54 protein-coding genes and 4 pseudogenes (2 of these 58 running past the window's edge) are annotated in these 55,947 nt (G+C 60.9%); 21 read left to right on the plus strand and 37 right to left on the minus strand.

The genetic code is table 11. From position 1 onward, the window contains the following. From AB0O97_RS06380 to AB0O97_RS06435, 12 genes are all read right to left on the minus strand, one after another. Nucleotides 1-1,518, minus strand: partial view of a TraM recognition domain-containing protein gene (locus AB0O97_RS06380; protein ID WP_363881108.1) — the 5' portion only. The gene continues 303 nt to the left of window position 1, outside the view; only the first 1,518 of its 1,821 coding nucleotides appear in the window; its start codon is at nucleotides 1,516-1,518; its stop codon lies beyond the left edge, outside the window. Then, complete coding sequence (locus tag AB0O97_RS06385; RefSeq protein ID WP_363881111.1) at nucleotides 1,518-2,978, minus strand: ATP-binding protein; 1,461 nt, start codon at nucleotides 2,976-2,978, stop codon at nucleotides 1,518-1,520. Before AB0O97_RS06385 ends, AB0O97_RS06380 begins: the two co-directional genes overlap by 1 nt. Further along, nucleotides 2,975-4,441, minus strand: a complete 1,467-nt coding sequence (locus tag AB0O97_RS06390; RefSeq protein ID WP_363881114.1) for an SCO6880 family protein — start codon at nucleotides 4,439-4,441, stop codon at nucleotides 2,975-2,977. The genes AB0O97_RS06385 and AB0O97_RS06390 overlap by 4 nt, the downstream gene beginning before the upstream one ends. Next, nucleotides 4,434-5,966: a type IV secretion system protein gene (locus AB0O97_RS06395; RefSeq protein WP_363881117.1), complete on the minus strand. Its 1,533-nt coding sequence runs from the start codon at nucleotides 5,964-5,966 to the stop codon at nucleotides 4,434-4,436. Before AB0O97_RS06395 ends, AB0O97_RS06390 begins: the two co-directional genes overlap by 8 nt. Nucleotides 5,967-5,975: 9 nt before the next feature. Continuing rightward, on the minus strand, nucleotides 5,976-6,266 hold the full coding sequence (locus AB0O97_RS06400) for a hypothetical protein (RefSeq protein ID WP_104111952.1): 291 nt from the start codon (nucleotides 6,264-6,266) through the stop codon (nucleotides 5,976-5,978). Between the two features lie 1,260 nt (nucleotides 6,267-7,526). After that, complete coding sequence (locus AB0O97_RS06405) at nucleotides 7,527-8,276, minus strand: SDR family NAD(P)-dependent oxidoreductase (protein ID WP_363881119.1); 750 nt, start codon at nucleotides 8,274-8,276, stop codon at nucleotides 7,527-7,529. Further along, nucleotides 8,273-9,682: an FAD-binding oxidoreductase gene (locus AB0O97_RS06410; RefSeq protein ID WP_363881121.1), complete on the minus strand. Its 1,410-nt coding sequence runs from the start codon at nucleotides 9,680-9,682 to the stop codon at nucleotides 8,273-8,275. The genes AB0O97_RS06405 and AB0O97_RS06410 overlap by 4 nt, the downstream gene beginning before the upstream one ends. A gap of 44 nt (nucleotides 9,683-9,726) precedes the next feature. Next, entirely contained in the window at nucleotides 9,727-10,722 is a 996-nt protein-coding gene (locus tag AB0O97_RS06415; RefSeq protein WP_363881123.1) for a decaprenyl-phosphate phosphoribosyltransferase, read from the minus strand. Nucleotides 10,723-10,743: 21 nt separating this feature from the next. Then, nucleotides 10,744-11,910 carry a phosphodiester glycosidase family protein gene (locus tag AB0O97_RS06420; RefSeq protein WP_363881125.1) on the minus strand — a complete coding sequence of 389 codons (1,167 nt, stop codon included), beginning with the start codon at nucleotides 11,908-11,910 and terminating at the stop codon, nucleotides 10,744-10,746. Between the two features lie 298 nt (nucleotides 11,911-12,208). Further along, nucleotides 12,209-13,714 carry a GDSL-type esterase/lipase family protein gene (locus AB0O97_RS06425; protein ID WP_104112041.1) on the minus strand — a complete coding sequence of 502 codons (1,506 nt, stop codon included), beginning with the start codon at nucleotides 13,712-13,714 and terminating at the stop codon, nucleotides 12,209-12,211. A gap of 245 nt (nucleotides 13,715-13,959) precedes the next feature. Beyond that, the gene (locus AB0O97_RS06430; RefSeq protein WP_104112040.1) at nucleotides 13,960-16,548 is read right to left on the minus strand and encodes a DUF2156 domain-containing protein; all 2,589 of its coding nucleotides are present in this window, start codon (nucleotides 16,546-16,548) and stop codon (nucleotides 13,960-13,962) included. A gap of 8 nt (nucleotides 16,549-16,556) precedes the next feature. Then, on the minus strand, nucleotides 16,557-17,414 hold the full coding sequence (locus AB0O97_RS06435; RefSeq protein ID WP_104112039.1) for a phosphatase PAP2 family protein: 858 nt from the start codon (nucleotides 17,412-17,414) through the stop codon (nucleotides 16,557-16,559). Between the two features lie 133 nt (nucleotides 17,415-17,547). On the opposite strand from AB0O97_RS06435, the gene AB0O97_RS06440 reads away from it, so the two are divergent. Beyond that, nucleotides 17,548-18,234 carry a response regulator transcription factor gene (locus AB0O97_RS06440; RefSeq protein WP_363881128.1) on the plus strand — a complete coding sequence of 229 codons (687 nt, stop codon included), beginning with the start codon at nucleotides 17,548-17,550 and terminating at the stop codon, nucleotides 18,232-18,234. A gap of 51 nt (nucleotides 18,235-18,285) precedes the next feature. Here the strand turns inward: AB0O97_RS06440 and AB0O97_RS06445 are convergent, their stop codons facing one another. Next, nucleotides 18,286-19,698: a HAMP domain-containing sensor histidine kinase gene (locus AB0O97_RS06445; RefSeq protein WP_104112037.1), complete on the minus strand. Its 1,413-nt coding sequence runs from the start codon at nucleotides 19,696-19,698 to the stop codon at nucleotides 18,286-18,288. 154 nt (nucleotides 19,699-19,852) lie between these two features. On the opposite strand from AB0O97_RS06445, the gene AB0O97_RS06450 reads away from it, so the two are divergent. From AB0O97_RS06450 to AB0O97_RS06480, 7 genes are all read left to right on the plus strand, one after another. Further along, complete coding sequence (locus AB0O97_RS06450) at nucleotides 19,853-20,230, plus strand: hypothetical protein (protein WP_258069122.1); 378 nt, start codon at nucleotides 19,853-19,855, stop codon at nucleotides 20,228-20,230. Nucleotides 20,231-20,437: 207 nt separating this feature from the next. Beyond that, nucleotides 20,438-21,754, plus strand: coding sequence for an alpha/beta hydrolase-fold protein (locus AB0O97_RS06455; RefSeq protein WP_363881130.1), 1,317 nt, complete (start codon nucleotides 20,438-20,440; stop codon nucleotides 21,752-21,754). Between the two features lie 102 nt (nucleotides 21,755-21,856). Next, nucleotides 21,857-22,594: an ABC transporter ATP-binding protein gene (locus AB0O97_RS06460; protein ID WP_104112035.1), complete on the plus strand. Its 738-nt coding sequence runs from the start codon at nucleotides 21,857-21,859 to the stop codon at nucleotides 22,592-22,594. Next, nucleotides 22,591-23,493 (plus strand): ABC transporter permease, encoded by a 903-nt coding sequence (locus tag AB0O97_RS06465; RefSeq protein ID WP_363881132.1) that lies wholly within the window; start codon nucleotides 22,591-22,593, stop codon nucleotides 23,491-23,493. The genes AB0O97_RS06460 and AB0O97_RS06465 overlap by 4 nt, the downstream gene beginning before the upstream one ends. Beyond that, nucleotides 23,486-24,457 carry an ABC transporter permease gene (locus AB0O97_RS06470; RefSeq protein ID WP_104112033.1) on the plus strand — a complete coding sequence of 324 codons (972 nt, stop codon included), beginning with the start codon at nucleotides 23,486-23,488 and terminating at the stop codon, nucleotides 24,455-24,457. Before AB0O97_RS06465 ends, AB0O97_RS06470 begins: the two co-directional genes overlap by 8 nt. 1 nt (nucleotide 24,458) lies before the next feature. Further along, nucleotides 24,459-25,031: a hypothetical protein gene (locus tag AB0O97_RS06475; protein WP_104112032.1), complete on the plus strand. Its 573-nt coding sequence runs from the start codon at nucleotides 24,459-24,461 to the stop codon at nucleotides 25,029-25,031. A 118-nt stretch (nucleotides 25,032-25,149) separates the two neighbouring features. Then, nucleotides 25,150-25,824 (plus strand): DedA family protein, encoded by a 675-nt coding sequence (locus tag AB0O97_RS06480; protein WP_104112031.1) that lies wholly within the window; start codon nucleotides 25,150-25,152, stop codon nucleotides 25,822-25,824. A 1,113-nt stretch (nucleotides 25,825-26,937) separates the two neighbouring features. Here the strand turns inward: AB0O97_RS06480 and AB0O97_RS06485 are convergent. Next, nucleotides 26,938-27,648: a VTT domain-containing protein gene (locus tag AB0O97_RS06485; protein WP_308470645.1), complete on the minus strand. Its 711-nt coding sequence runs from the start codon at nucleotides 27,646-27,648 to the stop codon at nucleotides 26,938-26,940. Between the two features lie 140 nt (nucleotides 27,649-27,788). Between AB0O97_RS06485 and AB0O97_RS06490 the strand changes: the two genes are divergently transcribed. Continuing rightward, nucleotides 27,789-28,085 (plus strand): hypothetical protein, encoded by a 297-nt coding sequence (locus tag AB0O97_RS06490; RefSeq protein ID WP_146073282.1) that lies wholly within the window; start codon nucleotides 27,789-27,791, stop codon nucleotides 28,083-28,085. A 331-nt stretch (nucleotides 28,086-28,416) separates the two neighbouring features. On the opposite strand, the gene AB0O97_RS06495 is transcribed toward AB0O97_RS06490, so the two are convergent. From AB0O97_RS06495 to AB0O97_RS06515, 5 genes are all read right to left on the minus strand, one after another. After that, a complete protein-coding gene (locus AB0O97_RS06495; protein ID WP_146073281.1) occupies nucleotides 28,417-28,971 on the minus strand; it encodes a PepSY domain-containing protein in 555 nt (184 codons plus the stop codon). Between the two features lie 328 nt (nucleotides 28,972-29,299). After that, nucleotides 29,300-29,482, minus strand: coding sequence for a hypothetical protein (locus tag AB0O97_RS06500; protein WP_146073280.1), 183 nt, complete (start codon nucleotides 29,480-29,482; stop codon nucleotides 29,300-29,302). A gap of 107 nt (nucleotides 29,483-29,589) precedes the next feature. Beyond that, nucleotides 29,590-30,009 (minus strand): DsrE family protein, encoded by a 420-nt coding sequence (locus tag AB0O97_RS06505; RefSeq protein WP_363881136.1) that lies wholly within the window; start codon nucleotides 30,007-30,009, stop codon nucleotides 29,590-29,592. Continuing rightward, nucleotides 30,009-30,425, minus strand: a complete 417-nt coding sequence (locus tag AB0O97_RS06510) for a DUF302 domain-containing protein (RefSeq protein ID WP_104112029.1) — start codon at nucleotides 30,423-30,425, stop codon at nucleotides 30,009-30,011. Before AB0O97_RS06510 ends, AB0O97_RS06505 begins: the two co-directional genes overlap by 1 nt. A gap of 34 nt (nucleotides 30,426-30,459) precedes the next feature. Next, a complete protein-coding gene (locus AB0O97_RS06515; protein WP_104112028.1) occupies nucleotides 30,460-30,717 on the minus strand; it encodes a metal-sensitive transcriptional regulator in 258 nt (85 codons plus the stop codon). A 123-nt stretch (nucleotides 30,718-30,840) separates the two neighbouring features. Between AB0O97_RS06515 and AB0O97_RS06520 the strand changes: the two genes are divergently transcribed. From AB0O97_RS06520 to AB0O97_RS06565, 10 genes and pseudogenes are all read left to right on the plus strand, one after another. Next, nucleotides 30,841-31,458, plus strand: coding sequence for a rhodanese-like domain-containing protein (locus AB0O97_RS06520; RefSeq protein ID WP_104112027.1), 618 nt, complete (start codon nucleotides 30,841-30,843; stop codon nucleotides 31,456-31,458). Then, nucleotides 31,455-32,213 carry a sulfite exporter TauE/SafE family protein gene (locus AB0O97_RS06525; protein ID WP_104112026.1) on the plus strand — a complete coding sequence of 253 codons (759 nt, stop codon included), beginning with the start codon at nucleotides 31,455-31,457 and terminating at the stop codon, nucleotides 32,211-32,213. The genes AB0O97_RS06520 and AB0O97_RS06525 overlap by 4 nt, the downstream gene beginning before the upstream one ends. A gap of 22 nt (nucleotides 32,214-32,235) precedes the next feature. Further along, complete coding sequence (locus tag AB0O97_RS06530; protein WP_104112025.1) at nucleotides 32,236-32,577, plus strand: rhodanese-like domain-containing protein; 342 nt, start codon at nucleotides 32,236-32,238, stop codon at nucleotides 32,575-32,577. Nucleotides 32,578-32,630: 53 nt separating this feature from the next. Beyond that, nucleotides 32,631-32,927 (plus strand): rhodanese-like domain-containing protein, encoded by a 297-nt coding sequence (locus AB0O97_RS06535; protein ID WP_104112024.1) that lies wholly within the window; start codon nucleotides 32,631-32,633, stop codon nucleotides 32,925-32,927. A 53-nt stretch (nucleotides 32,928-32,980) separates the two neighbouring features. Next, a pseudogene (locus AB0O97_RS06540) lies at nucleotides 32,981-33,342 on the plus strand (thioredoxin family protein). Next, the gene (locus tag AB0O97_RS06545; RefSeq protein ID WP_104112023.1) at nucleotides 33,320-33,757 is read left to right on the plus strand and encodes a rhodanese-like domain-containing protein; all 438 of its coding nucleotides are present in this window, start codon (nucleotides 33,320-33,322) and stop codon (nucleotides 33,755-33,757) included. The pseudogene AB0O97_RS06540 and the gene AB0O97_RS06545 overlap by 23 nt, the downstream one beginning before the upstream one ends. An 87-nt stretch (nucleotides 33,758-33,844) precedes the next feature. Next, nucleotides 33,845-35,251, plus strand: a complete 1,407-nt coding sequence (locus AB0O97_RS06550; RefSeq protein ID WP_363881139.1) for an MBL fold metallo-hydrolase — start codon at nucleotides 33,845-33,847, stop codon at nucleotides 35,249-35,251. Between the two features lie 93 nt (nucleotides 35,252-35,344). Continuing rightward, nucleotides 35,345-35,596 carry a hypothetical protein gene (locus AB0O97_RS06555; RefSeq protein ID WP_104112021.1) on the plus strand — a complete coding sequence of 84 codons (252 nt, stop codon included), beginning with the start codon at nucleotides 35,345-35,347 and terminating at the stop codon, nucleotides 35,594-35,596. Continuing rightward, nucleotides 35,593-37,089: a multicopper oxidase family protein gene (locus tag AB0O97_RS06560; protein ID WP_104112020.1), complete on the plus strand. Its 1,497-nt coding sequence runs from the start codon at nucleotides 35,593-35,595 to the stop codon at nucleotides 37,087-37,089. The genes AB0O97_RS06555 and AB0O97_RS06560 overlap by 4 nt, the downstream gene beginning before the upstream one ends. Nucleotides 37,090-37,183: 94 nt before the next feature. Next, a pseudogene (locus AB0O97_RS06565) lies at nucleotides 37,184-38,478 on the plus strand (MFS transporter). A gap of 97 nt (nucleotides 38,479-38,575) precedes the next feature. On the opposite strand, the gene AB0O97_RS06570 reads toward AB0O97_RS06565, so the two are convergent. From AB0O97_RS06570 to AB0O97_RS06600, 7 genes and pseudogenes are all read right to left on the minus strand, one after another. Continuing rightward, entirely contained in the window at nucleotides 38,576-39,187 is a 612-nt protein-coding gene (locus AB0O97_RS06570; RefSeq protein WP_104112019.1) for a recombinase family protein, read from the minus strand. Nucleotides 39,188-39,234: 47 nt separating this feature from the next. Continuing rightward, nucleotides 39,235-39,654 (minus strand): annotated as a pseudogene (locus AB0O97_RS06575) (TniB family NTP-binding protein); the annotation flags it as partial. Between the two features lie 105 nt (nucleotides 39,655-39,759). Beyond that, nucleotides 39,760-41,325: pseudogene (locus tag AB0O97_RS06580) on the minus strand (DDE-type integrase/transposase/recombinase); the annotation flags it as partial. A 799-nt stretch (nucleotides 41,326-42,124) separates the two neighbouring features. Next, the gene (locus tag AB0O97_RS06585) at nucleotides 42,125-42,643 is read right to left on the minus strand and encodes a peptidase (protein WP_258069140.1); all 519 of its coding nucleotides are present in this window, start codon (nucleotides 42,641-42,643) and stop codon (nucleotides 42,125-42,127) included. Nucleotides 42,644-42,837: 194 nt separating this feature from the next. After that, nucleotides 42,838-43,197, minus strand: coding sequence for a metalloregulator ArsR/SmtB family transcription factor (locus AB0O97_RS06590; protein WP_104112145.1), 360 nt, complete (start codon nucleotides 43,195-43,197; stop codon nucleotides 42,838-42,840). A 1-nt stretch (nucleotide 43,198) separates the two neighbouring features. Continuing rightward, entirely contained in the window at nucleotides 43,199-44,431 is a 1,233-nt protein-coding gene (locus AB0O97_RS06595; RefSeq protein ID WP_104112146.1) for an MFS transporter, read from the minus strand. A 76-nt stretch (nucleotides 44,432-44,507) separates the two neighbouring features. Continuing rightward, entirely contained in the window at nucleotides 44,508-45,632 is a 1,125-nt protein-coding gene (locus AB0O97_RS06600; protein WP_363881254.1) for an FAD-binding oxidoreductase, read from the minus strand. Between the two features lie 342 nt (nucleotides 45,633-45,974). Between AB0O97_RS06600 and AB0O97_RS06605 the strand changes: the two genes are divergently transcribed. Then, nucleotides 45,975-46,697 carry a VIT family protein gene (locus AB0O97_RS06605; protein ID WP_104112073.1) on the plus strand — a complete coding sequence of 241 codons (723 nt, stop codon included), beginning with the start codon at nucleotides 45,975-45,977 and terminating at the stop codon, nucleotides 46,695-46,697. A gap of 50 nt (nucleotides 46,698-46,747) precedes the next feature. On the opposite strand, the gene AB0O97_RS06610 is transcribed toward AB0O97_RS06605, so the two are convergent. The 10 genes from AB0O97_RS06610 to AB0O97_RS06655 all read right to left on the minus strand — a co-directional run bounded on the left by AB0O97_RS06610 (nucleotide 46,748) and on the right by AB0O97_RS06655 (nucleotide 55,243). Continuing rightward, a complete protein-coding gene (locus tag AB0O97_RS06610) occupies nucleotides 46,748-46,990 on the minus strand; it encodes a ferredoxin (RefSeq protein ID WP_104112072.1) in 243 nt (80 codons plus the stop codon). After that, nucleotides 46,987-48,240: an NADH-ubiquinone oxidoreductase-F iron-sulfur binding region domain-containing protein gene (locus AB0O97_RS06615; RefSeq protein WP_104112071.1), complete on the minus strand. Its 1,254-nt coding sequence runs from the start codon at nucleotides 48,238-48,240 to the stop codon at nucleotides 46,987-46,989. Before AB0O97_RS06615 ends, AB0O97_RS06610 begins: the two co-directional genes overlap by 4 nt. Beyond that, on the minus strand, nucleotides 48,237-48,794 hold the full coding sequence (locus AB0O97_RS06620; RefSeq protein ID WP_258069130.1) for a ferric reductase-like transmembrane domain-containing protein: 558 nt from the start codon (nucleotides 48,792-48,794) through the stop codon (nucleotides 48,237-48,239). The genes AB0O97_RS06615 and AB0O97_RS06620 overlap by 4 nt, the downstream gene beginning before the upstream one ends. Next, complete coding sequence (locus AB0O97_RS06625; RefSeq protein ID WP_258069129.1) at nucleotides 48,787-49,746, minus strand: FAD:protein FMN transferase; 960 nt, start codon at nucleotides 49,744-49,746, stop codon at nucleotides 48,787-48,789. The genes AB0O97_RS06620 and AB0O97_RS06625 overlap by 8 nt, the downstream gene beginning before the upstream one ends. Nucleotide 49,747: 1 nt before the next feature. Further along, a complete protein-coding gene (locus AB0O97_RS06630; RefSeq protein ID WP_146073287.1) occupies nucleotides 49,748-50,026 on the minus strand; it encodes a hypothetical protein in 279 nt (92 codons plus the stop codon). Between the two features lie 108 nt (nucleotides 50,027-50,134). Further along, the gene (locus tag AB0O97_RS06635) at nucleotides 50,135-51,355 is read right to left on the minus strand and encodes a HAMP domain-containing sensor histidine kinase (RefSeq protein ID WP_104112069.1); all 1,221 of its coding nucleotides are present in this window, start codon (nucleotides 51,353-51,355) and stop codon (nucleotides 50,135-50,137) included. Then, the gene (locus AB0O97_RS06640; RefSeq protein ID WP_181036232.1) at nucleotides 51,352-52,020 is read right to left on the minus strand and encodes a response regulator transcription factor; all 669 of its coding nucleotides are present in this window, start codon (nucleotides 52,018-52,020) and stop codon (nucleotides 51,352-51,354) included. The genes AB0O97_RS06635 and AB0O97_RS06640 overlap by 4 nt, the downstream gene beginning before the upstream one ends. 310 nt (nucleotides 52,021-52,330) lie before the next feature. After that, on the minus strand, nucleotides 52,331-53,335 hold the full coding sequence (locus AB0O97_RS06645; protein WP_363881145.1) for a C40 family peptidase: 1,005 nt from the start codon (nucleotides 53,333-53,335) through the stop codon (nucleotides 52,331-52,333). 95 nt (nucleotides 53,336-53,430) lie between these two features. After that, complete coding sequence (locus tag AB0O97_RS06650) at nucleotides 53,431-54,159, minus strand: hypothetical protein (RefSeq protein WP_104112067.1); 729 nt, start codon at nucleotides 54,157-54,159, stop codon at nucleotides 53,431-53,433. Between the two features lie 25 nt (nucleotides 54,160-54,184). Continuing rightward, nucleotides 54,185-55,243, minus strand: coding sequence for a hypothetical protein (locus tag AB0O97_RS06655; protein ID WP_363881147.1), 1,059 nt, complete (start codon nucleotides 55,241-55,243; stop codon nucleotides 54,185-54,187). A 113-nt stretch (nucleotides 55,244-55,356) separates the two neighbouring features. Between AB0O97_RS06655 and AB0O97_RS06660 the strand changes: the two genes are divergently transcribed. After that, the gene (locus tag AB0O97_RS06660) at nucleotides 55,357-55,686 is read left to right on the plus strand and encodes a helix-turn-helix domain-containing protein (protein WP_363881148.1); all 330 of its coding nucleotides are present in this window, start codon (nucleotides 55,357-55,359) and stop codon (nucleotides 55,684-55,686) included. Here AB0O97_RS06660 and AB0O97_RS06665 read toward each other — a convergent pair. Then, nucleotides 55,634-55,947 carry the 3' portion of a hypothetical protein gene (locus AB0O97_RS06665; protein ID WP_363881150.1) on the minus strand. The gene runs 187 nt beyond the window's last position, so the window shows 314 of its 501 coding nt (coding positions 188-501); the start codon falls outside the window, past its right edge; it ends in the stop codon at nucleotides 55,634-55,636. The genes AB0O97_RS06660 and AB0O97_RS06665 overlap by 53 nt on opposite strands.

Here is a 55,947-nt window from a genome sequence, read left to right on the forward strand (position 1 = left end):
CCCGATCAGTCCGGCTAGCGCGCGGAGGTCGCGTTCGTCGGACCCACCACCAAAGATGACCTTGATGATCGCCGCATCCCAAATGGTCGCTGCTTCATCCATCGACCAACCGGACCGAGCTTGAGACAAGGACTGCAGAACCACAAGTGTGGAGATGCCGATGCCGCCTCCGTCGGAGAGCGCCACAGGTAATCCAGGCCAGGGTGAGAGATTGGCGATCTCATCCAAGATGAGTGACAGCGGCGGGTCCAGCCGACCACCTGCCACCACGAACGCCATTTCCCGGGCGGCATAGTCAATGTCATCAATCAGTGCCGACAAGTAGGGTCCTGCGGCGGCCGCTCCGCTCTTGGTGCCTATCAAGTACAGAGTGCCCCGTTGTTCAATGAAGGCCTTCGGGTCGAACTGTTCGGTGCTCCCTTTCGGGTCCAGAGCCGCGAGTACTTTCGGCGAAGACAACGGGGCGGCTGCGGCCGTCACACCGATCCAAGAGTTGGAGGTGTTGCGCGGGTCGTCGTCGATGATGCCCATCAAATCTGCCTGCCAACCCAGAGCAGCCTCCGGCCTGTCAAGTACGGCCAGCGCCTCCCTCGCAAGGACCGGGTTTGAGGCCCAACGACGAAAGGCCGACACACCATCCCCTGACAGCGCAGCCGCGTGCAGCAAACATTGCAGCACTATCTGCGAGCGCTTTTGCCAGGCGACATTCTCACCTTTGAGTGCACTGTCAGCCGAGATGACCAATGCGCGTCGGCTGGCGACGTCAGGGTCTTGACAGCCGCGGACCGGTGACCACCGCAGTGATGAAGGCAGCCCGGACATACCTTGTGGGTCGAAGACAGTGACGGGGCGTCCGTTGGTGGCCCGGGCTTTCATGGTGACGACGAGGTTGTCGGCCCGGGTCGAGGTGGTGACGACGGCGCCGGGGGCGTCGAGGATGGCGTTGATGACGATGTAGAGGCCTTTGCCCGAGCGCGGGGCACCTTGGATGACGAGGGATTCTTCGGTGGATACGTGGACAGTGACGCCGCGGGATTTGCCGATGGTCCAAGAGACTTCCTCCACTTTGGGGTCTTTCACTCCGGGATGCGTGTACCGCCCACGCTTCAAGGCTGCCTTGGCACCAAACTCACGGGCGATCTCCGCCCGCCGTGCGACGCCGTCGCGGCTAAGAATGTCTTGACGGAGCCATGCACCTGATTGGCGCCAGGTGCGCAGTCCCAGAACACCCGCCAGCGTAGCCAACACGACGACTACAAGGACGGGGGCAATGAGCAGCCACAGCTGTCCGGCGCCGATGCTGCAAGACCCCGTAGCCGGCAGTATCCAACCCATGTGTCCGGTCACGAGTCCGGGAAGCGCTGCCGGGCTAAAATCCCAAGGTGCCGAGGTGCCGCAGCTCGCGGAATACGCCAGATGCGCGGCTACTTGGATCAGCAGACCAAGGACCACGTATATGGAGGTCGCGATCAGCCCAATGGAAACCAACGGATTACCGTCATCCAATCGCCGCGGCATCAGAGCATCCTCTCATCGGTGCCAAACACGGCCAGCTCATCCGTGGTGACTTCGTTGGCGACAATGAACGACCGATTCCCGACCTTCCACAGCCCCACACCCTTAGGCAGGTTCTCCACGTGCTCGCACTCGGCTTCGGTCAGCCCCAATGCTTCTTTGGTCAGCCGCATGGCGTCGTGCTTTTGCCGATATATGACCCTGGTGTCGGCCTCGGTGAGCAGGCCAAGTGCTTTTTGCCGCAGGCCGCTGGTGCTGTCGCCAATTTCGTTCAGATCGGCCACTTTGTGCATGATGAGCAGGTTCGAGATCCCGTAGCCGCGGGCCAGGCGCCATTGTTCGCTCATCTTGGCGAGCATGTAGGGGTCCGCGAGCATCCGCCAGCCCTCGTCATAGACCACGATCCGTTTGGCTCCGTCAGGATTCGTCACCGCGGCCTCCAACCACGTCGCACCGCACGCAGCCGCCAAGGACAGCGCCTGTTCAGAGGCCCCAATCAAGGCGGAAGTGTCCATGACCATAATTGGGGCATCGGCGTCGAAGGCTACGGTTGAAGGTGCATCAAACATGCCTTCCAGGTCCCCTGACACTGTTCTGCGCAGTGAATGTCCGACGCCGGTCCCACCGTTGGGTCCGACCAGTGCGGCTGTCGCTGGGGTTGGGTTGAGCAGGTATTCCAGCACCATGGGTAGTGTCGGGGTGCTGTTGGCGGCAACGGCATCCGTCAACGCCATATCCAGGGCCGTATGTTCCACCGGACTCAACGGGATACCTGGTCGCATGAGTGAAACCAGAGCCACGAGCAGATGGCGACGGCGTTGCCGTACCACTGCCAACCACTGCGAATCGGTTAATGCAGAGGATCGCGGCCCCGCGTCGAGAGGATTGACTCTCGTGGGCCGGCCAGGCCCTACAGAAATGACCTTTCCACCCGGGATGGCATTGGCAACCGGCACCCACTCACCCTTGGGATCAGATGCCACCGCAGCCTTCCGGCCCAGAGTGATGGAACGCGTCACCAGAGACTTGCCACACATGGACTTCCCCGTGCCGACTGTGCCAATAACAACAATGGACGGACCACTGATGAAGCCCTTGTCATACATAACCCACGGGTCATAGCAAAACGCTCCCGAACCAAAAAGGTCCGTCCCGATGTACGTCCCTTCAGAGCCGAGACCGGATTCCGTCAGGAACGGATAGGCCGCTGCCATGGTCATCGTCGAAGCCCGATGCGGGGCCGGATGCACGCGGTGCGGCCCCCACAAAGAAACCCCTCCCCGCTTTCCCCAATCCGGCATAACACCGCGGCCAGCATTCTCGGCCACTCGCTGTTCCCGTAGCTCACGCAAGGACAGCTTCGGTTCCATTGCCACGGCACGCTCGTTCCGACGTCGTACTTGCCGAGCTGCACGATTCTCCCCTGCGGGAGCAATACTGACCGCTGCCACGTGCTTACTCATTTCAATCCCCTTCCCAAGGGCAACGCCCCTGCAATAAACGCCGCCCACTGCTGCCCAGCCATCAACCGCAGCTCCACAAACGAACCAGCGGCGGCAGATTCAAGTTCCTGCCGGCAGCGCGACAACTCATCCAGCGTGTCCGCTGTGACAGTTACATAGGCGGCCGGGCGAACATCCCCATGACCAGCCACGATTTCATCCTCGCGTTGGGCCACCTCCTCCTCCTCAGCCCGCTGCTCCCGGGTCAACGGACGATCCAGACGAGCGTTGATGCGACGGCGAGTGTCATGGGCCTCCTGCGCCGAACGGATATCCCGCAGTGCCTGATCCGTGGCAACCGCCCGGATGACTTGTGTGATTGCGTGCCGGAACTCACCAACGTAGATCAGCGGCTGCAGGAACCCTGGGTAAACCTGCTGCCGGGGCCATTCTGCGACCCAAAACGTTTGATGGAAGCCGGAATCAGTGCGCAGATAGGTCCAATGCTCCTCAGCGGCCATGGGCCCCGGCGACACACGCTCGATTCCCTTCCCAATACCTGTTGCGGCAGCCCACCTCGCCACGGCAGCAGGGTCGAAGGAACCACGGACAACTGCTGTCACGGCCGCATCCGAGAGCCACTCCGTCACAATCACACCGTGGGTCTTCAGCCCAGTGGTGAAGGCCTCGACCTCCGAACGCAGCACATGTTCCAGCCCGCCCAGCGCTCCCCCAGCATCCTTGATCCGCCGTCTCGCCCTGGACGTGTCCAACACGATGGTCAGGATTATTTCGTGACTCATGGAAGCACCCGCTGCATCAATCAAATCCAGATACGATCTGTCACCCCACTGCGCATCGGCAATGCGTTCCGGCGGAACCGCACGCTGATAGTAGGCCCGCAAAGCACTCGAGGGGTAAGGGACTGTGTAGTCCTGAATCGCGATCCGGGCCACGGCTGGTCTACTGGCCATAGCGGCCTGCACCCGTGACCAGGATTGAACGGCATAGGCCTTGTCGTCGCTGTCCATCAGCGCAAACGATGTGGTGGTGCACCGCAGAGACACGATCGCTTCATGCCCCTGCCTGTCAACGATGAATCCTTCGCCTGCCGCTGTGGCACAGAGTTCCAGACTGCCCAAGCCGCCGGGCAATGCCATGGTTCCCACGCGACTTGGCTGCTCAGTACTGGCCAGGAATCGGGTCTCCTTGATGACCGCACGCAGGAAGAAAACCGACGCGGTGTAGGCCCACACCGGATACGGAATGCGCCCATAGTGCAGCACACCAAACAACATCATTCCCAGCCAGATCGGAGCTGTGAGAATGAGGACGAGCGGTCCTCCCAGGGCCGATTCAATCGCCGCTATCAACATTCCTGCCGCGAGCAGCGACAGCTGATACCACTGCAAACCCATAAACAAACCATGCCGTTCATGCCGAGGGAAGCGGACGGGTTGCAATACCCGTGTTTCTTCAGTCATGGCCTTCATCTCCATTTCGATACGTGCTGCTTGGTGGCCGCTTGCTTTGATCGACCGGTCGAGGACTGCTTACCGGCGTCGAACTTGGTGGTTGTGGCTTCGGGCCGGCGGTGGGAGCTGGGCGTTTCACCGGCGCCGCAGCCGGTGACACGGCCGCGTTTGACGTTGGGTTTCGCGGAGGCTTAACTCCCGCGTTCCCGGTGTCACTCTGGCTTTTCCCTTGGTAGCGGGAAGTCGTTGGCGCTCTGCCCGTGCCTGTGGGCGTAGGGTGCGAGTGGCCTGTATCCCCTGGCGTCTCGGGCCCCTTGCCCGGGTCTTCACCTCCACCTTTTGCAGCCGGACCAGGCGGCATGGGCCACGCCTTGGATGACGGCCGATGCTGACTGGGGGTGGCTCCGGGCGATGTCGGCGCAGGCTTCGGGCTCGCCGTCCACGGTTGGCCTCCAAGTGTCGCAGCTTGTTGATGCAGTGGAATCGAGGGGGTGCGGGACGCAACGGGGGTTGGCCCTTTGCTCCCTACGCCGGGTAAATGCATTTTGCCGCCAAATTGCCGGCCCAATTGACGTCCGGTGAAATTGCCTGCTCGGCTGAAGACGTGGCCACCACCAGCCATTTGGGCGGCACCCACAATTTCACCGCCAGCAAAACTGACCAACTTCAAGGCCATCAAGGGTGCGCCACAGGCCAGAACCATGCCAACAGCACCAGAAGCCAGACCGCTAAACGAGGTCGAGTTGGCGAACAGCTTGACCGCCACTGCCAGCACAGTGGCCGCGAGTGGTTTGGCAATCAACAGTGCCACCACGGTTTCGCACCAAATCCTGGTCCAGGATTTTGTCCGCTCCCAGGGCAGAAGCATGATAGCCACCGGCGCGACCGCCGCCAAGACTATCAACGCAAACGACCGGAAGATCATTGAGCACATGAGGATAAACGCCAGGATCCAGACGACAAGTACAGCGATAGCAGTGACAACCACGGCCCCGCCAAGCCCACCTGCGGTTCCAGAGCTGAGCGACACTACGTCCCATTCACGCCCCGAACCTGCCGATGCCCGCTGGAACCCAAACAATCGCATAAATACGAGGTACGGGTCTTTACCGAGAGTTTCCAATAGGGCGGTTGACGCCGAGTCAGTGAAACTGGAAAGCTTGCTCATCAGGCTCGTCGCGAGGAAAACCAACGGGACTGCCAGCGCTCCACCAAGCAGTGCCCGGCCGATGCGACGTGGTTGTTGGCTCACTAAGCCGCCAATCAACTGCACGATCATGACCACAACCAACGGCGTCATCATGACGACGACCCACCAGTTGGTTAGCCCGCTGACAATGCCCCATTCCGATGTATCTATGTCTGAGACACCGAATGCTCCGGAGATGAATGACCACATCCATGAGGCCATGCTTTCCAAAATTCCGGCAACATAGGACGTGACGGACGCAGCGAAATCATCGTTGGCTTGGGAAACGATGCCACAGCCGGGCGGCCACCAGCCACCAGCACTGCACTCAACCATGGGCAACATGGCAAGGTCCTAGAACCCTAGGTTGAAGGCGTTCTGCGACCACAGAATGTAGCCGTTAATACCGCCCAGAATGGCTGCGACGGGACCTGTCCAGAGCAAAATCATGCCGCCGCCGGAGGCCAAGCGCGAAGACTGGCTGAGCTTTCCAGCCAGCAACATGGCAGCACCGATGATAGCCACAATGGCGATCACGATGAATGCGCCGACGAGGATTCCGCCGCCGATTTCTTTGAGAGATTCGAGGAATGGGAAGTTGGTGTTCGGGGTAATCCCGGGATCCACCGCTGCCAGATACAACATTGTGAACTCCATTCAATGGTTGTCCACGGGTGTGGACGCTATGTTCACTTGCATCATGGTTACAAGGAGGCAAATCCCCATGACCGCGATTCCTATTTGCATATATCGGCAGTGACGTTGGCTTCGCTTACCACGGATTATCAGAGCCAAGGCGGGCCGAACACGCCAACTAGCTTTCAACTTGGATCCCTGAGGACATTCAAAACTCAACGCCAGTTGGCATCAGCCAGTGTTCTTGTTCGACCTCATTCCTTCGGCTAGGGCATCGCCTGCCGCGTAGCGAACCGCAAACCGCGGGTTGCTCTCCGAGTAAGGAAGCTCCGCTGCACCCTCAGCAGCCAGAAGGGCGCTCCAATCCCTTGGATCTGCAGAGGGCACATTAGAAGAAGAATCTTGCGTCCTCGGCATCGATACAGTGTGCCGTTTCACGCCCCGTCCCCGGTCAAGCCTCCGTACGGGTGTTACGAGACGGTCGACTTCCCAGTGAATGTCGAAATCTCCTAACCAGCAGATCAAGGCAGGGTACGCCCCCCGTATGCCGACCGGCTTACTGTGATGATAATAAGTCATCAGCCCGGCGTGACTCACCGGCTTACTGACGCCCCGGAGGGTCTGTCCTCGTCCCGGTTCGTCCGGCGGCTGGTGGCCCGCACCAAACGTGCTGCCCAGCCGAGCATGACTTCATAGGAGCATGTTCCAAGAGTCCCATCACAGTACTGTCTGCCCGACTGGCCAACACGAGCCCAGCCAACCACAACCCGTCCAAAGGTTGGTGACATGAAATCCGGAATGGTGACACGAAACCCGGATTAGTGACAGTCAGCTCCGGATCCTACAAAAATGTAGGATCCTGAGCTGGCTGTCACCGGTGAGTCGCTCTGACCTGCGACGATGTCCAGGCAAAGATCAATGAGTTTCTCAATTTCGGTGACCCTTTTCTACGGAAAGTTTGTTTTGGCTAAAGATGACAGCGCTCCGTTCCAGGTTCGGCGACCAAACTATCTGGGTCCGTCAGGTATTGACGAACATCGGCTGCTACTCACATCACACCCAGGCAAAAAGCGCCGGTTGTGCCATTATCGTCAAGAGGTTTTTGGCGCCGGTCTTCTTCTGGTCGGCGGAACGTTTTGTGCGGCGTGTCAGTCCGGTTCCAGACTGGACCAGGGAAACTCCCAGCGCAGCGCCCCTTTCCCTCCGTCACGGGTGACGATTTCAGGAGGCAGTCCTTTCTGTCGGGAGGCCTCGGGTGTCGGTTTGGCGTCATCTGAGTGCGGGTGGTGTGAGGGACCGGGGCAGAATGTTGAGTGTTAGCACCGCCCAGCGCATGGTTTTGGGCACCCAGACGACGCTTTTTTGACTCTTCAGAGCCTTGGCTACCTGATGGCCGGTTGCCGAGGGTGTTGATGCCAGGAGAGGGGGAGGCAGGTGCGAGGTCATAGATGTGGAGACGAATCCGGGCCTGACCAGCAGAGTCCTGACTCCTTGGGATTTCAGCGTTGCGGTGGTGGTTCGGACCAGGGTGTCGATTCCTTGTTTTGCTATGGCATAGTTCAGGATCTCCTCGCGGGGGCGGACTGCAGCAGCTGAGGAGAGCACAATGAGGGTCCCGGAGCCTTGGGTGGTCAATATTTGCTGGCTGCCAAGGATGAGCAGTGTGGGTCCGACAAGATTAGTGGTCAGTGTTGCTTGTGGGGTGTCTGGTTCACCCATGGTTCCGATGGCCATGATGATTGCATCGACAGGGGCTGCGGGGCTTCCGAGGGCGTTTTTGGCTTCGAGGAGAACATCGTGTGTTTCGGAGAGTGTCATGGTGGTGGTGTAACTGATTTCCGCGACGGCATGGCCCTTGTTGCGCAGTTGTTGCGCGGCTTGTGTTTGTCTGGCGCTGGAGCGTCCTACGAGAGCGATGGCTGCGTGTGGTGCGCTGGTGTGTTCAATGATGGCGAGTCCTATTTCTGAGCTGCCGCCGAGCAAAATGATGCGTTCGAATGGTTGGTTGTGGCCGCTCATGATGGTTCTCCGAGAAGGTTGAGTCGTTGTGCGAGCAAGGAGCCCATTTTTTGGGTGGGGTCCAGGCGGTTCCGGATCTGTTGCCAGCGCAACAATTCCGGATACATTCGGGGAAGCATGCTGGAAGAGAGCCGGCTGTCCTTGGTGAGGTAGACGCATCCTCCTGCGGTTGCGATGACTTCATCCAGGTGTGACAGCACTGTGGTGAGGCCCGGAGCTCGGGCAGGAAAGTCCAAGGCCAGTGTCCATCCTGGTTGCGGGAAGGACAGCAGGCCTTTCCCGGCTGCCCCGAAGGACTTTAAAACGGCAAGTGCCGGGGCATGACCGGCGCTCTGGAGATCTTCCAAAACTCGCTGGAGAACATGCCGGCCGTTGGCTGGTACTGAGAATTGGTATTGGATTAGGCCCTGCCTTCCGAACGCTGCCGGCCAGAAATCAGCTCCGTCCAAGGTGTTCAGCGCCGTGGTGAAGTGAACTATTTTGGGACCGTTATTGCCGGGAAACCTCCAGCGCACTGCGTTGGCAGCAGCAACGCTTCGGCGGTTTATGATGCCTTGGCCTGGGAAGGAGGCCATGCTGCGCATCGTGGGCCCGTGTGGTGACATCGGCGTTCCCTGCAAAGCTGCGGGCAGCATCCCTGCTGTTGCCGGGGTGCTGATGTCCACCAATCCGCGCAGCTGGTGGTGGGTTGCGTCTATCCAGGCGACGGCGTGGGATGGTGTTTGCGTCGAGGCGGCGATGAGGTCCATGGATTCGTCCAGAGTTCTTGTTTTCCCACGTTCCACCATCAGGTATGACGTTTCCAGGCGTTGGAGCTGGATTGTTGCGGAGACAATGATTCCGGTCAGGCCCATTCCTCCCACCGTCGCCCAGAAGCCGTCAGGGTGGGTCTGCGGGGACATGCGCACGATGTCCCCGGATCCCAGCATGAGATCCAGTCCGAGCAGGTGTTGGCCAAAGGACCCTTGTTGGGCGTGGTTTTTTCCGTGGACATCGCTTGCTATGGCCCCGCCCACCGTGATGTGGGAGGTCCCTGGGAGCACTGGAAGTCCCCAGCCTTCGGCAATCGTGAGCTGATGCAGTGCCTGCAGTGTTGCTCCGGCGTCCGTGACGAGTACGCCGGTCCCGGGATCAAAGGATCGAATGGTGGCGCAACCGGTGAGATCGATGGTCTTGCGCCCGATGGCAGCGTCCCCGTAGCTGCGGCCCGCTCCACGAACGGTGACTGTGCCCCTCGATGTCGTGACGAGGTCATGGAGTTGATATATCGAGGATGGATGCTCAACGTAGACACGCGTGGGGCGGGTCCGTCCCCACCCGGTGATGGTGCGCTCGTGGGTAAAGGGCCAATCATTCTGGCTGTGGCTGGGGGGAGGCGCTGCGGGCGAGTCGTTCCGGGATTTCATGGTGTCTCCGTGGGGTTGACGAATTTGGCGGATGAGGAATTTCCTCAGAGTGCGATGGTCATGTAGATTCCCGCCGTGACGGGGCCAAGCCAGGCGACTGCGGTCGCTGCCAGGAACACGTCGGTGAACATCAGGCGTTCGGGGCGTTGTCCGTCGCCACGGGAGCAGAGGTATCCGTAGCGGAGAAGGGTCGTCACGAACGGCAAAATGGAGGCCTGAATCAGTCCTGATCCCAGAGGGGTCCCTGGGTATTGCACGGCCCACAGCGAATAGCAGATGATCGCACTGGTGAGTGCCAAGGTCAGCGTCTGTTCTAACCAACTTTTGCTGTAGAGAGACAATGCGGCCCGGCTCGTTAGCTGCGGCAAAGCCGTGACTCCGACGAGCTCCATGCCGGTGTTCTGCGCTTGCAGTTCGGCCTGGCGTTTGGCGGTAACAATGTACAGAGCTCCGAAGAAGGTGACCAACAGAAACCAGGAAGTCACCGTGACACCCGCTGCCAAAGCTCCGGTCCCTGCGCGCAGGACAAAACCGAGGGCGACGGCCAGTATGTCGATGACGGCGAATTGTTTCAGGTAGAGAGAATACGTGGTGGTCAACACGAGATAGGCAGACAGGCCGGCAAGGGTCATCCAGCCCACGGTCATGGCCAAGACCAATGCTGCCGCGGCCAGGATCACCGCTGCCGTGTACCCGACGTTGGTGCTGATCCTGCCGGAGGCAAAGGGCCGACGGCACTTGGTGGGGTGACTTCGGTCCGCTTCAACGTCGCGCAGGTCGTTGAGGAAGTACGTTGCTGCAGAGCCAAGCGTGAACGCTGTCGCGGCCATAAGTGCGTGGGCGGCAACGGCGGGTTCAGTGAGGACTCCGGCCGCCGCCGGGGCGGCAAAGAGGAGCAGGTTCTTGGGCCATTGGGCCGGTCTGGCCGCGGCAATGAGACTGGTGATCAGAGGAGCCGATTTTCCGTCGGTTTTATGCGCCCGTTTCCGCAACGGTGCCTCCGGGGCTGGGATCGGCAGCTGCGCTGTGAGCTCGGTCATGATCACTCCTGACGGGTGTGGCTATTTGAGGGTGAGATAGAAGAAGTCGCGCTGGTCCGGGTTCAGATAGCGGTCGGCTGAATTGGGCATATCGGGCAAAAGCTGTGTGGGAACAGCGGTCGTTCCTTCGGATTTCCAGGAGGAGAAGTTCACTTGCCCGTAGTGAATGTCGAGTTCCATTCCTTGGATCGCGCCCGCTTGAGCGAGTGTTTTAGCGAGGGTTTCCAGCGTGAGTCCACCACCGGCCACGTAGATCAGATTCCCGTTGCTGTCTATGCCCAGCCCGGACCTCCAGGTGTATTGGAGCTGGTTTTTGGCGCTCCCCCACGTTCCGTCGGCGTTGTTGGTCAGGCCCGGTTCTGGATGGCCGTTGGCGACAATGAGATGCAGGTTTTGTCGGACAGCTGTGACGCCGGGTGTCATCCACACGTCTTGGTTCCACGCACCGATCCTGATGCGCCCATCGGTGGTGATGACCGCTGATGCCTGCCCGTCGATGAGGTCGCGGGAATACTGTCCATTGAGGTAGAAGCCACCGCTGATGTCCTTAGCCTTGAAGCCGGAGTTGAAGGTTGCCAAAAGATGGCTGACATCGTTAGCCGGGATGGCGGCGTTTCCCGGCCAGGTGTTTGTATCGGGTTGTCTGGTGCCGGCAACAAGGTGGGCGCTGCTGGCTGATTGGCGGATCAGTGCCACCCCGGCAATGACACTGGGGTGTGTCTTGTCAGGCTGGATAAAGGAGGTGTAAAGGGCCGGTTTTCCCCTGAGGTCCAGTGGTCCGGGCACCCATCGCCCTTCATTGGGGAGAGATTTCCCAGAAGTGGTCTTCGTCGTCAGCACCGGCAGGGTCGCGCCATTCGGGACAGCCGTTGGGAGGGCTTTGGGAATGGCTTCTGGTGGTGGTGCTGCTGCCGAGGGTGCGTTGTTGGTGTAGTACCAGTTTTCGATGGTGTTGACGATGTCGTTCGCACCGTTGTCACGCAGCCATCCAACGCTCCTATCAGCGAATGTCGCGTTTCCTGGATACGTCAGCGCTTTTGCGTAGGAGCCCACAGTGATAATCGAGAGGCACAGAAAACCGATCAGGAAGACTTTGCGGAGACGTCGGGCACGGACGGAGCGTGGCTTCTTCTGCCGACCCGTCCTTCGGCGTTCCGGTGGTTCCACCGTGGAAGGTTCAGGCGGCATCTGATGTTGCTGCGGAGAAGGTGGTGTTTGCATTGGTCCTCCTGCAATCGCGCGTCCTGTAAAGCCTGTTATTGGCCACTATGCGCGCCCGGAGCTAAGAGAATGCTGAGAAATCTCAACGGGCTCAGCTTCTCCTCAGGAGTGCGCCTTCGTCAGGGCTGTATGAGCGATCCCGCAAGGTGCTGACGAGCCCTGAACAGGCAGCCTCCAGAAGGGTCGGGCAGGCAGAACCGGGGCCGGACGCAGCCACGTTTCGCAGAGCCGGCCGACGAGCTCGCGTGGGCCAAAGCGTGGTCCGCTACTTGTCGAGCGCCTGAAGCAAGGCGGCGGCGTAGATGGGCGCGACGAGGTCGTGCCCAGCCTGGGTCAGGTGGACCTTGTCCTTGTAATAGGCGCCTGCGGCGGCGGCCATGCCTGCGACACTGACGTGGGTGAATCCTTGAGCCGCTGCGGACTCAGTGATGAGGTGGTCCACGCGGCGTCGGTTGGCGTGGTTGGGAGCGGCAGTGGACATGACGCCGTTGACGATGATCGGTGTCCCTGGGTACAAGCGGCGCAGTTCGGTCCAAGTTTCGGTGGCGTGGGCGATGATGGCGGCGTCACTGGCGTGGGCTGCTGCGTCGTTGCCGCCTAGGGTGATGAAAATTGCTCCGGGGGTTCCGTGGGGCAGCAGCATTTGGTGGGTTGTCAGCACGCTGTCCGGTGTGCCTGCCGTGGCAGGGGTGGTGCGGGTGTATCCCCAGCCGCCAAAACCCAGTTCGATTTTTTTGGGGAACCCGGCTGCGCGGGCTCCTTGCTCGGTCCAGGAATCTCCGCCGAGCTGGGAGTCGCCGATGATGATAGCAGTGTCCTGATCCACCGTGATGCCGGAGTAAAGCTCCTTGGTGCCGGGATCCCAGATCGTTTCTTGTTGTTGAAACACTGTGTGGACACCGTGGGCATCGATCCAGGAATCCTTCACAGGCCACCCGAAGCGTCCAGGATTTTCTCTCCATTCCCGGTAACTTCCAGTGTCAATCATTTTTGTCCCCGTCGTGGGGCTAAGGATCAGGTACCCGTTGGAGAATTCTTGCCAGCGGAATAATCCGTTCGTGACCTGTTCTCCGAGAGGGAAGCCGAGCGGTCCGGCAGCCTCGCCGAGGTGAATGTACCGGTCTTCAATATCGCCAGGGGTTGTTGCGTGCGCACCTGTGGACTGTGACCAGTAGATAGTGCCGGATTGATACTTTTGTGCGCGTCCCTGACCGACTGCATACTCCCTGGCTGTCGGAAACCCCCACGGTCCGCGCTCCGCTCCGGACGCAAGCCAGCGGGTGCGGATGGCACCACGGGACTCTTGGGTCCCTGTCGCTGGCGAATAGACGAGCGACCCGAAGGTGAAGTCTTGGGAAGTGCCCTTACCTCCCAGGTCCTTGGGAGGTCCGGTGGGCGGCCCGTACGGCCCCGTGACGCCACCGGCGGCCAACCAATGGTTGCGCAACGGACCGTTGGCCAGATACGCGGCACCCGTAGGAGGTGACCAGAAGATCTCACCTCCGGTGAATGTTTGCCGGCAACTGATGGCGCCAGCTGTATTGGTGCACGTCCCGGTGGAAGTGGCCCCGGCCAAAACCGTTGAGGCGTTGCTGTCAGACTGGAGCAGGGCGGCTATTTGTGCATCGAAGAGGCGATGGCGCAGCGCAGCGTCGGCGCTGGCACCGCTCAAGACCAGCGTCAGCACCATGACCAGCAGGATTGCACAGTTTCTCTTGGCAACGGCCGACCTGACAGGACGACGGTGGACGATCCAGCTGCGGCTGCTCATGTCCACAGCCTGGGTGAACGACCCGACTGCCGCTGAAGGCCGGCTTCGCCAGACAACACGAAGACCAGGGTCAACAGCACGACGACGCGCCCTGGGCCTTGGCACGTTCTGTGGTTTCCGCGTCTGGAAGGGCCTTCACCCGCTCCGTCTCCTTTTTAGAACTGTCGCCATCGTTGCGTGGTGCCGCCGCTGTGCCTGATGCAAAATTCTGCCTGTATGTGAACGGACTGGATGTAGGTGCTGGATCATGTGGTGCCGGTTTTGGAGGGGAGCCGGGCAATTTTCCCGGCAAGGGACAGACCTTGCCGAAGGCTGGCCTTGGGCAGGTAGGCCCTGCCAACGGCGTTGGCGATGCCGGGAAGTGCTGCAGAGTCGGGGAAGACCATGAACAGGGGCTCGTAGCGTGGTTGGAATTTTGATTTGAACGTCAACAGGGATTTGAACCCGTAGACGGGTTCAAGCAGAGCGCCCAGTTGGTCCAGCAACCGATCCAATCCCACCCGACGCTGCTCAGTCCCAGTTGCTGCAGTGCCTGCGCCTGTGGACTCGATGCGAGCCAGCGGGGCCCCGGACAGGCTGAGGAATTCATAGCCGTCCTCTTTGCAGGACAGCGCCGCCGAAGCAATCAAAAATTCGATGCTGGCCCGAAAACCGGTGCTGCGTCGGCGCATAAAGTCCAGCGTCCAACCAACAATGACGCCATCACGGTAGACCGGCAGCCAGGAGGCGATGGCGTGGATGGTGTGTTGGTCATCGACGGCCAGCAGGCAGCGCACTTCCGGGTCATTAAGCTCATCGAGGCCGCCGAGGGTGAAGCCCATTTCAGGCATCTTTTTATCAGCCACCCATTCCTCGGAGATCGCATGGATTTGATCGGCAATGGCCAGCGGCGCCTCCGGGTAGGACACCCATTGGGTCTGGATGCCTTCCTTGGCTGCCTTGTTCAGTGCGGTGCGAATGTCTTGGAATTTTTTGCCGGTAAAGGACAGTGTCTCCAAGTCCAGGATGGTTTCCTGGGCCACCTGCACCGATCCCCAGCCAAGATCCGACGTAGCGTCTTTGACGCTCTCGGGCACTGAGTAGAAACACGGACTCCAACCCTGCTCGGTAGTATAGAGGGCAAATTCATCAATCGTGATGCGCAGTTCCGCTGGCGGGCCCACAGGCGGTCCGAGCGTCAAGGCGATGCCGGAGAGGACCCGGTAAGCGATGAAACTGGTCCCGGAGCTGGAGAACCAGTAGCTGTTGCCCTCCCATTGGGTCATCCAGGACAGTGAGGACCCCTCGGTGGCTTTGAGGATGTTGCGGGCACGGTTCGCATCGCTGCCATGAACATCATGGGCCGGACGCAGAAAGGACCTCAAGAGCAAGAAGGCGGCAAGGACCCAAAAGATGATGCCGATGCCTTCATAGAGGATCACGGCGGCACCGCTTTGAGGCACGAACGCCGGGGACAGATCCAGCAAGTACCCCAGGGGCAGGAAACGGTCCGGCACATCCGCCAGCAGGTCCCGGAATCCTGGGACGGGGGCGAACCCTGACGCCAGGGCCAGACCGGCCAGTACGTAAAGGACGGCCAGGGCAGCTGCAGCGGAGATCAAGGTCAGGGCGAGGGTGCGGTACGTTCTTGGTGGTGCGTTGACGCTGAACAGTCTCCGCGTGCCCAGGAGTAAAATCACCAGCACCACCGGCAGGAGCAGGGGCAGGATCAGGCTCAGCGGGTGGTAGGACGCCGAGATGTCAACGGCGCCCAAGCCTTCAGTGGAGCTGCTGTTGGGCCTGGCGGGCAGCAATGCTGTAACGATATAGCCGCCGGCCAGGATGGCGAGTCCGCCCTGGATAGCAAGGGCGGCGTACCAGGCGAAGCGGCGGCCACGACGGAGCCCGTCGGCAACTATCAACAGCAGCACCGAAGGCAGAATCGACATAAAAACCCCACCGGCACCGGCACGAAGCTGCAACTGCGCCTCGGCGCAGTCCTTGACCTGGGCAGGGTCAGTGCACAGGGCTTGCAGTGTTTGTGGATCCACCGCCTGGAGGTTGGTGAACAGGTAGCGGAGCACGGCCAGAGGGCCGACGGCGTGGGGCAGCAATCCGGCCACGACCGGTCCCACGGCGGAGGCGGCCACGATCAGGGCTACCAAGACCCTGGCTTCCCGGCGGGAGGCGACGGGAGCGCTGACCAGTGGTGCCCGGCCAAAGAGCACCGGCCCTAGGAAGACCCCCACGGTGGCGGCAGCGAGCCGTACCAAATCCGGGAATGACCCGCTGTAGAGGGCCAGCAGGAGCAGCAGCACAAAAAACAGGAGTCGGAGGCGACGGCGCCACAATACGCCCAAGGTCGTGGTGGCGGCCAGCGCCGCCCCGATGACGAAAGCAGATGGCCCCACGAAGGACTGCAGCAACAGCTGCTTGGACCAGCCGCCCATCAGATTGTGGATCCCGTGGGCCAGACCGATCGCGATCACGATTCCGGCTATTTGAGCGCTGAAACCTGCGATGAGGAAGCGCAGGCTTCCCAACCGGCGTTCTGCGGGGATGCCCACTATCAGCAACAGCACAGTGCCCACCACGTACCCGACCAGACCGTGCTCCCAGAACCCAGCGGTAATGACGGTCCACCAGTGGCCGGGCAAGGACGCTGGCGTGGCGGCCACCGCGGCCCGCCACGATCCATGATGGCCCGAGAGAACCGTGCCCGTCAGCAATCCGGGCACCCACAGCAGCAACAGCAAGATCCACGTGACCGGGGCATGTCTGGCGGCCTTGAACACGACTGGCAGCCCCCAGCTCCTCGCGGAGGGTCTGAGCCGGGAGAGCCATCTGGTCTCCATGGGCTTTGTTATCCGAGATTCTTCGATCGGAGCTGTCCTGTCCTAGTGCCAGATGTCTTAGTGTTTGAGCGTATCCGAAGGGTCGGCCAAATACCCGGACCTTTACCTTCACGTTGAACGTCTTTCCATTCATCAATCCGTTCATCTGCCCGATGCGAGGATGAAGTGCGTATGGGCGAGCTCTGTCCGAGACGCGGTTCAATGAGGTTGTTCCACACCGGCAGCCAGAGCAGGATCGCGCCGCTGGCGATCAAAATCGAAGCAGTGACATCACTGGGATAGTGCACTCCGAGGTACAGCCGGGAAAAGGCAACCAAAGCCACAAAAACCACTCCGACAGCCAGGGTCCACGCCCGCGCACGGCCGGACCGGGCCACTACCAAGACAAAGGCCCAAACCAATGCCACGGCGAATGCGGTGTGGCCGGAGGGGAAACTGTCCGTGCCATGTTCAGCTATGAGAGCCTGCACGGCCTCGGCAGGGGGCCGCATGCGTGCCACAAGATGCTTGCCCACCTCCGAGGAAAGCCAGCCGATGCTCACCACCGAGGCAAACGCGAGGACTGGCACGATGCTGCGTCGCAGAAGCAACAGGCCCAGACAGCACAGGAGCAGGAGGGCAATAGCGCCGACGGGCCCCAAACCGTAGTGGACAGCCAGCGAAATTGTGGTCAATGCAGGGTTGCGATCATGGGAAAGCCCAGTGTCCACGCCCAGCTCAGCGATTCTGGCCCCGCCACTTTTAATCAACAATCCCAGCGCGACAGTGGCTGCAAAGACGATGGCGCCGAGCCCTGACCACCACCACGAATGCAGAGACGGCCACGGATTCAGCTGCGCTGTTGACGACGATGGGTGTTGGATCATTGTCTTCCTGACCTAGTGCTGAGAATAATCCCAGCATCCCATCGCCTCCCTGAGAGATGACTGAGGGGACGCCTGCTCAGGTATCTCTCAGCTTTAGCTGGTCATACTGCTTAAAACGAAGGAAGAGAAGCTGATGCGGATTTTATTGGTGGAAGACGAAAAGTTGCTGGCTGAAACGGTGCGCCGGGGCTTGACGAATGAAGGTTTCATTGTCGAGGTCGTGCACGATGGCGTCAGCGGACTGTGGGCGGCCACCGAGAGTCCCTACGATGTGATCCTGCTGGATTTGATGCTGCCGATGAAGAATGGTTATGACGTGCTCAAGGAGTTGCGGGCACGCAAAATCTGGACACCGGTGATGATGCTCACGGCCAAAGACGGCGAATACGACCAGACAGACGCCTTCGACCTGGGAGCCGACGACTACCTGACCAAACCCTTTAGTTTCTTGGTATTGGTGGCCCGGCTGCGGGCCCTAATCCGGCGTGGCGCCCCGGAACGGCCCGTGGTAATGACCTTGGGATCATTGCGGATGGATCCGATGAACCGCAGCGTCCATCGCGGCGGCACCGTCATTTCCTTGACTGCCCGCGAATACGGGCTGTTGCAGTTCCTTATGCGCCGACACGATCAAGTGGTGTCCAAAGCAGAAATCCTCGACAACGTGTGGGACCCTGCGTTCGAGGGCGGTGACAATGTGGTGGAAGTCTACATTGGGTACCTGCGGCGCAAGATTGATGTCCCGTTCGATCTGGCCACTCTTTCCACCGTCCGCGGCATGGGATACCTTCTCACAGCGGACCGGCAACCCACAGCATAGGACCCGCGGGCGAACCGGTCTGCGCCACATCGGTCCAGCCAGAAATCAGAATCAGTCAACAGACCCGCTGGGCAGGTGCATCACGAACCGGCAGTCCCCGCCGGGGGCTTGGGTTGCGGTGATGGTGCCATGGTGGGCACTCATGATTCCAGCGGCGATGGCCAGGCCCAGCCCGCTGCCTCCGCTTTCGCGTGAGCGGCTCTGGTCGAGACGGACGAAACGTTCGAAAATCCGATGACGGTCAGCTTCGGGAACGGGATCGCCGTCGTTGTCGATGACCACTTCAACCCCGTTCGGGCCGGACGTCAGTTCTATGGTGATGGTGGATCTGGCGTGGCGGTTGGCATTGTCCAAGATGTTGCGCAGCACCTGTCCAAGGCGGTGCGCATCCCCGCGGACCCTGGCAGGGACGAGACTGGCGCTAATGGTGTGGTCGGTCATGGGCTGCAGTCGGCGAATTTCAGTGGACAGAACGTCATCGAGGTCGACGTCGGTGACCGTGATGCGGATCCCACCATCGTTGGCTTTGGCCAGCGTCAGCAGATCATCGACCAAGTAGCGCATGCGTGTCGTTTCGCTGCTGAGCAGCCCTTGGAGCTCATGCCAGGTGTCACCGCTGGGATCTGCCGCGGCGACTTCCAGACCGGCGCTAATGGTGGCAAGGGGGCTGCGCAGTTCGTGGCTGGCGTCGGATACAAACCGGCGCTGTTCGGCGTCCGAGGCCTGAAGCTTGTCCAACATCGTGTTCATGGTCAGGGCCAGACGCTGGATTTCATCATTGGTCGGTGAAACCTGAACCCGTTCGCTGAGCCGGCTGGAATCGATGAGTGCCACTTGACCGCGGATGCGTTCCACTTGCCGCAACGATCTGCCCACCAAAAACCACACGGCAACGCCAACCACGGCCAACAGCAATGGAGTCGCACCCAGCAGGAACCAAGCCACTGTCGTCACGGAATCCGCCTGCACTTGCACGGTCGATGCCACGACCACCGTGTAGACACCTTTCTCAGTCTGCACGCCGGAGGCGACAATGAAGAATTCGTCGGTGTCTTCGATGCTCTGCAGACTGGAAACGGAATCGATCAGGGTTTGCCCCGGACGGGGGCGCAGATCCGACAGCGGCGTCCTTGCCGCGGATCTTTCCGAGGATGCAACCACGGTTCCCTGGGGGCTGATGATCTGCACGTACTGGCCGCTGCGCGCAGTGTCTGCCAGTGATTGTTCGGCCTCGGAGACGTCTTGGCTGGCGATCAGTGCCGCCACATCGGCCGCCCTGGACTTCGCTGCCGTTTCAGTGGCGGTTATCAGTGAGGTCTGCAGTAATACCAACAACAGCAATCCTCCTGCCACCAGGGCCAAGGCGACCACAGAGATGGCTGTCGCTGTCGCCCTTTTGCGCACACCCCACACATTCCGTAGATGAGGACGGGATCGATGTGGGCGCAGGGCAGGTGGCTTCATGAATCAACCATGCCTGTGCTGGCGACGTTCACACAAACGCCGCCCCCAACTTCTCAGCGTCCTCCAAGGGTTTCTCAGCGTCCACTTAGCGAAGTCCCCGCACAGTGGAGGCATGGTCACCCACTCCGGATGGCAGAGAAACAAGGAGAAACCGATGACGAAAAGTGCAGAACCGAATCTCACCGCCCGGTTGGCGGGCATGGCCATGAAGAAGAAGGTGATCATGGGTGCCGTCGGCGTAATGGCTTTGGCGGGGCTCGGCTTCGGAGCAGCTGGTGCAGCCAACGCAGCCACCCCGGTGCCGGCACCCACCTCCTCGAGCCAGTCGACGCCTGACACTCCCACCCCTGCAGACACACCGGACACTCCTGGCACCGCGGGGGGCCAGGAAACTCAGGATGTTCCCGGAGTCAACGATGCACCGGAGCCGGGCGAAAAGGCTGGCACACCAGAGCCGGCCGGTGACACTGGCCCTGACCTTCAACAGACCGGCAACCACACAGATCCAGGCGATCTGCCCGGGTCTCCATAAGCCGGCCAGACCACCAGCAACTGCTGTGAAAGGAGGCGCCACTGCATAAACACCCGCAGCCCTCCACCGAGGGCTTGCTGCTGATACACGCTAGAATGGCCCGGACAGGAACCCCCATCCTGTTCGGGCCATTCCTGTCCTCCCGGCACCGACCCCACTGGCGGAAACCCTCCTTTCAGCTGCCTCGAATCCCCGGAAAGTATCGACATGGCCTTTTTCTCCTCTCTTGATCTGATCACGGGCCCGTTTCCTCTGGCAGTGGCTGTTCTTGCCTGCCTCTCAGGGGCTGCACTGCTGCTGCGCCGTCACCGCGGGTGGGTTCTTAGCGTCGTCTGCGCCGCCGTGCTGGCCGCCGGTCTGGCTTGGGCGATCAACTGGTACATGGTCCATGTCGCCAACGCCACCGCCTACGACTTGCCGCTGCAAGTAATCACCTGGATCGGGGTGGGCGTCTTCGCCGTCCTGCTGATGGTGTTGCATCTAGTGTCTGCCCGGTGGTGGCGCAAAATTCTGGCCCCGATCGCCATGGCCATGATCGTGGTGGCCGTCTCAATGCAAGTCAACGCCTATTACGGCGCGTATCGCACTGTGGGCGATGTGACCGGTGCCAGCACCGCCAACATCGCACCCTTGTCACCGCACTCCACCAAAAAGTCGGCAGGCCAGGCCTCGGCAGCCCTGACGTCCGGACCGGTCGTGGACCGGTGGGTGAAGCCATCCGGCTTGCCTGCAGCAGGAACTGTGTACTCGGCACAGATCCCCGGGCGCGTTTCTGGATTCACCGCCCGCACCGCCTATGTCTACCTGCCCCCGGCCTATCAGGCGGCCAACCGGCCCTTATTGCCTGTGTTGGTTCTGATCCCCGGGCAACCCGGTGCCCCGGCCGATTGGCTCAAAGCCGGCCAATTGCAGCACACCATGGACGCTTTCGCTGCCGCGCATGACGGTTTGGCGCCGGTCGTGGTGATCCCGGATGTCAACGGAGCAAGTTCGGCAAACACCATGTGCATGGACTCGCGCATCGCCAAAACTGATACCTATCTGGCTGTGGACGTCCCTGCCTGGATCAAAGCCACTCTCACGGTGGACCCGAATGCGCACCATTGGGCCATAGGGGGATTCTCCTTCGGGGGAACATGCGCGCTACAAATGGCCGCCCTGCACCCCAAGATTTACCCCTCGGCCATTGATCTGAGCGGAGAAGCGGAACCCGCCTTGTCGGCGGACCGGACGGCAACCATTCAGGCAGCCTTCGGCGGTGACACAGCCGCCTTCGACGCTGTTGCACCCCTGAAGGTGCTGGCCAAGAACAAATACCCGCAGAGCTGGATCTACTTCGCCGCCGGAGCACAGGACGGCCGCTTCAGCGGCTACATGAACCAAGTGTCCGCAGCGGCGAAGACCGCCGGGATGACCGTCACCACTCACAGCGTGCCAGGTGCCGGGCATTCCTGGGATGTGCCCCTGGAAGCCATGGCACCGGCACTAACGTGGCTGGCCCCCCGACTTGGACTAGCCCGCTAACACCGGGCCGCGACCTGCCGTATCAGTTCAAACCCTGTGAGTGAACCTGCGGGCGTTGCCCTCTCAGCATCCTCTTAGTCAGTGCCGCGTAGTCTCCAATGCATGACTGCAACCGCGATATCCACCACTGCACTTACCAAGAGGTACGGTGCCACCCAGGCACTGAACGAGTTAAGTCTGTCCGTACCGGCCGGGGAGATTTTCGGATTGCTGGGGCACAATGGGGCAGGAAAAACGACGATCGTCACCATCTTGACCACATTGATGGAACCATCCTCGGGGACGGCGGCAATCAGCGGCCACGATATAGCAACTGCGGCGAACCAGGTGCGCCGCACCATTGGATACCTGCCCGAAAACGTGCAGTTCTACGACAATCTCACCTTGGTCGAAAACCTCCTGTTTTTCGCGCACCTCTCGGGCGTACACGCTCCGACGGGACGGATTCGCGAGGTGTTGGGGTTTTTGGACTTTACCGGGCACGACAACCAGCGGATGGGCACCTTCAGCAAAGGCATGCGGCAACGCGCAGGCATTGCCCAAGCCATTCTTCATCAACCGTCCGTGCTCTTCCTCGATGAGCCGACCTCCGGGCTCGATCCCCAGGGAGTAGCGAAACTGCGCGAAATCATCATTTCCTTGAACACGCAGCTGGGAATGACCATATTCATGAACACACACCTGCTCGCCGAAGTGACAAAAACGTGCACCAGCATAGGGATCCTCAGCGCAGGGACCCTGATTTATCAGGCTTCGATGGCCGCAACTTTGGAATCGTTCCCTGGTCAGGAGTCGTTGGAGGACATTTACCTCCACATCGAAGCAGGCCAACGCTCATGACCCGGTGGAGCGCCGTGATCGTTCAGGAACTTCTATGCACTGTTCGCGAACGGCTCCCTCAACTGCTGCTGGCAGTGTTCGTGGGCATGATTGCTGCCTCGGCGTTCATCGGTTCCTCGGCACGTTCGAGCGTCACGGGGGTATACCAAGAAGCGCTACGGCAGGGCCTGACCACTGTTGCCAACCCCTTTGACTCCCTCTCACCGTTGTACTACGCCCGGAACACGGTGATCTACATTGTGCTCATCGGTGCGCTGCTGGCTATCGTCATCGGGGTCCGCTCGACGCTGCGGGACAGACAAGCCCGGACCGCGGACCTCATTCTGTCCCGGGATGTGAACCTGTCGTTCTATTTGGGATCAAAACTCGCCGGACTGGCTCTGTTCGTCCTGCTGGTGCTGGCCGTTTCGGCAATGATCAACATCGGATGCATCAGTATCGTGGCCGGGCATGTGCTCTCCGTCGGTGACAGCGCCCGGATCGCCGCCCTGTACGCCTTGGCAGGGCTGTTCATGCTTCCCTTTGTGGCACTGGGCATGATTACCGGAATCCGTTCCTCTTCCGCCACGTCCGCGCTGCTGACCCCCATCGTGATCTGGAGTGTTGTGATTTTTATCTTGCCGCTGCTGGGGACAGCCGCGCATCCTGTCTCCCTGTTGAACCCTGTATCTGCGCCACCAGCCTCTGGGAACGGGTTTTTTGCAGCGACCAGCAGCCTGGTCGATCCGCTGTCCCTCGGCGAACAATTCAAGCACGTCGCTGCGCTGATGCTTGCTGACCCCCAGGCCACCGGAACCATGGCCGGCAGCATCATGGCCCTTGCCGTGTTCGCTGTTGCTGTTTGCACCGCCGTGGCCATGACAGGGCGGAAGCGGATGAGGAGAATGCTCCATGACTGAGATGCTCACCCTGGCCAAGAAGGAAATCACGGAGCTGCGCCGCAATAGGCTTTTGATTCTCCTTTTTGGTTTCCTAGCCCTCGCTGTGATTCTCTCCGTCGTAGTGGCCTCCGCGGACTTCCGGCTCAAGATTGCCGACTACCATCACTACCTCGATGCTCTGAAAGCGGCTGGGAGCACGGCCACCGCCCCGGCCCCACAACTCTTTCCCTTGCAACTGCTCCGTGGAGGTATGGAGTACTTGGAAATCATCGGGAGCTTGTTCGCCGTCGTTTTGGGCACTTCAATGATCACCAAGGAGAAGGGTCGGGGCACTCTGGCGCTGATCTTCACGCGCCCATTGGGACGGTTTGCCTTCGCTGGCGGAAAAATTCTTGCCCTGTCGCTGGTCTGGGCCGCCACCGTGGGGGCCCTGTTCCTGGTCATCGTCGCAAGCCTGCTGTTCGTGGGCAATGCGCCCCTGCAAGGCAGCGACTATCTGCGTCTGGCTCTTGCCGGCGCCCACACCACCGGCTACCTCATCATGTGGTCGCTGCTGGCCATGACCTTGACGGCCCTGGCCCGACGTGCCGGTACGGGGTTGATTCTGGCCTTGGTCCTCTGGCTTGTTGTGGTCCTGATCATCCCCCAAATCGGGGACACCATGGATCCTGACAACCAGATTCCCGGCGGGCTCTTCGCAAGTCTGCAGGTCGACAAATCCCACGAACAAGCCGTCATGGCCCACTTCACCGGCTACGAAACAACTCGCGACCTCATTGAACAAACCTCAGTGACCAAACAATACGAACGCGCCACCTTCGCCTACCTGGGCATCAAGAACGAGTACAACCAGCAGCCCCTGGCTTCCATCTGGGCCGGAACGTTCAACAACACGCTATGGCTCCTGGCAGCTCTGGCGACATCCGTTAGCACAGCATTGCTGTCCGGCACCAAAAAAACCATCCTACGAAAGGCACCCTGACATGAAAAAGCTCCTCCGCCCCGCTGCCGCCCTGACTGCTGCACTGATCGCTCTTGGCTCCTTGGCTGCCTGCGGTTCCAGCCCAACAACCACCCAACCATCCGCATCAACCTCAGTCTCGGCCGCTGGCGCCACTGTTCTGCCTGTGACAAGCAACCCGATGAACACCACCGGGACCAAACCCGGCCTCACCGTCACCGATGCCATCGCGGAAAACAACGTCGACCCCCAATCCAAGGCCGCCGTACCCGACCGGCTGCAGTTCACCCTCACGAACACCACCACAGCATCCATGACCGGACTGGCTGTGTACTACACCATGAAGGACACCAAAACGGGCGCAACCGAGTCTTACTACCAAAAGCTCGACGGACTCACCCTGGCGCCCGGCCATAAGGAAACTGTGTACTTCGACAACGCGTCAGGGGCCGGTCACTACCCGGAAAATAAGTACAGTCTCTACCGCTCCTCCACCAATCAAGTCACCATCACCGTCCTCGCCGACGCGGCCGGCTATGCCCCAGCAACAGCCACCGCCACCAAAGCCCCCGGAACCGGAGAAAAACTGGACTAAAGGCACTGAAGACCGCTCACCGACAGCAGGCACGATGCCGGTTCTCCTCCGCGCTCAACGTTCCCTCAGGATCATCGTGGGAAGCTGGAGAAAAGCAGGAAGGGACGGTGGTGCCGTGATGAACACGATCATCGCAGCAATACTGCAGGTGACCCCGGTGGTGGCCTATCTGCTCATCACTGCCTTGGTTTTCGCTGAGGACGCATTGTTCATCGGGTTCATCCTTCCCGGAGAAACAGCGGCCATCCTTGGTGGTGTTCTGGCCAGCCAACACAACCTGCACCTGTGGCTCATCCTGACGCTCGTCGTTCTGGCTGCCATTGTTGGGGACTCTGTCGGCTATGAAGTCGGTCGACACTTCGGACCGAGATTACTTAACCTTCGCCTCTTGCAAAAACGACGACAGAAACTCGACAAGGCACGCGACTTCTTGGCACGCCGAGGCGGAACCGCAGTCTTTCTTGGACGGTTCACCGCTTTCTTCCGAGCCGTTATGCCCGCTCTGGCAGGAGCATCCCACATGCCCTACCGCCGCTTCCTGCTCTTCAACGCCACCGGCGGCCTCGTGTGGGGCACCGCGACAGTCCTGCTCGGCTACTTCGCAGGCAACGCCTACCTCAGTCTCGCTAAGAGCATCGGTCACACGGTCGCTTTCACCCTTCTGGGCCTCGCCATCGCTGGATTCGTGGCCTGGCACATCCACAAGCGGCGCAGGAACCGCAAGGAACAAGCCTTACCCCCTGGCCCAACGCCCGCCTCACAGGAAGCCATCCACCAGCACTCCCACGCATGACATCTGACAGCGACCACCAAGCATCCCGGTACAACAACCAGTGTTGACTGCGGGTGTTCGCTGACGGTGGCGGCGCCGCTTTGGATGACGATGGATTGTCTAGGTCTGAGCGTCAACGGGAAGCTTGTTTCAAGGCAAACAGAGTGCTGCCGCAGTACCTTCCCAGGCCCCCTTGCGGTGGGCTCTGCAGACTGCACACCGTGAAGAGCCGATCGAAGTTCCGTTCAGCCGGTCGGGCCCATCCTGCGGCGTCGACCAACTCATCCAAGCCTCGTCCGACAAAGCTCGGGCGAGGCTGGGAATAGACCAACATGTTGGGGGTGCTGCGGATCGCCTGATGCACCCGCTGCTCGTCCGGGCAGTGTGCATGGGATTGCGCCTCCCGGGGCAATCGACATTGCACGGTCGACAACGGCCGACCCGGCAGCGAGGACGTTTGCCCTATACCCGCAGCCCACTATCTTGGCTGACAATGCGGTTTCCATGATCTCCAGCACGTTCACACTGTGAGCGTTCCTATGAGGGCGTGCCGGCCCGGTCGCAACCATGGCGAGCAGGCCGGGCGCTGTACATTGCCTGCCTGTAGCACCGACTCGATCTACTCGGAGCTATCCACGATCAGCATCGTGCCCACCCTTCATCGCTGGCACAGTGCCCAGATCAATAACCCTTGCTCACCATGGCTGCCGCAAGGAAGATGCCACTTCGGTGGGACTAGTCCGGCACCGGAGAACACACCAGTTTCCTTCCCTCGGTCCGACCCGACTTCCTTGACGATATTGCCATGGTCATCTATTCCCGCCGGTGCGAGCACTGTGTCCTCGTCATGCACCACACACGACGCAACACCATGCAATGAGACGCTGAACGACTGGCCACCTCGGCAGTGTCGCAGGACGAGCACCCAGGCAGCATCGTCATGCACCGCACTCAGACGACAACCCCAGCTCCACCAACAAGGCGGAACGACCCAACACCCAGTGCACGCAGGGAGGCAGACGGAGCGACCATCAAGTGGCGGGTGCACCTGAAGAAGCCCTGATTGCTGCAATTTACCTACGCGTCCTTACCGGCCCAAACTGAGCTGCAGTGTCCGCAAGCTCCGCTGGAGCTCTAAATATCGCCCGGTGGTGGAGGACTATTCGTCGTGAATCCCTTGACAAGTCCAATCAACAGCGGGACCACGGATACTGCGACGATGGCGATGAAGATCACGTCAAGGTTGTCCCTCACGAACGGGACCCGATCACCGAGAAAATAACCCAACAGCGCAATACCGCCTGTCCACAGCAGTGCACCGAGAGCATTGAACCATGCGAAACGCTTTGGGTTCATCCCGGCGACACCTACAACGACGGGGATGAAGGTCCGCACAATGGGGACAAAACGAGCCAGAATCAATGCCCTGCCGCCGTGTTTTTCAAAGAAGGCATGCGCGCTCTGAACATGCTTGCGCCGAAAGAGGCGGGAATCCGGCCTGCTGTAGAGGGCTGGTCCAGCGCTGGCCCCGATGAGGCAGCCGAGCTGATTGCCAAGAAACGCGCAAAGGGTGAGCAACAGTATGAGCAGGCCAATATTGAATTCAATGGTTCCGGTCGCGATGAGCAGCCCTGCTGTGAATAACAAGGAGTCTCCTGGGAGGAAGAAACCGATGAGCAATCCAGTCTCCGCGAAAATCATCACACACATGATCAAGACAACCCACGGACCCAACCCCGGATTTCCCAGGATCACCGCAGGGTCCAACCACGGCGGGAACAGGCCCGCAGAAACGCCGGCTTGGATGGACGACAAAGACAGGAGACTGCCGGTTTCAGTGATCACGACCCCAGCGTAGTGCCGCTGAGCTGAGCAACAGCTGAGGAAAACCATGCCCACGCGGGCAAACCAACAGGCACCAAGCAACCTCGAGGCGCTAGTTGCCGACTCAGCGATTTCTTATCGACCCCGCTTAGGGTCAAACCATGGACAGAGCCAAGAAGTGCCTCAACATTGCCGCTATTATTATCGCGACATCCCTGCTGGGCGCTGGCGTCGCCTCCGCCTCGCCTCAGGACCCACCCGCCCATCAAGCGGCGTCAACGTCAGCACCGGGACAACCAGCACAGGCCCTTGGCCCGCCCTTTCCCGATCACACTGCTGCGTCGACGGAATTATTTCCCCACCTTGACCACCGTGAGGAACGCCTGGAAGATGACGAACACCAAATCATCAACGCGGCGCCTCATACACTCTGGAGATTTGACACCGAGACCCGATAACTCAAACTAGAACGCCCGGCACGGGTGAAGAGGCCCTCAAGATCAGCAGTGAGCACCCTTTCCCCGTGATGGAGGCCCCGGCCTGCATGCCAGCTCGACAACTCGGCCTCACCGCCCGTCCTGATCACCCACACCGCAGCACCGAATGGTCCCAAGACCGCCATGGCACGGCTTCCCCATGAAAGCACAGGAACTTCGCGCCTCCACGATACGGAACCAGACCCAACGACGACTGGGTCGGAAGGCAGGAACGCACAGCAAACGGCCACACATTCACTGATGCGAATGCATGGCCGTTGGTTGAACCCAGCTTCGTAAGGAACTTTTGCCCTTATTTCCCGGTGGTAGCCCCCGGAGTGGCGTCCTGGACCTCGGACCCTTCCGCATGGGTTCCCTGCTCCAAACCGTTGGATGATTCAGGCCCTTCGCCAGCCTCGTTGCCCTCAACCTCGGACGCTAAGACCTTCGCGTTGCCAGCATCGACGATGACCTCAGTTATGGCCCCGGCCTTGTCCTTCACCGTCACCTCGTAGACCAAGAACCCATCCTCATCGTCCAAGCTCGTACTCACGACACTGCTACCTGGAACACTGTCCACTGCGGCAGCGTTGGCGCCCTTCTCATCGACCGTGGCAAGCTTGGCCAGTTTGGCGGCCTCAGCTGCATCAGATTCCACGGTGGCAGATTCGGTCACCGCTATCGATCCCTTGATGTTCACTTCCTGCTGCTCGTTCTTCTCACTTTGAGTCGACGAGGATGCGGGGGAGGTTGGGGGCGTGCTGTTTGCGGCGTTTGCAGCGGCCACTCCGGTGGAGGCAATGCCGCCGAGCAGGAGCAGACCCGCGAGTGAGCCGACAACTCTCTTCTTGCGTTTGCTGATGTTCATGGCTGACAACCTTTCAATGGTGGTGATCCGCCGGATGCATTGGATGATGTACTCACACGGCAGTTCCTGAACCGGCACCAAAGTCCAGGTGCCATGAACCAACCCTCTCCCGATGTCGTTTTCAGAAGTCGACTGCACGGAATGTCCAAAGCCCTCTGCACGGATTCAAGGCGTGTTTGATTTAAACCGGTTCCGCGGTCGTATTCGGGGCTGGTGGGTGGCAGGAGTTGGCTACTTGGCGGCGCCTATGAACAGTTGTCGGAATTGTTCTTCGCTGTCGAGGGCCAGCACTTGCACGTTGAGGAAAAACTTGGACTCGGTGGTCCTGCTAGAAGTCGATGACGACGTCGAAAAAATCGGCCGGCTGCCCGGCGACGGCAGCGGCCGCGGAGCGGACCGCGTCAGGGATTTCCTCTAGCGTCCGCGCCTGAGCGGACAGCTCCGGCATCTGCACTGCCTTGACGGTGAAAAAGTCGTCCGATGCGCTGGCGATGTAAACGTTCAACTTCAAGTAACTGCAGGTTTATCAGAAGTCGTCTGCACTGGATGTATGTCGGCACGCAGAGACCGCGCCTTCGGCGGTGCCAGGGCGCAAGCGGCCCCGGGGGCCGCCTGGGCCTAAAGCCTGGCGTAGGCCCAGCCGTCCCATTGGCGCTGGGTAAGGTGGGCGATGGCCGCGGGAACCATGCCAATGCCGGGCGCGAGATCCTTTTCTTCCAGGCGGGCGGAGCGCATGCTGTTGCCGCAGGCGAGGACGCTCACGTCCAACTGCCGGGCGCTTTTGACGGCTTCGGTAGCGGGCGAGTTTGTGGCGAGGAGTTTCACACCCGGGCCCTGGACAACCACTTCAATGCCGGTTCCCGGGGTGAGTGCGGCGCGGGCGTTAGTGGCGCTGCGGAGGATGCCGGTCAGGGTGTCCTGCTCAAGCGGCCCGACGGTGTGAATGACTAAGCCCCTGCCGCCGCCGTCGTTGGCGGCTTCTGCGGGCGCCCTGTTTATGTTGGCGGCTTCTGCGGGCGCCCTGTTTATGGAGACCATTACTCGGTTGTTTCACTCAGCCCGGCGAGGACCTTGCGGAGTCGGGTGCCGGCGTCGTCTGCTATTTCCTTGACGGCGGCAGCGTTGCTGAGCTGGACCATGGTCTGCGGGTCGATGGCTTCCACGGTGGTCACTTCTGCATCCTTGTTCCGGCGCACCACGACGTTGCATGGCAGCAGTGCGCCGATTTCGGGTTCTGCGGCGAGGGCGCGGCTGGCCAGGGCCGGGTTGCAGGCGCCGAGAATGACATAATCGCCCACCGCGTCCGCGGCTTCGGCTCCAAGTTTGGCTTCGAAAGTGGAACGTACGTTGATTTCGGTCAGGATTCCGAACCCCTGTGCTGACAGGGCGTCCCGGGTGCGGTCCAGGGCTTCGGTCCATGGAAGAGCGACGGTTGTGGTGATTGTGTACGTCATGGTTCTCCTTGAGGCTGTTCTAAAGCAGATCTGGTCAGGCGAGGGACAGGAAGAGCTTCTCCAGGTCCTTCTTGTCCATGGTGGCGTCCTTTTGGACGATGCACTGCTCCAGCCCGGTGGCGATGATGGCAAACCCAGCTTTATCTAAGGCCTTGGAGACGGCGGCGAGCTGGGTGACGACGTCTTTGCAGTCACGGCCTTCCTCGAGCATCCGGGTGACAGCGGCGAGCTGGCCCTGGGCGCGCTTGAGGCGGTTGATCACGGGCGTGAGTTCGGTTGGGTTCAATTCCATAACGGGTTCTCCATCGATAAGGTCCTGACCTCAACGATATACCCCCGTGGGTGTTTTGACTACCCCCGGGGGTATCTGTGATACTCGGTGGGGTATTCAACCGTTCCTTTTGAGAGGCCATTTATGACTTCCCCTTCCAAGGCCAGTGCCGTGACCGCACTCGCCCCCGACACCCTGCAGTCCTGGATCAAACAGCACCAGGACCTCGTGGTGATTGATGTGCGCTCTGCCGCTGAATTCGAATCCATGCACATCCGCGGCTCCTACAACGTGCCCCTGCCGCTGCTCTCCGAGCACACCGACGAACTCGCCGCCAGGCTGGGCTCCCGCGTGGTCCTGGTCTGCCAGTCCGGCGTCCGCGCCGAGCAGGCCCGCCAGCGCATGGCTACTGTTGGCCTCGACACCGCCTACGTGCTCACCGGCGGCGTTCCCGGCTTTGCTGCTGCCGACGGGGACGTGGTCAAGGGCAAGGATCGCTGGGACCTGGAGCGCCAGGTCCGCCTGGCCGCCGGCTCCCTGGTGATGCTGGGCCTGGTGGGCGGCAAGTTCGTTTCCCCTAAGGTCCGTATGCTGGCCGGCGCCATCGGCACCGGGCTGACGTTCTCCGCCGCGACCAACACCTGCGCCATGGGCAAGGCCCTCTTGGCCATGCCGTGGAACAAGGCAGCCACGGAACCCACCCGCGAAAGCGCCATCCTGCAGCTTCCCGTCCAGGCGGCTGAAGAGGCCGCGGCGGCATGATCCCGGCCCTGGGTCTGGGGCTCGTCGTCGGGATCGTCCTGGGCGTTGTGGGCGGCGGCGGGTCCATTATCGCCGTTCCGGCCCTGGTGTACGGGGTGGGCATGACCCCGGCGCAGGCGATTCCGACGTCGCTGCTGGTGGTGGGCGTATCCTCGCTGGCGGCCCTGCTGCCCAGGGCCCGGGATGGCCTGAACTGGCCTGTGATCGCACTGGTCGGGGCTGCCGGGATTCCGGCGGCCTGGGCCGGCGCGGCCGTGGGCAAACTGCTGGATCCGAACATCCTGATGCTGGCTTTTGCCGTGATCATGGTGGCCGCGGGCATCCGGATGCTCAGCAAGCCCCGCGAAGGCGAAGGTTCCTGTAGCACCGGACCGAACCGTACATTCCGGTCCTGTGCCCCGAAGGCCGTGGGGGTGGGCCTGCTCGTCGGGTTCCTCACGGGACTGCTCGGGGTGGGCGGCGGCTTCCTTATCACCCCCGCGCTGACCATCTTCCTGGGCCTGCGCATGAAGCAGGCCGTGGGTACTTCCCTGGCGATCATCGTCATCAATTCCGCCGCCGGGTTCAGCGCCCACGCTGCCGGCTTCACCATCGACTGGGCCACCACCCTGGCGTTCGCGGTCCCGGCCATCGTGGGATCGGTGGTTGCCGCTCGGCTGGCCCGCCACCTGCATGACAAGCACATCCGTATCTCATTCGCGGTCCTCATCTTCGTCGTCGCGGCGTGGGTCACCGCCAGCACTGTCACCGCCTGACCCAACCAACAGGAGAACAACCATGGGACTGATCGACTCACTCAAAAAGGCCTTCAGCAAGCCCTACAAAACCATCAGCGTCGCCCAAGCCAAGGAACTCCTGGGCTCAGGCGCCACCCTCATCGACGTCAGGTCAGCCCAGGAATGGCGCACCGGCCGCGCGCCCCAGGCCAAACACGTCCCCCTGGACCGGCTGCAGATCAGCACCGCCGGGATCCAAAAAAACCGGCCCGTCATCGCAGTCTGCGCCTCCGGAGTGCGGTCGGCCTCCGCGGCCCGGATGCTCGCCGCGAAAGGCTACGACGCCTACTCGATGCGGGGCGGCATGGCCGCCTGGCGCCAAGCCGGCGAACCCGTCCGCTAGACAATCACACCCGCTCACAACACAGCGCCACACCATTTTAAAGGAGAAATATCATGGCTGAAATCACCATCACCGAAGCCGACCAGCGCCGCTCCACCGCCCGGATCCTGGACGTCCGCGAAGACTTCGAAGTCGCCGACGGCATGATCCCCGGCGCCCTGCACATCCCCATGGGCCAGCTGCAGGCCCGCTTCTCCGAGCTGGACCTGGTCGTTCCGGTCATTGCGGTCTGCCACAGCGGCAACCGTTCCGCCCGCGTCGCCGACGTCCTCAACGGTGCCGGCTACAAAGCGGACACCATGGCCGGCGGCATGAGCGCTTGGACCCTCGCCGGCCTCCCCACCACCTGAGCCCTGCAGCCCCGCCGCCAATCAAGACAACGCACGAAAGGACACGACAGATCATGATAACCACCGACATCACCCAACAGAGCTTTGCAGAAACCCTGGAGAAGAACGAGATTGTCTTCGTTGACTTCTGGGCAGCCTGGTGCGGTCCCTGGCGCAGTTTCGCCCCCACCTACGGGCCGCCGCCAAAAGGCACCCGGACATCACCTTCACCAAGGTCGACACCGAAGCCGAACAGGCCCTCGCCGCCGCAGCGAACATCACCTCCATCCCCACCCTGATGGCCTTCAAGAACAAGACCCTCGTCTTCTCCCAGCCCGGAGCCCTCAACGCCACCGGCCTGGAGGAAGTCATCCAGGCCGTGAAGAATCTGGACATGGACAAACTCCGCGCCGATGCAGCCCAAGAACCGGCTTGAAACGGGAGCCCCGCCGGAACCGCTGCGCACGATCACGGCAGAGGAACTCGCCACAGTGTGGCCCCGCGTCACGCTGGTGGACGTCCGGAGTCGGGAGGAGCACGCGAGGGCCCATATCCCCGGCAGCCTGAACATCCCCCTCGAGGAACTGGCCTCCCGGCTTGCTGACCTGACCCACACAACGCTCTACCTGTTGTGTGGGTCAGGGAAACGCAGCAGCCAGGCCGCCCGGATCCTCACCGACCACGGATACACCACGGTCAACGTGGCCGGCGGGATCACCGAGTGGTACCGGGCAGGCCACCCTGTCACCTATCAACAAACCCCCGAAGATCCACCCAGACAAGCCCGGGTCCGCCCGCCGGCGCGCCTGTGCCAACTACTGCGAAAGCTGTCCAGCAGGAAAACCGCGTAGGCAGCCGCACACTTGCAGAATACCCCTAGGGGTATCTATACTTGATTCAGAACACCCCATCCCCTTTCACTTGAAGGAGAGCACCAGATGCTTATCGAGCGCATTTACGATGAAGACCTCGCTCAGGCCAGCTACCTCATTGGTTGCCAGGCCAACGGCACCGCCGTTGTTGTTGACGGCCGCCGCGACATCGCGGTGTACCAGGAGCTGGCTGAGAAGAACGGCATGAAGATCGTGGCCGTCACCGAGACTCACATCCACGCCGACTACCTCTCCGGCACCCGGGAACTGGCTGCCGCCACCGGCGCCAAGATCTATGTCTCGGGTGAAGGCGGTCCGGACTGGCAGTACGAATTCGACGGCGAACGGCTCTACGACGGCGACGCGATCGCCGTCGGCAACATCAGCATCCAGGCCCTCCACACACCCGGGCATACCCCGGAACACCTGTCCTTCCTGGTCACGGACGGCGCGTTCAGCGACCAGCCCGGCTATCTGCTTTCCGGGGACTTTGTCTTCTCCGGCGATTTGGGCCGCCCTGACCTGCTGGATGAAGCAGCCGGCGGCATCGACACCCGCTTCGAAGGTGCCAAGCAGCTCTTCGCCAGCCTGCGCGATAAGTTCCTGACCCTGCCGGACTACATCCAGGTCCACCCCGCCCACGGTGCGGGCAGCGCCTGCGGCAAGGCCCTGGGTGCCGTCCCTTCCTCCACTGTTGGTTATGAGCGTCTCTACGCCTGGTGGGGGCCCTACCTCGCCGCGAACGACGAACAGGGCTTCATCACTGAGCTCCTGGACGGCCAGCCGGACGCGCACGCGTACTTCGGCCGGATGAAACGTGAAAATCGTGAAGGTCCTGCCCTCTTGGGTGAGCGTACGCCTCTCACCGTGCTGGACACGGCCGACGTCGTCAAGGACCTGTCCGCAGACAAGGTCACGTTCATCGACACCCGTCCCAACGGCGAAGTCCATAAGGGCACCGTGGTCCGGTCCCTGAACGTACCGGCTGGCAAGTCCGTGGCCAGCTACGGCGCCTGGGTGGTGAACCCGGAAACCGATCAGAACCCCCTGGTACTCCTGGCCAAGGACCAGGAAGCCGCGCAGGACATGTGGGACCACTTGGTCCGGGTGGGCATCGACAACGTCGCCGGCTACGTCACCAGCATCAACGGGCTGCCCACCTTCACTCCGAAGCTGATCCAGCCCGAGGAACTCGACGGTTTCGAGGCCGCCATGGTGTTGGATGTCCGCAACCGCTCCGAGCACAGCGCCGGGCACGTCCCGGGCTCGTACCAGCTCAGTGGCGGCCGCGCCATGTGGCACCTGGATGAACTCCCGGCCGGCGGAACCATCGTGTCCTACTGCCAGTCCGGCGTGCGGAACTCCGTGGCCGCCAGTGCCCTGCGCCGGGCCGGGTACGACGTCGTCGAACTCGACGGCAGCTACGCCGCCTGGGACGCCTGGCACAACTCCCGCCAGTCAACCAAGGCCTAGAAGGAACCACCCGCCCGCACAGCCCTCAGCCAGTTAGGTTGTTGTGTCAAAGAGACCTCGCCGGGCACAAACAAGAGACAAGGAAACCCTTTGATGATGAACGGCTTTGGTATGGGCGGGATGGGGCTGGCCTGGATTTTCTGGGTTCTGCTGATCGCCGGCGTAATCCTACTCGCTGTGGTGCTGGTTAAAGCCTTCAACCGCAACGCCACTGACAGGCACGGGCCGCCACGCACGGGTGCGGGCCCTGCCCGGGAGATCCTTGAGGGGCGTTACGCTCGCGGGGAGATCAGCACCGAGGAATACCAAGAACGGAGCAGGATCCTGGAGGAGGACGGGCGGTGAGGCCTTTGACTCGCCGCCAGCTGCTGTCGCTGGGTGCAATCGGGGCCGGCGCCACGGCTGCCGGCGGCGCCGGGCTGTGGCTGACCACCGGGACCGGCTCCGGATACACCGGGGGTCAGGGCCTAACACAACCCCAGATGCTGGCCAGCCGCGACCGGGTGCTGGAACTGGACCTGACCGCCGCACCGGCAAGGATCCGGATCGGCGGGCGGGAGGCCAACGTCCAGGCGTTCAACGGTTCCCTGCCTGGCCCGACCCTGCGGGTCCGCGCGGGCGACACGATCCGGGTCAGAATGCGCAACGGGCTGCAGGCTCCCACCAACCTGCACGTGCACGGATTGCACGTCTCCCCCCAGGCCAACAGCGACAACCCCTTCGTCAGCATTGACCCCGGCGGGTCCTTCGACTACGAGTTCACCCTGCCCGCGGACCACCCGCCGGGGACCTACTGGTACCACCCTCACCGCCACGGGCACGTCGCCGACCAGGTCGCCGCCGGCCTCTACGGCGCCATCGTGGTGGAGGACCCCGACCCGGTTCCGGTCACCCGGGAACGGGTAATGGTGGTCTCCGACCTGTCCCTCGACGCCGACGGCAATCTCACCGAAGTAACCCAGATGCAGCAGATGATGGGACGCGAAGGGCAGATCGTCCTGGTCAACGGCCAACTCCGCCCGCAACTGCGCGCCGCGCCCGGAGAACGCGAACGGTGGCGGATCATCAACGCCTGCCCCTCCCGCTACCTGCGCCTGGCCCTGGATGGACAGCAGGTCCAGCTGCTCAGCCGTGACCTCGGACGCCTGCCGGTCCCCGAGGACGTCACCGAAGTAGTGCTCGCCCCCGGCAACCGCGTAGAACTGCTCGTGAACACCCGCGACGGATCCTCTACCCTCACGGCGGCCCCCGTGGACCGCGGCAACATGAACACCATGATGGGCGGGACCACGAGCGGCAACAACCAATCCGGCGCCGGACCGGCCGAACTGCTCACCCTGGCCGTCACGGGAAACGCCGGCACCGCCCCGGGGCCGGTACCACAGGGCAGGCCCCTGCGGGATCTGCGCAACGAACCGGTCACCGCCACCCGCACCCTGAACTTCGCCATGGGAATGAACGCAACCATGGACGGAATCACAGGCCGAGGCATGGGGGGCGGACCGGGCAGCATGATGGCCTTCACCATCAACGGGCGGAAGTTCGACCCCGAACGGCTCGACGAGACGGCCGCCGCCGGGACCGTGGAGGAATGGACCCTGACCAACTCGAGCCCCATGGACCACCCCGTCCACCTGCACGTGTGGCCCATGCAGGTCATCCACGACGGCGACCGTAACATAACGGAACCCAGATGGCAGGACGTGGTCAACGTTCCCGCCCGCGGCCAGGTGAAAGTCCGGGTGGCTTTCGAGGACTTCCCCGGCCGTACCGTGATCCACTGCCACATCCTGGACCACGAAGACCAAGGCATGATGGCCACCGTCCAGGCCCGCTGACCTGCCACCGCCCGCCGGAGAAACCCCTGTTCTACCGGGACTCTGCCGTTGGATCAGCCAGCTACCCGAACCCGAAGATCGACAGGATCCGCCAATGGCCTCAGGCAATGTCCCACCCCGCCGGCAGCGTAGAACAACAGAGGCCATCACGCTGGGACTGCGGCAGAATTTGGCGCAGTTCCTGCTGCTCGTTGCCGTCAACGCCCTCGTGGGCGGGACCCTCGGCCAGGAGCGCACGGTCCTGCCGCTGCTGGCCGGAAAGTCTTCCACCTCGATGAGTACACGTCAGCGCTGACCTACATTCTGGCGTTTGGTCTGGCTAAAGCCGCCACCAACTACTTCGCCGGTACCCTCTCGGACCGGTACGGCCGTAAACCCGTTCTGGTCGCCGGCTGGCTCATCGCCATTCCCGTCTCGGTGTTGCTGATCTTCGGGCCGACCTGGGGTTGGATCGTCGCTGCCAATGTGGTGCTGGGCATCAGCCAGGGCATGACCTGGTCCACCACCGTCATGATGAAAATGGACCTCGTCGGCCCCGAACGGCGCGGCTTGGCCATGGGGCTGAACGAAGCGGCCGGCTATCTGGGGGTCGCGGGCACCGCACTGGCCACCGGCTACATCGCCTCCGCCTACGGACTGCGTCCAGGGCCGTTCCTGCTCGGCGCTGCCTTCATCGCTGTCGGACTCGGCCTCTCCGTATTGACCATCCGCGAAACCCACCACCACTCCAAAGCCGAAGCCGCGCTTCACGTCCCGGCCCACGCCGACAGCCATGCCGGGCTGAGCAACCGTGAGGTGTTCACTCTGACCAGCTTCCGGGACAAGTCACTGTCCTCCGTCAGCCAGGCTGGGATGGTGAACAACCTCAACGACGGCCTCGCCTGGGGACTGTTCCCCGTCCTGTTCGCCGCCGCAGGGCTAAGCATCGAACGCATCGGGGTCCTCGCCGCCGTTTACCCGGCAGTCTGGGGCGCCGGACAGTTGATCACCGGTGCCCTTTCGGACCGGATCGGGCGCAAACCCCTGATCACTGGAGGCATGCTCGTCCAAGCCCTCGCGCTCGGCATGATCGCCGCAGGACATGACTTCGGCACCTGGCTTGCCGCCGTCATTCTGCTCGGCGCCGGCACCGCCATGGTCTACCCCACACTGCTGGCAGCGATCGGCGATGTTGCCCACCCCGAATGGCGGGCGCGTTCAGTTGGAATATACCGGCTGTGGCGCGATGGCGGGTTCGCCGTCGGCGCCCTACTCTCCGGCCTCATCGCCGACGCGTACGGCATCCCGGCAGCCGTCGCCGTCGTCGCCGGCCTGACTGCGCTCTCCGGCATCATCGTTGCCGCACGCCTGCGCCCCACTGACCACATAACCCGCCACCCCGCAGGCTGACACACAGAGGATAAGAGCAGCGGCGGGGTAATTGGCTCGCGGCGGCGCTGAACCGTAGGCTTAGGCACTTCCCGTTCCCCGTTCACCACCCGGCAGACTATCTGGCAAAAAGTTTCTCACCGTCCGGACGCAGTTCCCCGGTGGGTGATACGTGCCGGTACAGGGTTTGGCGGGTGACGCCGAGTTCGGTGCAGAGATCGCCGATCTTGGTGCCCGGCTTGCCCATGGACGCCATCGCCAGCCGAAGTTTTGCGGGGGTCATTTTGTAGGGGCGGCCGCCGTTGCGGCCGCGGGCCCGGGCGGAGGCGAGGCCGGCGATGGTGCGTTCGGAAATGAGTTCGCGTTCGAACTCGGCGAGGGCGGCGAAGATTCCGAAGACGAGCTTGCCGGAGGCGGTAGTGGTGTCGATGGCCGCGCCCTGGCCGGTTAGGACTTTCAAGCCGACGCCGCGTTCGGTCAGGTCGTGGACGATGTTGACCAGATGAAGCAGGTCCCGTCCGAGCCGGTCCAGTTTCCAGACGACCAAAGTGTCGCCGTGGCGCAGGGCTTTGAGACAGGCTGCCAGCTGGGGCCGGTCATCCTTCTTTCCGGAGGCCCTGTCCTCATATAGGGAGTCCACTTCGATGCCGGCGGCCAGGAGGGCGTCGCGCTGGAGGTCCGTCGTCTGCGAGCCGTCGGCCTTTGAGACACGCATGTAACCAAGGAGCACGGGCGGTTCTCCTTTGTTATTTATACGTTCGTTTAAGTGACAAGCGAAACAGTCAGTGCGAGTTGTTCCAATTCAGGAACGCGTCGTCGGGGACCGGTCGGAGCGCCGAGCGCTGCAAGCACAGCCGCATAGAACCGGGGTATAGATGGTTCGGAGGGCATTTGAACGCATAAAACGGGGATGTTTTCCCGGTCCGCCATGGACTCAGATGGGTGTTGGCGGCGGAACCGTTCGATGATCATGGATTTACCGTTGTTCGTTGGCCCGATCAATAGCGGGTTGGGCATGCGTTGCTTAGCTGGCCAGTCAAAGAGTGTTTCAAGCCGGGTCAGGGCCTTCACAGCTTGGGGATATCCGATCCAACGATCGGCCCGGATTCGCTGAATACGTTCGCCCGCCGGCAAACGGGCGATGGTCTGAGCCCAGGGCAGGAGGTGGGAAAGATCCGGTGTTGGGTAGTCATCAATGCATGGCTCCACCTCATCGAATGGAACAGCCGACGCCGTGTAGCCCTCCTGAGGAGGTTCTTCATCTGCTGGCACTACAGGTGTTTTGGCGCTTTCAGTGGTATGGAGATGCTTCCGTCTCTGCAAATCCCGGCGCGATCGGCGGGTGGCCTTCTGGGCCGTCGTGGTGATCGTGCGCATTTGCTCGACCATGCGGAACAAGGCATCCTCATTGACCTGGTCATGTCCTTGCTGGTGCAGGCGTGCTGATGCTTGCTTGTGTTCCCACAGCGTTACCGCCGGGTGGGAAACATTGCGGTACGGCACTTCTATATAGACTTCCCCTTCCGGTTCCAGCACCCAGTTCCTGCTGATATCTCGAGGGTCCCGTCGGATAATGAACTTATCCTCACTGTTCCGCCGCGCAATCCACGGTTTGAGCGCATTCGCGAAGTAGTGGACGTGGTCAATGACGATTCCCGTGCGAGTAATTCTGCGACGGATGACTGGCAAAAAATCTATGAGGAACGCGGCCGGGTGCACGGCCAATGGTTGTGGCCCGAACTCGGCCACACCCTGCTCCCACCGCCCGGCCGGTGTTTGCTTCAGCGTGCCGTGAATACTGCCGTGATAGCCAGCCACTGCGATCGTCAGCCAGCGCTCAAGCTCTGCCAGGGTCAAGGCGGACATTTTTTCGGCATCATAGTCACCGCGCTGCCCCGGATTGGAGAACGTTGTTCCCGGCAGTTCGTGAACCCGCTGCATGACGGTCCCGATAATGCGCTCCACGATGCCCCCCGTAATGAGGCCGTCCCGGCGGGCGGTAACTGAGCTTGATCCCGTGTTGTTCACAACCCCGACGCAACGCCTCGCTTTTAAATTCTGCGGCGTTATCCAAATACAGTTTTCTGGGTTTGCCACTCATCGGCCATGCCACGTCCACACCAAGACCCTCCAACCAAGGTCGCTTATCTGAAGCCATCTGGGCGATGCAGAAACCCACCGAAACCGCCGACGGCGCTTCCAAGGTGACGACCATGCCCAGCAGACATCGGCTATACACATCAATGGCAACCGTCAGATAGGGCCTGCCGATCGGCTGCCGCTCACGATCATCGATAATAATCAGATCAATCACGTTGTGATCGATCTGCACCTGATCCAACGGTGCCACGATCACCGGGACAGTGTCCCCTGCTGACTGCAAGGGTCGGACAGCGGCCCGGCCCTCGCGCCTGCGCTTGACCTCTACAGGGTGCAGGGCCACTATTCTCCTGGTGACAGTATTGCGCGCCGGCACAGGAAGGTCTTTGGAGCGACAGGCCTGAATGACTTCACGATAAAGCACCGCCTGGGAAAGCTTTCGTCGACTCAGAAAGCGTTTGCGGATCAGCTCTTCAATCACCGTCTCAACAGGTTCAGGCAACCGGTTCTTGCCTTGCCCTCCATTGGAGTGTCTGGGGCCACATCTGTCACCAGGCGGTCACCCTCACGGTAGTGCTTGATCAGCAGGTACACCTGCCGCCGAGAGATACCCAGTCTCCGGGCGGCTTCGTCCGCAGCCAGGTGCCCGATGGTCTCCAGCCCGGCCAGCGGCGCAATGACCTCAGTCCGACGGCGGGCAACATCCCAGACATCATCCGGTAACGACAGCAACCCGCGCCCCTTGATTGGTGCAATATCAGAGTCCACGTCAGCCCCCCCTCGAGAAGAGTCACCGGCGGACTTAATTCGGGCAATACGGCAACCCTCACGCACCCGGCCATACCCAAGGATCCACCCCAATCCCGCTAGAAATCAAGGGCATCGACCTAAAAAGTGGTGAAACGTGCTATCGACTTCTGAAATTTCCGTGCTAAGCACTTCTGAGCAAAAGACCAAGTGCTAACGACTTTGGACATTTGTGCAATCGCCTTCTGAAAACGACACCCGAGGATGCAAAGAGAACCCTGAGAGGTCCTTCAGCTGACTCACTGGACACCGCATCAGTCATTGGCGTGGAGCCGCGGACTTTGGCACATACAAACTCATGAGATCCGGCGTTTACGAAGTGACGAAGATTTATACCCGTTCGGCATCACACGTCGCTTGGGCTGGTTAGCTAGTTTGGGGCCAATGCCCGGCCACGGTTCCGCTACCGGGGAGGCACCGCTTGGGTTGCGCTCCCATCTATCGATGGATGGCTCCTGCCTACGCGGCTTACCACTGCCACGGTTATGGAGGGCGGTTGAGTGGCATCAACAAGCTAGTGAGGTCTTCCGCCCGTGAGGTGCCGCTGGTGAGGCCTGCGTTACCAATAAATTGATCGAAGGTCGGCCAGAAGGTAGCCCCACAGCCCGGACCATGACAGCGAGAGAATGCAGACTACTGGAATAGCGGCTTATAACCAGCACTCGTGTCTTGCGGACGATTGTGCCAGGACAGCGCAGTTCTTTCGTATCTTTGCCTTATCCCTTGCCACCCCGTTGGTAGTCGTGGCGGGTTTCGTTTTTTATAGGTCGGTCAGACCGATCCGTTGGTCGTCGAGGCAGGGCGAGCGTTTTCCTGCCGATGGTCCGATGGAGCGTAGGCAGGTGCAGGCTGGTCCTTTGACGGCGGGCATCGTTAGCCACACGAAGCGTTGAATCTTGTTGTACTGCCCGAAGTCCAAGACGGCGCCGTCAAGTTTAGGTGCCAGTTCGTGGCTGACACTGATCAGCATCTCGTCCCCAGTTGACAGGAGGTCCCACTCATCGCCGGTATGCGATTCTTCCCGCTCCGGGCCGTTGAGTAGGCATCGAAGCTGCTTCTTCGGTTCAGTCCGTGAGAAATACAGGCCCTGTTTGCGGCAGCCACCGTTTCCTAGGTAGCAGTGCAGAACACCGCCGAACACGTCGATCATGGTCACCGCCTCCGCGGTCATAGTGAAAGTGCCGTGGCCGGGGATGCTTGCCAGTAGATTCTGGCCACCCCGTGAGTCCCTCATAAGTCTGGCTTTCTCATCGATAAACGTGGTGCGTGAAAGGCTCAATGACAGCACCGTTTTCGCGCACCGGACCCGTAATGGTCTTGATTAGCGTTTCGTCGGGCTTGGGCACCGCATATCCGCTAGAAAAAGCGCGGTTGCAGCGACGACTTCAACCCGAAATATCTGCAAAGAGGCGCGGTGGTAAATTTGGCGTCCTTTCAGCTGTGGTCTGTTCCGGACCTGTGGTGAGGGTGGGGTTATTCGTGGGTTGGTTCCCCACTCACCCGGTGATCAGCATGGTTGAGGCCTTCTTGGACTAGTCGGCCTAGGTGCCCGTCGGAGATCGAGTAGATCACGTGGCGATGCTCTTTCCGGGTGGAAACCAGTGCGCTGAAACGTAGTTTGGCTAGGTGCTGGCTGACCGAGGTGCGGCTCGCTCCAGTACGTGCCACGAGCTGGCTCACATCTGCTGGTTCCTGCGACAGCAGCCACAGGATGTGTAGCCGGGTGGGGTCTGCGAGCATCCGAAACGTTGAGGTCGCCGCCTCCAACCGTTCCGTATCTGGCTCGTTTGGGTGGTGCAAACTCGGTTCTGGTACGGGCTGCGCCTGGGTCATCTCATGCACCTTCCTGTGCTGTTTCCAGCATCTCTTCCATGGGGTGTGCTGGCCAGAGTTTGACTGCTGCCCCGGTGCCCAGTGTAGCGAGGACCACTAGGACCAGCGCGGCCGCTGGCTGGCCCATCCAAGCTCCGATCCACCCGGCCACCGGGTAGGTGATCATGAAGCAGGCATGAGAAAGGGAGAACTGCGCGGTAAATATGTAAGACCTGGTTGTATCCGTCGCGGCACGGCGCAACAACCGGGCAGAGGGCGTGTTAATCATCGACGTCCCTGCCCCCAACACCATCCACAGTGCCAGAAGTAACCACCAAGGGAAAGCGGAGGTAGAAATGAACACCGTAACGGCCAGACCAATGGACAACACGACGGCTCCGGCGACCATCAAGGATCTATCGGCAACTCGCTCCAACAGTCGCGGCGCAGTCAACGCCACCACCATCGAACCAGCCCCGAAACATGCCAGTGCCACCGCCACATCCGTATTGGTCAGTCCGTAGATTTCCCGGACGTAGACCACCGTGTTGACCAGTACAAGTGCCGTGGCTGCTGCCACAACCAAGTTCAGTGCCATCAACCCCCGCAGGGACGGGGCTCGTGCAAAGATCCGGGCGCCCAACGTCGTGCGGTGCAGCACCGAACCATTGTTTCTCGTTACTGGGACCACCGGTAAGACGGTGGTGATCACCAGTACTCCCGAGGCCAGGAACCCGGCAGTTGTCCCTAAGAAAAGGTTGTTGTAGGAGATTACGGTCAGGAGTACGGCGGCAATCATTGGGCTGACTAAAGATTCTAGGTCGTAAGCCAGACGGGACAGTGACAACGCCCGGGTATAGTCCCTTTCTTGAGGCAGAATCACCGGGATCAAGGCCTGAAAGGCTGGGGTGAAGGTGGCAGAGGCCGACTGCAGAATGAAAATCAGGACATAGATCTGCCATTCCTGATCTACGAAGGGCAAAGACAAAGCGATCCCAGCGCGGACCAAATCCGCCCCAACCAAGACCACTTTGCGCGGCAGACGCTCCACCAAAGCCGCCATGATCGGAGCCACGAAAACATAGGCCGCCATTTTAATGGTCAACGCTGTCCCCAACACAGCCCCGGCCCGATCCCCAGCCAAATCAAAAGCCAACAGCCCCAAAGCCACGGTCAGCAGACCCGTCCCGAGCAGAGCGACCACCTGGGCAGTAAACAATTTACGGTATGCCCGCACCCGAAACACAGCAAGCATCAGGACCCCTTTCAAGAATCAACGAACTCACCATACCGTTAAAGTGCACAGGTACGCACTCATGCACTTTAATTCCTTAGTTCTTTAGGGCACTGCGACAATCCGATGCCGGAGATGATCCTCGGGCAGAGCTGGACACATCTTCTCGTTTAAGGTTTCTGATCTGTTGCCAGTGCAACAGTTCCGGATACATCCGGGGAAGCATGCTGGCAGAGAGTCTGCTGTCCTTGGTGAGGTAGACGCGTCCTCCCGCGGTTGCGACGACTTCATCCAGGTGTGACAGCACTGTAGTGAGTCCTAGAGTTTGGGCAGGAAAGTCCAAGGCCAGTGTCCATCCTGGTTGCGGGAAGGACAGCAGGCCTTTCCCGGCTGCCCCGAAGGACTTTAAGACGGCAAGTGCCGGGGCATGACCGGCACTTTGGAGATCTTCCAAGACTCGCCGGAGAATATGCACTCCGTTGGCTGGTACTGAGAATTGGTATTGGATTAGGCCCTGCTTTCCGAACGCTGCCGGCCAGAAATCAGCTCCGTCCAAGGTGTTCAGCGCCGTGGTGAAGTGAACTATTTTGGGACCGTTATTGCCGGGAAACCTCCAGCGCACTGCGTTGGCGGCAGCAACGCTTCGGCGGTTTATGATGCCTTGGCCTGGGAAGGAGGCCATGCTGCGCATCGTGGGCCCGTGTGGTGACATCGGCGTTCCCTGCAAAGCTGCGGGCAGCATCCCTGCTGTTGCCGGGGTGCTGATGTCCACCAATCCGCGCAGCTGGTGGTGGGTTGCGTCTATCCAGGCGACGGCGTGGGATGGTGTTTGCGTCGAGGCGGCGATGAGGTCCATGGATTCTTCCAGAGTTCTTGTTTTCCCACGTTCCACCCTCAGGTATGACGTTTCCAGGCGTTGGAGCTGGATTGTTGCGGAGACAATGATTCCGGTCAGGCCCATTCCTCCCACCGTCGCCCAAAAGCCGTCCGGGGTGGTCTCCGGGGACATGCGCACGATGTCCCCGCAGCCCAGCATGAGATCCAGTCCGAGCAGGTGTTGGCCAAAGGACCCTTGTTGGGCGTGGTTTTTTCCGTGGACATCGCTTGCTATGGCCCCGCCCACCGTGATGTGGGAGGTCCCTGGGAGCACTGGAAGTCCCCAGCCTTCGGCAATCGTGAGCTGATGCAGTGCCTGCAGTGTTGCCCCAGCGTCCGCGACGATGACGCCGAACCAAGGATGCCCGCCCCAATCGGCAGACTACCGCGGAGCGTTGAACGGACCGTAAAAAAACTAAAAGGAGAACGAGATTCGGAGTTCCATACATCGTCCGAAAACACTTAGAGGGCGGAACCTCTCCGCCGTCCAGTTGAACGATCGTTATGCGAGCATTGGCTGCCGGCACAGCACTGACCCCTGAAAGAAGCTGCCCGGGGCCACATCCACCGAACGCAGTCAGGTCCCACAGCCAGAAACCCCCAATGTCTTGGCCAGGCAAGGCCGCCACGGCAAACTGTGAGCATCCACTAAGTATTTTCGATCTGACCGAGCTGCTATTTTGAGCGCATGAGTGAATTACTTGGTTTCCATGACAATGAACCACACACCGCCAATATCGCCGGACGCCTGAACTGGTTGCGGGCCGGGGTTCTCGGCGCCAACGACGGTATTGTGTCCGTCGCCGCCACTGTCGTGGGAGTCGCAGGCGTGACGAACTTACCTGCCCCCATTCTTGTGGCCGGAATCGCCGCAGTGGTTGGCGGCGCTGTTTCCATGGCGCTAGGTGAGTATGTATCTGTGAGCAGCCAGCGGGACAGCCAACGCGCACTCATCGAGAAGGAACGCCGAGAACTGGCTGAGGACCCGGACGCTGAGTTGGCCGAACTCACCGGGATCTACTGTGCGCAGGGCCTCAGCGAAGCCACTGCGGCACAGGTGGCTCTTGAGCTGAGCGCCCATGATGCCTTATCAGCGCATCTGGCCGCTGAACTGAACATCAGTCAGCATGAGGAAGTAAATCCTTGGCAGGCAGCTTACGCTTCGGCAGCTGCGTTTACTGTTGGTGCGATCCTGCCTCTGTTGGCCATCTTGCTGCCGCCGGCGGAATGGCGGATCCCGGTGACGTTCTTGGCGGTACTGTTCGCCCTTGCCCTGACGGGAACGGTGAGCGCTTCCATCGGGGGAAGCTCCAAAACCACGTCTGCACTGCGCCTGGTAGTCGGTGGAGCCTTGGCCCTCGCGGCGACATACGGAATCGGCACCGCCCTCGGGGCAAGCGGGATAATGTAGCCACTCCCGCGTTTGTCCAGCCGTTGCGTGGGCGTTTCCGTCGGGCTCTTCTATTGTCGGGATTTGGCTTGTTGCGGGGCCAGACTGAGAGCCAGCTTGGGGCACAAATGGACAGCTTCGCGGGCCGCTTCAACATTTCCGGGACTGACGGCGGGATTGCTGCGGTCACCATTGGTGGCGTGCAGTGCGAGGGGGTAGCCCCAGTCGTCACGGACCAAAACGGTGGGCAACAGTTCTGTGCACAGCCCCCGCCCGTCGCAGCGGGTCCAGTCGATGTGGAGTATTTCAGTCATGTTGCCCTCCTGGTTGTTCTGGTGCAGGTTCCCAAAAGATGGGCGTTCACATCGTCGGAGAATATCTCCAGCGCACTGCTGACCAGCCGTGCTGTCCCGTCGGGATGATGGCAGGCACCCCGACCGCCGACGAGCTTGGTGAGACGTTCCAGTTCAAGAACGAGTCGTGGGTTTCGGTCTCCGTAGGCGATGGCGGTCAGGACACGGGCCATGGCCGGCAGGCCAAACATGCAGGGACCGCATTGTTTCGCGGAGGCATGGGCAAGGTAGTCAAGGATCCGTGCGGTGGCCTCGAGCCCGCACTCCTGCGTAGGGAGTATATGGAGCACTCCCGCGCCGGGGTTTACCGCGTTCTCCCCCTGCCCCGAGGGAGACAGCCGACATTCCAAGTCCCGGATCCACCGGCCGTGATAGCCACCCACCAGCACGGCACCTACAGTGGAGAGGTCCACTCCGGCACTTGATAGTACGTCGCAGAACTGTGCGTCCCCTTCCACCTCCAGAACCTGCCCGGCACCTTGGCCGGAGACCGAGACGAGCCTGGTCCCTGGGTCCCGTTCCGAGCCCGCTCCCCGGAACCACCCGGACCCATACCGGGCAATAAGGGCAACATGGGCCAGAGTCTCCACGTTCAACACGAGGGTGGGTCTGCCTTTGAGTCCTGATTCGCTGAGGCGACGGCGGTTATCCAGAGGTAGTGCAACACCGGTGGCGATGCTGTTGACTACGGCGCTTGCCTCACCTGAAATAAATGTCTCTGCGGCCCGGACCACCTTGATTCTGCGGACATCGCGGCGTCCGGCCACGGCGGCTTCCACCGCGGGCAGGGCCGCCGGCGTTGTGTAGATGTAGAGCAGCGACGCTGATACTGCCCGGCCGGCGATCAGGAGCCCGTCAATGACCAAGTGGGGTGCATGGGCGAGCAGGGTCTTGTCCTTGAAGCTGAGAGGTTCGCCTTCGGCACCGTTGGCAATGACCACCGGTTTGGCCGGCATCAACGCTGCGCCACGACCCTGGGCCGTGGCCGCAACCTTCTGCCAAGAGGAGAAAGCCGCTCCGCCCCTCCCTGTCAGGCCGGACTCTTCCAACACCGCGATGAAGCCCGCGTCGATGGATTCCAGGGATAATGGCCCGAAGGCTTGTTCATGTTCGGTCAGGCCCGCGTTGGAACCGGCGGCAAAGAGCTGAGGCGTTCCGGCACTGCCCCTGACGGTATCCACGGCAGGTCCTGCTGCTCCTAGAGTTGTCATGATAGGCCGCCTTGCCGGGCTTTGGCGGTTTCCAAAAAGTTCGCTGATAGCCGCCATGCCGCCGCTGCGCCCACGGCGGCAAGGGATCCTGCGGCAAGCACAAGAAACCACTTGCTGGTGCCGTCGGTGCCGTTGCCAACGGCATGGCCCAGAGCAATCGGCCACATCGCGTAGCTAAGCCAATGGATGGCGCGAAAGCTCCGCTGCCCCAAACGGTGCCGCAGCAGCCCGGTGGCCACCACGGCAAGAACCAGATCAAAGGCCACCGTGCCCAGGCCCTGCCAGAACGGCTTGAAGCCGCCCAAGAACGGAACAAATACGTCAATCACGTTGAGCTTCGCGTACGAATCCAGCATTAACGCCACGATATGGAACACCAAGAAAACTGTTGCCAGCAAAGATACGTTGCGGTGCAATAACGTCACGGAGAACCTCGGAATGGCAAACAGGGGCCTGCCAGACCTGTTCAGTATCCCCAGTATGACTGTGACGCTGAACAGGACCAACGAGACCACACCACTCATCCGGCCAAAAGCCCACAAGGCGTTATCCATCCGACTCCCCTCCCTTCATGGGCATGCTTTCCCGTTCATCCTGGTTCCCGTCCTCGGGCCAGCCCGCCGTCGTGGACACTCGCCCCCGCACGTCGACCAGACGTGCGGAGACGCCAACACGGTCAAACCATTCAACGGCGGCAAAGCCCCGGACAATCCCCGCCGTGCTGAAAGTATTTGCTAGCAAGCACGACGGCGCAGCCACCGACACGGAACGCCAGACTGGGTCCGCCGGAAGCCCGAACCTAGGGTCAAGAATGTGGTGAACGGTGCGGCCCGCGTGCTGCCACCGTCGTTTCTGGGTACTGGAGGTTGCCATGGCATGGCCCGCGCGCAGGGTGACCTGCTGCCGGGGATCCCCGGGCAGGTCCTGCACCAGCACCTGCCAGCCCCCCTCAGGCGCCGGGCCGGCCGTGGCAATATCCCCGCCCAGGGAAACCAGAATCCCACATCCCAGCTCCGCAGCGACCCGTTGTGCGGCAAGGTCGGCAGCGACTGCCTTGGCAGTCGCCCCTAAATCTAGGCGCAGATGTTCAGGAACGCTTAGCTTCCGCCCCACAAGGCGTACCTGGCTCCAGCCGGTGGATCGCTGCTGCCCCCGCGGGTCATGGATCACAGCCCCCCGCGGGCCAAGGCGGACCTCGGCTAAGTCCCGATCGTAGCCCAGCGCTTCGAGGTCCCTGCCCAGGGTAGGGTCCACATCTCCGTCAGTCCACGCAGCAGCATCGAGCGCAGACTCAACCAGCATTGCCAGCAACGGGCTCACCGTTGCTCCGGAAGAAAGTCTGGGTTGCAGGCGCACAAGTTCCGAATCTTCACGGAATCGGCTGCAGGCGTCGTCGACGCCTGCAATTTCTTCCCGGACCACCAGCTCTGCGGCGGATGCCAGCGAGGGCTCCGTGACGGTGATGGACGCTTCCAGCCCCCACACCGTCCATGACGTGGACTCCATGTCAGGACCCCGACGATGTGCCGTTGACGGCCGCGCCGTTGCCGGACTGTACCGAATTACCATCGGAGTATCCACCATAGGAGCCACTACTTTGGCTTGGGACCTTGATTTGTGAGGTCCTGCCATTGTCACGGCTGGTGACGGATTTGGTGCTTGTTCCGGGGATCCCGGTGGCTTGATCCACGGCAATGGCACCAATGCCGAGAACCGCAAAGCTACCCACGGTGACGGCAGTGGTGAGGTTGAACGCCCATTGCTTTCCGCTACTTCTCTTCGTCATGGTCTGCTCCGGTCTGGTTGCTGATGAAATATCCTTACTTCCATCATCCCTACGGAATCTTTGTGCTTTCTTAGACAGGACCAGCAAACTGCGATGAATGGCTCTGCGCTACTTGGATGCCAAGGGCACAAGGATCCTGACCGCGGCACCGCCACTGGGGGCGGATCCCACCGTGATCTTGCCGTTGTGCAATGCCACGATCTCTGCCACCAGCGCCAGACCCAGCCCGTAATGACGTGGTGGCCCCACACTCCCGGAGGCCTGGCGCCGTGACGAGAACCTTTCAAAGACACGAGACTCGGTTCCTGGCATAAATCCGGGGCCGTCGTCAGAGACCTCAATGCATGCGTCGGCACCCTTGATGCTCACAGCTACGTTGACTTCGCTCCGGGCGTGGTCCAATGCGTTGGCTATCAATGCGGTAAAGACGCGCAGCAGTGCAACCGGCGATCCTTGAACCAGAACAGGCACGCCCGCGCCGGGTTGGTTCAACCGGATGGACTGTTGCGCGGCCTGGGGCATGGCCAGGGAGACAGCATTGCGGGAAACCCCTGACAGGTCCACCACGGTGTGGGCCACAGCAGTGCGGGGGTCGACGGAAATCAACAAGTCGTCGAGAATTCCTGTGAGCAGCCGTGAGTCCTCGACAATTGCACTGACCTCCGTTGAGGCAGCTTCCCTGGAATAATCAGTTCCGGGCACCTCGAGCTTCCTGCGCAGGAGCTGGGAGCGTGTGCTTAGCAAAGTTAACGGCGTTCTGAGTTCGTGGCTGGCATCGGCCACGAACCGTCGCTGCAAGGCCAGGCTGTAGGCCAGTGGCCGCATGGCACGCGCAGCCATCCACACCGACGCGGCGGCAGCGAGCAAGGCTGCCACCGTCCCGACTATCGCCATGGACCACACCAGGCGGTTCAATGACTCGCTGCTCTCGTGAGTGTCTACAGCGGCCTGAACCACCTTGTCCCCGCGAATGGTGGTCAGCACCTCGTAGCTATGCCCGCCCAACGCGAGACTTTGTTGTTCATCCGACTGCGAAGCGCCCACACGGTTCATGGCTGTTTGGTCCGGGAGCCCTGCGGGCATGGCTGAAGAGGTCTTAATCTGTCCTTTGTCGGCAATCGCGACGTAGACGCCTGCGGGTGCGTCACGCGGAGAGTCGATCTGGGTTGCCCCCAACAGTGTTTTGTTCACGGCCTCCGCCGTGCCGCTTGCAACGATCGAGTACAACAGAGCGCCCATCACAGCCAAAAGAACCACAATCAGCACAGTAAACTGCAGCGCCAGCCGGACCACCGAACGGCGAAGCTCTCCCACATCCCGGGTATTCACACCAGTGGTCCCAAAACGTAGCCGCGTCCCCGCACCGTCAGCACACACGAGCGGCCCAGTTTCTTGCGAAGATAGTGCACATACGTATCAACCACGCCACCGTCATCGGCATCGGCGAACACCGACTCCAAAAGACCATCCCTGGTAAAGACCTGCTGGGGCCGCCGCGCAAGATGTTCCAAAAACTCGCTTTCCCTCTCGGACAGCATCACCATGCCCACATTATCCAATGACACCATCCGGGTACCAACATCCAACGATCCACCCGGAACCCTCACCAGGGTAGAAGTGTCGGAGTGGCGCCTGAGCAGAGACCTGACCCGCGCAAGCAGTTCATCAATGTCAAAGGGCTTACCCAAATAGTCCTCAGCCCCCCGGTTCAGGCCCTCAACGCGGTCTGCAGGATTACTCAAGGCCGAAAGTACGAGCGCCGGAGTGGACACCCCTTTGCGACGAAGGCGTTCCAAGACGTCCAAACCCTCAATAGCCGGCAGACCACGATCCATCACCATCACATCAAAATGCCGACTGAGACCCTCATGAAGGGCACGTTGGCCATCACCTGCCACCACCACCTCATAGCCTTCGCCACCCAGCAGCTCTGCCAGCATTGCCGCCAACGCCGCATCATCCTCCACCACCAACACACAAGGATCATCCTCCATGAAGTGAAGTATAAGCTCCGCGGCGAGGTCTGAATGTCAGGAATTTTAGAATAATCTCCTACCGGTGAAAGGTTCCCGCTACGGATGCATCAGGGCTGTGCAGCCGACTTCTGACAGCAGACGAAAATGACTTTGGGAGCGCGATACGTCTCAAAAAAGTCATCCCACCAGAGAGCATCTCACCTAATCATGACAACAACAGTATTATTGGGCAGATTCTGCAGGCTGAATGCCCATTTATGGTTTGGCAAGCCGTCGTATTCCCTAGTGGTCACGGAGGCTTCGTCATTCCCATAGTTATAAGCCATTTCTAGGGCACCATCCTAAAATATGCCGATCGGCTGTTCCACGCCACTGGGTGTAACAACGTGCCAACGGCCGGGTTCAGCGCACTGTACATCATGCCATTGCCAGCGTAGATACCCACATGCCCCCAATGGTTCGGTCCATCGGGATTCTGAACCACAAGGTCACCTGGCTTCGGATTCGTTGTGGGTGACCCCGCCATCCACTGTTCCGTGCGCGGCAGCTGGATCCCCGCCTTTCCATAGATCCACTGCACATAACCGGAGCAGTCCCAGGCTTTGAAGGCAGTGCCGCCCCAGACATATGCACCGCCGACTCCCTCCTGCGCATACGCGATGATCGCACGTCGAAGTTGGCTCAAATCCGCTGGCATTGTTGGTTGCGGCAGCCCCGAACTGTTTGCGGTACAGTCCGCCGGAACGGTTGACGATCCCAAGGCTTTCAGGATTGCTTCTGCCTCAGACTCCCACTGGGCGTACCTTTCTGGGAATGCAGATCCTTGAACCGCTTGAGCTGCCGTGCCCTTGTCCATTTGATCCCAACCCCGAACATCAAGAAGTCCTAGTGGCGATCCATGGTTGGGCCCCTGTGGCCCTCCATAAAATGCTTCAGCGTTGTAGGCGGCTTGCATGAGCTCCGCGACACTCCCCCATCCTGCTGACGGGCGCTGTTGTGCACTACCGACCGAATCGTGGTCACTGCCCACGCCATCATGCGGATATTGCAAAGATTCAGGGACAGATGGGTTGGCCAGCATTTGCATATTGGACTCTTGTAAGGCCATCATCAACGCAATCACGATCCCGTTGTCTGGGACTGACCGGGCGCGGCCCACTGCTATGTAGGCTTGGGCCACAGTCGCCTGCGACTGGCTCAATGTGATGGGCGCCAGGTCGGGCACAGCGATCGTCACTGCCTGGCCCGCGCCGCCAGCAGCGACCATTATACATGCCGCCGTCGAGCTTTGAGCGCCGAAAGCTACCAGGGCAATGGATCCGCAAAGCGCCATAACGCAGCAGAGCACCATTGCAGAGAACGCCGCCCCGGCTAATTTAAGGGCCGCACGCTTCTTGACTATGCCGAGGAGGAGCGCCGGGGCTGGCATCAGTAGACAATTCGCTCAGGCGCAGCGTAGAAAGCCACCATGTCACAGCGGTCTGCCGGCGCAGATACGGCAGGCGGACAATTGACGACGATGCTGATCGGTGCGGTGTATTTGTTAACTCCAGACGTCGCATGCTCAACGACGCTCAAGGTCACGGTGCACACGTGCAATCCCACCCAGGGTGGAGGCTGCTGGACATATTGTGCCAGCTGCTCGTCGCACGATGAGTTCACAGTCTGTGCAGTTCGATATCCCTTCGCTCCAGTCAACGACGCAAAGGCTGCCGCATTGGTCCCTGTGGCTTCGAATTGCTGAGCGAAGATGGTCAGGGGGTTTGAACCATCCGGCAGCACATGCCACCAACTGCGAAGCCGCCCGTACGTCTCCGAATACGTAGCCGTTCGTGTATCCCATGTATAGATGGTGCGGGCAGCTATGTTGGCCAGCAGACGATAGTCCAAAATTGAAGGTTCGCCAGCTGGGACAGCCGATTGATCCGGAGGCGAGCTTGTCATGGTCGATGGTTCCACCGCGGTCGTTGTGGCCGTGGGGCTTGCGACCGCAGCCGGAACCGATGACACCGGAATCCTTGCAACGGGGGCGACTTCCGCGGGGCGGATTGAGAGCACCGCCGCAATCCCAGCGATAACCACGACAGTCACCAGCAGCAGGATCCACGGCCGGCGTCGGCCTGTCCTGCCTCTGCGTACCGTCCATTTCAATTTCATGGTCACACCTCATTGGGCTGAGGAACTACGCCTTGGACGCGGCGTGGACCGTCGGGCTGATTGCCGCTTCAATGACAGCACCTTCGATCCCTGTCCCGGCCCGCAAAATTTCCTCGGCTGCCTGAACGAGGTTCCGTGCCAGACCAACCTGCACCTTGACGTAGCGCACGCTGACACCAGCCTCTTGCGCGACCTCAGCGACCGCCACAGAACGTGCCTTGCCCAGTACCGATGGCAGGACGATGCGCTCCGCGATGAGTTGGAGCATCGGATTTGAAAGCGATTCGACAGTAGCCCTACGTAGTGAGGTTAGGTCAACAACCAGTTTTGGATCGACATCCAGGGCCCGACTCGTCGTCAGAGCCATCTGGCGAACTACAAAAACGGCCTGCCATCGCATGCCGGCGGACGCATCATTGTTGGTTGCCGTGGATTGCGCCTTCCCGTCAGCAAGACTGGCAACGGCCAGATTCCAAGTGCGCTCGGGCACGTGTGCCTTGACGAACTGCAAAACGTCCGTGGCCCAGACATGATTGGTGACTTGGTCATCGAGGCGTACCAACTGGACATCAATCTGGCTCTGAAACCCGGACTCGCATTGGTCCAGCAATGGCAGAGTCGACCTGGCTATACGCCGGCGGATATGGTCGGCGGACAGGTTGCAGGCGATCCCCTGAACCCAGGCATCAAACTTGACCCCGGGAAAGGCCCGGTAGCTGCTGTTCACCGTCCCCTCCCACGCTGCAATACGGATGTCCTGCAAGACGTCATTTACGTCCTGAAAGAACCCATACCGGGCCAGATGAATCTTCACATACGGACGAACCCCTTCGACAGCCCTCATCAGCTGATCGATAGGGATGTCGGGTTCCGGCGGACGGGCCAGGGACTGATCGACCGCCCCGTCGATAGGTACTTCATATGGTTCGTTGGTCCAAGGACCCATGATGATCACCGCTTCATGCGTTGACTGAATATCAAGCGCTACGCCGTCAGACGTTGTGCAGAAGATCTTGGGGACACCATTGGTGGCGGCAGGATCGTCCCGGCATATGCCGGGGCACGTGAGTCGGTGCGAAATCAACGATTACAGTCGACCCACTTCAAAAGGTCATAAGACTATTTTCAAGGCATCAAAGAGATATTGTCAACGGGGTCTCTCTTACCCTGTGGACAACTATGAGGCAGAATGAAGCCATGCCCCGAATTACGCAGCCGATAGCCTCAGATTGGCCACACGAAGTCGAGCTGGCGGTCGCCACCTTTGGCAATCGAGCGCGCACCGAAATCATCCGCTACCTATTGAAAAACGGGCCGAACGCACGCGGCGAAATCGTGGCTAACGTTGGCGCCAGCGAGGCAAGCGTTGCCAAGCACTTGCTACTCCTTGAAGAAGCCGGCGCTGTCAGTGCAGACGTTGAACCGGGGCGCAGGCACGGTCGTGCACCGAGGTATTCAGTTAACCCTGACCGCGTCAAGGATCTTCTGAATGCCCAACTTCGGTACTTGACTGAACCGACTCGCTAGCACCATCAGCCGTTGCAGTCATGCCGTGCTTCAGAAAATCGGTAATGGCATCGAGCGTTTCCGGCGCAACGTCGGCAAGTGTGCGCGCGGCAAAGGCTTGCACCCGCGACACCCGCAAGGCCTTAACAAATTCAAGCCTTGCCTCAATGCTTCTGGGAAGCACATCGGAGCTCAAATCCAGCAGAAACGACGAATCAACGTCAAACAACTCACAGATGGCTGTCAAAACCTTCTTATCGGTGACCAGCGCTCTCGTTCCAT

Source organism: Specibacter sp. NPDC078692 (genome assembly GCF_040686835.1).
Classification (GTDB): Bacteria; Actinomycetota; Actinomycetes; order Actinomycetales; family Micrococcaceae; genus Specibacter.

What these genes read in the sequence shown, in the direction of transcription:
- AB0O97_RS06435 (WP_104112039.1), bottom strand. Translation starts at nt 17,414, where the DNA reads ATGATCCAACACCCATCGTCGTCAACAGCGCAGCTGAATCCGTGGCCG.
- AB0O97_RS06460 (WP_104112035.1), top strand. Translation starts at nt 21,857, where the DNA reads ATGACTGCAACCGCGATATCCACCACTGCACTTACCAAGAGGTACGGT.
- AB0O97_RS06480 (WP_104112031.1), top strand. Translation starts at nt 25,150, where the DNA reads ATGAACACGATCATCGCAGCAATACTGCAGGTGACCCCGGTGGTGGCC.
- AB0O97_RS06415 (WP_363881123.1), bottom strand. Translation starts at nt 10,722, where the DNA reads ATGACCGAGCTCACAGCGCAGCTGCCGATCCCAGCCCCGGAGGCACCG.
- AB0O97_RS06430 (WP_104112040.1), bottom strand. Translation starts at nt 16,548, where the DNA reads ATGGAGACCAGATGGCTCTCCCGGCTCAGACCCTCCGCGAGGAGCTGG.
- AB0O97_RS06470 (WP_104112033.1), top strand. Translation starts at nt 23,486, where the DNA reads ATGACTGAGATGCTCACCCTGGCCAAGAAGGAAATCACGGAGCTGCGC.
- AB0O97_RS06410 (WP_363881121.1), bottom strand. Translation starts at nt 9,682, where the DNA reads ATGAAATCCCGGAACGACTCGCCCGCAGCGCCTCCCCCCAGCCACAGC.
- AB0O97_RS06640 (WP_181036232.1), bottom strand. Translation starts at nt 52,020, where the DNA reads ATGGAGGATGATCCTTGTGTGTTGGTGGTGGAGGATGATGCGGCGTTG.
- AB0O97_RS06545 (WP_104112023.1), top strand. Translation starts at nt 33,320, where the DNA reads ATGCAGCCCAAGAACCGGCTTGAAACGGGAGCCCCGCCGGAACCGCTG.
- AB0O97_RS06490 (WP_146073282.1), top strand. Translation starts at nt 27,789, where the DNA reads ATGGACAGAGCCAAGAAGTGCCTCAACATTGCCGCTATTATTATCGCG.
- AB0O97_RS06555 (WP_104112021.1), top strand. Translation starts at nt 35,345, where the DNA reads ATGATGAACGGCTTTGGTATGGGCGGGATGGGGCTGGCCTGGATTTTC.
- AB0O97_RS06445 (WP_104112037.1), bottom strand. Translation starts at nt 19,698, where the DNA reads ATGAAGCCACCTGCCCTGCGCCCACATCGATCCCGTCCTCATCTACGG.
- AB0O97_RS06595 (WP_104112146.1), bottom strand. Translation starts at nt 44,431, where the DNA reads ATGCTTGCTGTGTTTCGGGTGCGGGCATACCGTAAATTGTTTACTGCC.
- AB0O97_RS06455 (WP_363881130.1), top strand. Translation starts at nt 20,438, where the DNA reads ATGGCCTTTTTCTCCTCTCTTGATCTGATCACGGGCCCGTTTCCTCTG.
- AB0O97_RS06390 (WP_363881114.1), bottom strand. Translation starts at nt 4,441, where the DNA reads ATGACTGAAGAAACACGGGTATTGCAACCCGTCCGCTTCCCTCGGCAT.
- AB0O97_RS06465 (WP_363881132.1), top strand. Translation starts at nt 22,591, where the DNA reads ATGACCCGGTGGAGCGCCGTGATCGTTCAGGAACTTCTATGCACTGTT.
- AB0O97_RS06630 (WP_146073287.1), bottom strand. Translation starts at nt 50,026, where the DNA reads ATGACGAAGAGAAGTAGCGGAAAGCAATGGGCGTTCAACCTCACCACT.
- AB0O97_RS06425 (WP_104112041.1), bottom strand. Translation starts at nt 13,714, where the DNA reads ATGAGCAGCCGCAGCTGGATCGTCCACCGTCGTCCTGTCAGGTCGGCC.
- AB0O97_RS06645 (WP_363881145.1), bottom strand. Translation starts at nt 53,335, where the DNA reads ATGGCGCTTTGCGGATCCATTGCCCTGGTAGCTTTCGGCGCTCAAAGC.
- AB0O97_RS06385 (WP_363881111.1), bottom strand. Translation starts at nt 2,978, where the DNA reads ATGAGTAAGCACGTGGCAGCGGTCAGTATTGCTCCCGCAGGGGAGAAT.
- AB0O97_RS06405 (WP_363881119.1), bottom strand. Translation starts at nt 8,276, where the DNA reads ATGAGCGGCCACAACCAACCATTCGAACGCATCATTTTGCTCGGCGGC.
- AB0O97_RS06520 (WP_104112027.1), top strand. Translation starts at nt 30,841, where the DNA reads ATGACTTCCCCTTCCAAGGCCAGTGCCGTGACCGCACTCGCCCCCGAC.
- AB0O97_RS06535 (WP_104112024.1), top strand. Translation starts at nt 32,631, where the DNA reads ATGGCTGAAATCACCATCACCGAAGCCGACCAGCGCCGCTCCACCGCC.
- AB0O97_RS06590 (WP_104112145.1), bottom strand. Translation starts at nt 43,197, where the DNA reads ATGACCCAGGCGCAGCCCGTACCAGAACCGAGTTTGCACCACCCAAAC.
- AB0O97_RS06450 (WP_258069122.1), top strand. Translation starts at nt 19,853, where the DNA reads ATGACGAAAAGTGCAGAACCGAATCTCACCGCCCGGTTGGCGGGCATG.
- AB0O97_RS06395 (WP_363881117.1), bottom strand. Translation starts at nt 5,966, where the DNA reads ATGTTGCCCATGGTTGAGTGCAGTGCTGGTGGCTGGTGGCCGCCCGGC.
- AB0O97_RS06420 (WP_363881125.1), bottom strand. Translation starts at nt 11,910, where the DNA reads ATGCCGCCTGAACCTTCCACGGTGGAACCACCGGAACGCCGAAGGACG.
- AB0O97_RS06515 (WP_104112028.1), bottom strand. Translation starts at nt 30,717, where the DNA reads ATGGAATTGAACCCAACCGAACTCACGCCCGTGATCAACCGCCTCAAG.
- AB0O97_RS06510 (WP_104112029.1), bottom strand. Translation starts at nt 30,425, where the DNA reads ATGACGTACACAATCACCACAACCGTCGCTCTTCCATGGACCGAAGCC.
- AB0O97_RS06475 (WP_104112032.1), top strand. Translation starts at nt 24,459, where the DNA reads ATGAAAAAGCTCCTCCGCCCCGCTGCCGCCCTGACTGCTGCACTGATC.
- AB0O97_RS06605 (WP_104112073.1), top strand. Translation starts at nt 45,975, where the DNA reads ATGAGTGAATTACTTGGTTTCCATGACAATGAACCACACACCGCCAAT.
- AB0O97_RS06615 (WP_104112071.1), bottom strand. Translation starts at nt 48,240, where the DNA reads ATGACAACTCTAGGAGCAGCAGGACCTGCCGTGGATACCGTCAGGGGC.
- AB0O97_RS06625 (WP_258069129.1), bottom strand. Translation starts at nt 49,746, where the DNA reads ATGGAGTCCACGTCATGGACGGTGTGGGGGCTGGAAGCGTCCATCACC.
- AB0O97_RS06505 (WP_363881136.1), bottom strand. Translation starts at nt 30,009, where the DNA reads ATGGTCTCCATAAACAGGGCGCCCGCAGAAGCCGCCAACATAAACAGG.
- AB0O97_RS06650 (WP_104112067.1), bottom strand. Translation starts at nt 54,159, where the DNA reads ATGAAATTGAAATGGACGGTACGCAGAGGCAGGACAGGCCGACGCCGG.
- AB0O97_RS06530 (WP_104112025.1), top strand. Translation starts at nt 32,236, where the DNA reads ATGGGACTGATCGACTCACTCAAAAAGGCCTTCAGCAAGCCCTACAAA.
- AB0O97_RS06400 (WP_104111952.1), bottom strand. Translation starts at nt 6,266, where the DNA reads ATGTTGTATCTGGCAGCGGTGGATCCCGGGATTACCCCGAACACCAAC.
- AB0O97_RS06495 (WP_146073281.1), bottom strand. Translation starts at nt 28,971, where the DNA reads ATGAACATCAGCAAACGCAAGAAGAGAGTTGTCGGCTCACTCGCGGGT.
- AB0O97_RS06610 (WP_104112072.1), bottom strand. Translation starts at nt 46,990, where the DNA reads ATGACTGAAATACTCCACATCGACTGGACCCGCTGCGACGGGCGGGGG.
- AB0O97_RS06550 (WP_363881139.1), top strand. Translation starts at nt 33,845, where the DNA reads ATGCTTATCGAGCGCATTTACGATGAAGACCTCGCTCAGGCCAGCTAC.
- AB0O97_RS06660 (WP_363881148.1), top strand. Translation starts at nt 55,357, where the DNA reads ATGCCCCGAATTACGCAGCCGATAGCCTCAGATTGGCCACACGAAGTC.
- AB0O97_RS06440 (WP_363881128.1), top strand. Translation starts at nt 17,548, where the DNA reads ATGCGGATTTTATTGGTGGAAGACGAAAAGTTGCTGGCTGAAACGGTG.
- AB0O97_RS06525 (WP_104112026.1), top strand. Translation starts at nt 31,455, where the DNA reads ATGATCCCGGCCCTGGGTCTGGGGCTCGTCGTCGGGATCGTCCTGGGC.
- AB0O97_RS06620 (WP_258069130.1), bottom strand. Translation starts at nt 48,794, where the DNA reads ATGGATAACGCCTTGTGGGCTTTTGGCCGGATGAGTGGTGTGGTCTCG.